Genomic DNA, 56,839 nt, shown 5'->3' with positions numbered 1-56,839 from the left:
GCGATGGGTGCGCAAGTTCGAGAGGCAGCGGCTCAGCCTGCTGCATGATCTGAAGAAAGAACTCGAGGGAGAGTGACATGGCCAGACAGACGACGAGCTTCGTGTATGTGACCTATATTGTCTCGACGCCGGAAAAGGTGTTCGAGGCGATCATCAAACCGGAAATCGCTAGACGCTACTGGGGCCACGAGAACGTCTCGGACTGGAAGCCCGGTTCGGACTGGCAGCATGTCCGCGCCAATGACGAGCGCAGGGTCGATCTGGTCGGCAAGGTCCTCGAGATCTCGCCGCCGACCCGCCTCGTGATCAGCTGGGCGGATCCGGCTCGGGCCGCCGATCCGGCAAGCTACAGCCGGGTGACCTTCGCGATCGAGGAATATGAGGACATGGTTCGGCTGACCGTCAGCCATGACGAACTCGAAGCCGGCAGTGGCATGGAGAAGGGCATCACGCAGGGCTGGCCTGTCGTCCTTTCCAGCCTGAAGTCCTTCCTGGAAACCGGCCGCGCGATTGACGTTTTCGCCAAGCCGAAAGCGGCCTGATCCCTCGCATTGGAGCGTGATGATGACGACGTCTTATACGGGCGGGTGCGCGTGCGGCGCGATCCGCTATGAAACCAGCAGCGAACCGATTGTCGAGCTGCACTGCCAGTGCCGCCACTGCCAGCAGCGCAGCGGCACGGGACACAGCTCCTACCTGACGTTCGGCCAGCGCTCCGAAATGACGATCACCGGCGAGGCGAGCGAGTGGCAGGTCGCCGGCGACAGCGGCAATCTGAAGGTCCATGCCTTCTGCCCGACCTGCGGGACGCCGGTCTATTTGACCTTCGTCGCCATGCCGGATCTGATCGCGGTCCATGCGGCAAGCCTCGACGAGCCGGCGCGGTTCCATCCGCAGATCGTCACCTACGGCGCCCGCGCCCAACCCTGGGACAGGCTGGACCCCGCGCTGCCGCGGTTCGAAGGAATGCCGAGCGGGTAGGGCGGGTTGCTCATTCTTGCGGCTAAGCAAGACCCTCACCCCAACCCTCTCCCGCAAGCGGGAGAGGGGGATCGGCTACGGTTGTGGCAGCACGGCACCAAGCCCCCACGCTGCCGTTGCCAAACCTCGACCATCATCCTGAGGCGCCCGGCAAAGCCGGGCCTCGAAGGAGGGTTCAGGCAAGGCTCTACCGTGCCTGCCATAAAATCGGAGGGCTCCGCTGGAGCCTCCTTCGAGGCTTCGCTGCGCGAAGCACCTCAGGATGATGGCGGTGCAGGGGGATAGGCTGGAACGCTCAGATGTTTGGGCGAAGGCCCCGGAGGCTTTGGGCAGTCGCTCGCCCGCCGCCTCACGGCAGGCCAGCACCGCGCATCCATTGGTCTCGGTCCTAGATCGCCGGGCGATCCAGCACCAGGATGTCTTCCCGCGTAAAGTTGACCGTCACCGGCTGGCCGCGCTCCGGCGGGGCGCTGTGCGGGCGGTTGAAAGTGTCGAGCGAGACGATGTTGGAGCCGAAGCGGACGCGGATGCGGACGACCGAGCCGAGGAAATGCACCTCGTCGATGGTGCCGTTCAGATTGTTGCTGCCGCCATTGGCATGGCCGATCGACAGCGCCTCCGGGCGAAGCGCGAGGGAGAGCGTGTCGCCGGTGCTGGCACCGCCGAGTTCTCGCGCCGTGAAGATCTCCTGGTCGTCGATGCCGAGCCGGCCCGAGGTCGAATCCAGCACCTGGCCGTTCAGGATGTTGAGCGTGCCGACGAAGGACGCGACGAAGCGGGTGGTTGGATAATTGTAGATCTCGAAGGGCGTGCCCAGCTGCTCGATCCGGCCGTCATTCATGACGCAGATCCGGTCCGACATGGAGAGCGCTTCCTCCTGGTCGTGAGTGACGTAGATTGTCGTGATGCCGAGCGCGCGCTGCACCGCGCGGATTTCCTCGCGCAGCGAGATGCGGATCTTGGCGTCGAGGGCGGAGAGCGGCTCGTCCAGCAGCAGGATCTTCGGCTGGATGGCGAGTGCACGCGCCAGCGCCACGCGCTGCTGCTGGCCGCCGGAGAGCTGGTAGGGATAGCGGGCGCCGACGTCCGGCAGCTTGATCAGCTCCAGCATCTCCTTGACCCGCTTCGTGATCTCGGCCGATGACTTCTTCGCTACCTTGAGGCCGAAGGCGATGTTGTCGGCGACGGTCATGTTCGGGAACAGCGCATAGGCCTGGAACACCATGCCGATATTGCGCTGGTTGGGGCGCAGATCGGTGACGTCCTTGCCGTCGATCTTGATCGTGCCGCTGGTCGGCGTCTCGAAGCCGGCGATCATGCGCAGCGTCGTCGTCTTGCCACAGCCGCTCGGCCCCAGGAACGAGATGAACTCGCCCCGCTCGACGGCCAGATCGATGCCATGGATCGTCGTCTGGTTGCCAAAAGTCTTGGTCAGGCTTTCGAGCGTCAGGAATGCCATGCTTGGTTGTCCCAATTTCAGCGGCGCGCCGCGTTCTGGCGTCCGCCGCCGAAAAGCTGGATCAGGCCCATGCAGGCCCAGGTGATGATGAAGGCGATGATGGCAAGCGCTGCCGGCTCATAAGCGCGGTTGGCGCCGATCAGCTGCAGATAGGGGCCGAAAGCCGGCCGGTTCAGAAGGCTGGCCATGGTGAATTCGCCGATGACGATCGCAAAGGTCAGGAACGCGCCCGAGAGGACTGCGACCCGGACGTTCGGCAGGATCACCTGGAACAAAATGCGCGGCCAGGAGCTGCCGAGGCTCTGGGCGGCCTCCGTCAGCGTGCGGACATCAATGGCGCGTAAACCCGTATCCACCGCCCGGTACATGTAGGGCAGGGCGAGCGTGACATAGGCGCAGGTCAGCAGGAAGTCGGTGCCGCGCACGGAATTGGTCAGCGGGATCCAGGATGAGGAATTGTACATCCTGAGATAGCCGAACACGAGCACGATGGCCGGGATGACCAGCGGAAGCAGCGTGATGAACTCGACCAGCGGACGCAGGCGCGGCAGCTTCAATTGCACGACATAGGCGGTCGGCACCACCAGCAGCACGCCGAAGATGATGGCGGCGACCGCGATCAGCGCCGAATAGGTGAAGCTCGCCTGGAAGTTCGGATCGCCGAGCACGATGCGATACGCTTCGAAGGAATATTCGCCCCGCTTCATGCGCAGCGAGAATTCGAAGGTCGCGATCAGCGGCACGAGAAAATAGATCATGCCGACAATGATCGCGATCCAGGGACCGATACGGGCGCGCATTATCGTACCCACCTCTCGCTACGCGATCGGAGCCAGATATAGGCGCCGTTCGACAGGCCGGTAATCAGGATCATGCCGAGCGCCAGCGCATAGCCCAGATGCGGGTCATGCAGCACGTCGCCACGGATCTGCGCGAACAGCAGGATGGTGATGATGTTGAGCGACGAGCCGGTCAGCGCATAGGCCGTGGCGATGGCGCCGAAGGCATTGGCGAACAGCAGCAGGAACGAGCCAAGCAGGCTCGGCCACAGGATCGGGAAGGCGATCATCCGCCAGTATTGCCAGGTCGAGGCGCCAAGGATGGCCGAGGCCTCGCGCCATTCGCGCTTCAACCCATCGATCGCCGGCGTCATGATCAGGATCATCAGCGGGATCTGGAAATACAGATAGGTGATGGTGAGGCCTGCAAAGCTCAGCAGGTTGAAGCCATAGCGATAGATGTTGATGCCGAAAATGCTGGTGATCAGCGCCGTCACCAGGCCCGAGCGCCCCAGCGTCGCCAGAAAGGCGAACGCGAGCGGCACACCGGCAAAATTCGAGGCGACGCCGGAAAAGGTCATCATCGTCGGCCGGATCCAGCGCGGCAGATTGCCGAGCACGACCGCATAGGCGAGCAGGAAGCCGAGCAGGGCGCCGCCAAAGGCGGAGGCCGCGCTGATCGCAATGCTCAGCCGATAGGCCTTGATGATGGTGGGCTGGTTCAGATTGGCGATGTTCTGCAGCGTGAAGCTGCCATCCGGCGTCTGGAACGCGCCGATGATCAGATAGCCCGCCGGCAGGATCAGGAACATCAGCGCGAAGATCATGAAAGGCACGACGCCGAGCCAGGTCAGCGGCAAGGCGCGCGGCTTTGAAGGGGCGATCTCGACTGTCGTTTGAGCCATAAGCTACCTGTGGTGACCGCTGTTCCAGAGTGCAGGATGCTGGCGCACCCAACAAGAGGCAAGGGCAGGGCAGAAATAAAGCCGGCTGGCCAAGCCTGCGGACATAGCCGGCAAAGGGATTAAAAAAGAGCCTGGTCAAGACCAGGCTCTTCCGACTCGCGTCAGCCCGGTTGGGCCGTGGTCTTGCGATTACTTGGCGACTTCCGCGCCGACAACCGAATCCCACTGCTTGCTGATCACTTCCTTCGAAGCATTCTGCTGCTCGACGGTCGGGAACACCGCCTTGGCATAGGATTCAGCCGGCGGCAGCTTGGCGAGCAGATCGGCCGGGATCTTGCCGTTCTTGGCGAGATCGTCGAAGCGGATCGGGTGGCAATAGCCCTTCAGCCAACCGAGCTGGCCTTCGTCGGAATAGAGATATTCCATCCACAGCTTGGCGGCGTTCGGATGCGGCGCGAAGGCGCTGATCGCCTGGACATAGACGCCGGCGACGACGCCCGTCTTCGGCACGACGACTTCGGCGGCCGGGTTGCCCTTGAGAATATCGCGCCAGCTGAGGGCGTTATAGTCCCAGGCGATGATGACCGGGGTCGAGCCCTGGGCCAGCGACGCCGACTTGCCGATGACGGGGACGAAATTGCCCTTCTTGTTCAGCTCGGCGAAGAACTTGAGGCCTTCTTCGCCCGCCTTGGCAATGTCGCCCTTCGAGCCGGAAAGGCCGGCGGCGAATACGCCCTGGATCGCCTGGTTGGCAACGCGCGGGTCGCCGGCCAGCGCCACCGAATTGGCGAGATCGTCGGAGAGCAGGTCCGACCAATCCTGGGGCACATTCTTGACGATGTCGGTGTTCACCAGGAACGACAGCACGCCGTAATAGTCGCCGTACCAATAGCCATCGGCATCCTTGGCGGCGTCCGGGATCGTGTCCCAGGTCGCGACCTTGTAGGGCTGCAGCAGGCCTTCGGCCTTGGCCGACGGGCCGAAGGAGAGGCCGACGTCGATCACGTCGGGAGCCTGCGGGCCGGTATTGCCCTTGTTGGCCTTGATCGCCTCGATCTCGTCGCCCGAGCCGGCGTCCGGATTGAGTTCGTTGACGGCGATGCCGTACTTCGCCTTGAAGCCTTCGATCAGGGCGCCATAGCCGCACCAGTCATGCGGCAGCGCGATGGTGGTGAGCTGGCCTTCCTTCTTGGCGGCCGCGATCAGTTCGTCCATGCTCTGGCCGAAGGCCACGCCGGTCGTCGCGCAGATGGCGAGCGCGGATACCGACATCCGCATCCAGTTCGTCTTCATGCTTCTTCTCCCTCGGCGAAGTTTCGCCCAGTTGCCCCGGCGCGGCCCCCTGGCCGGCCTGATGATAAGCCGTCTACTTTCAACGCTAGCACGCATTCTTGAAGCTTGGATGTCGCTCGGAGTCGAGGCGCCACTTGGCTTTTCGCCTGTTTTGCAAAGGTTTGGCGCGATTCGAGCGAATTCGAATGCATGAGTTCCCCTGTGGCCGCGGTCGCAGGGCGGGCCCCGGCCAAGCCAAGCTTAGCGCAGCCGCCTGAAACTGGTAAGCCGCCTCGTGCAGCGTCCCGGTGATGCAACCCGAGCGTCGCATTCGGCGTCACGGACCCATTCCGAATCAGGTGGTTGAAGCGGGCGGCGCAAATGGCGATCCTGAGGCCAGGATGTGGACGGACGTCCGCATGACGCGCGCCTTGAACCGATGGAGCCAAGCGATGCCGAGCCCGACGATCGCCGACCTGTTCGCCGACACCCTTCACCTTGCCGGGGTTGAACGGATCTACGGTGTCGTCGGCGACAGCCTGAACGGCATCACCGACAGCCTGCGGCGGCGCGGCAAGATCGAATGGGTGCATATGCGCAATGAGGAAGCCGCCGCCTTCGCCGCCGGGGCCGAAGCGCAATTGACCGGCAAGCTTGCCGTCTGCGCCGGCTCCTGTGGTCCCGGCAACCTGCACCTGATCAACGGCCTCTATGATTGCAATCGCACGCGGGTTCCGGTGCTTGCCATTGCCGCGCAGATCCCGAGCGCCGAGATCGGCTCCAACTATTTCCAGGAGACCCGGCCGGAGGCGCTGTTCCGGGAATGCAGCGTCTATTGCGAGACGATTTCCGCGCCCGACCAGATGCCGCGCACGCTGGATACCGCCATTCGCGCGGCGGTCGGGCATCGCGGCGTCTCGGTGGTGGCGATCCCCGGCGATGTCGCGCTGCAGGCGGCCGGCGGGCAACTGGCGCGGTCCAGCGTGGCGCTGCTGCCGCTGCCGGCCTCGATCGTTCCCGACGCCGAAAGCCTGAAGAAGCTCGCCTCCATGCTCAATGCGGCGGGCAAGGTCACGATCCTCGCCGGGCGAGGCTGCCGGGGCGCGCATTCGCAGCTGGTCCGGCTGGCCGAGATGCTGAAGGCGCCGATCGTGCATGCGCTCGGCGGCAAGGAAGTCGTCGAATACGACAATCCCTATGATGTCGGCATGACCGGCCTGATCGGCTTCTCCTCCGGCTACGACGCCATGATGGGCTGCGACATGCTGCTGATGCTCGGCACCGATTTCCCCTACCGCCAGTTCTATCCGGCCAAGGCGAAGGTCGCGCAGATCGATCTTCGGCCGGAAAATCTGGGCCGTCGTACCGCCATCGACATCGGCCTGGTCGGCGATGTGGCGATGACGCTCGACACGCTGCTGCCGCTGCTTTCCGCCGATCGCAACGGCGATTTCCTGAAGGCGGCGCGCGAGGATTATGCCGAGGCGCGCAAGAAGCTCGACGATCTCAGCACCGGCGAGCCGGGCAGCGGCATCCTGCATCCCCAGCATGTCGCCCGCGTCGTCAGCGAACTCGCCAGCGAGGACGCGGTGTTCGCCTGCGATGTCGGCACACCCACCGTCTGGGCGGCGCGCTATCTGCGGATGAATGGCAGGCGGCGGCTGATCGGTTCGTTCAACCACGGCTCGATGGCCAATGCGCTGCCGCAGGCGATCGGCGCGCAAGCTGCCTTTCCCGGACGCCAGGTCGTGACCCTGTCCGGCGATGGCGGGCTGGCGATGCTGATGGGCGAACTGCTCAGCCTGCGGCAGCTCAAGCTGCCGGTGAAGGTGATCATCATCAACAACGGCACGCTCGGTTTTGTCGAGATGGAGATGAAGGCCGCCGGCTTCATCGACACCGGCGTCGCGCTCGACAATCCCGACTTCGCCGCGATGGCGCGCGCCATCGGCCTGCACGGCGTCCGCGTCACCGATCCGGGCGAGCTGGAAAACGGTGTACGCGACGTGCTGGCGCATCCGGGCCCGGCCGTGCTGGACGCGGTCACGGCGCGGACGGAACTCTCCATGCCGCCGAAGATCACGCTTGAGCAGATGAAGGGCTTCACCCTCTACATGGCGAAGGCGGTCATCAGCGGTCGCGGCGACGAGATTCTGGAGCTGGGCAAGACGAATGCGGGTCTGTTTCGCGGGCTGTTCTGACGGGCCGTTCCAGGGAGAAGGGGCGGGGAGGCTGGCGGCGGCGGCGTGGTGAGGCGGAGGCGATGCAAGGTCCTGCCACGAAGTGGGTTGTGGATTTCCGGTGGGGCTGTGGATTGCCGGAACAGGGCGCTTGACCGAGCCGGCGAAACCGCCTATCTCCACACCCACGGCGCGGCCAGTTGGAAACGTCTCCCGGGCGGATCGAAAGATCGGCAAGAATGGTGAGAGAGATCAACGGCTTAGTTGGGGAATAGTTTAACGGTAGAACGACGGACTCTGACTCCGTTAGTCTTGGTTCGAATCCAGGTTCCCCAGCCACTCCGCTTTTAGCAGCTAAATCAAGCACTTAACTTTCCGCGTTAGCAGGGCTCATTAGCACCTTTTGTTAGCTCGCGGAGCTGTGGAAAACCACGTCAGCAACAAGGGGCGTCTTAGTGAGTGGCGCGGTTTTCCGCGCGCTTCCGCGTCAGGCTTGCCTGCCGGCTTCTGTTTCACCCGCTAGCAAAGAAATTCGCTAATGGTGCCGCCCAGGCAGGTTTTCGGTGCCCCCGCCATGATCGATGTCTCCTTGAGGCTACGCGCTGGGCGGGCATAGCCACCGTGGCTGGGTGGAAGATGCGAAACTGCTGGATTTGCGACCCTGATCGAGGCAGTCGAGCGCTTCCGTATGGAGCCGTCGACCGAGGAAGACCTTGATGAGGCTTGGGTGATCCCCGCGGCGGAGAGCGCGCATCGTATCCTCCCGCCCCAGCTGGAACCTAGAAACCGTAGAATTCCGCCATTTATAAGCGTGTCAATCGTAGAAATCGATCGTTGCTACGGGCGCGGTGTCCCTTCGCCTCCCCCTTCTGTTGACGAAGGGGTTGGTCCAGTCGAGTTGGCCAAAGCCTTAGCTTGAGGATATGCTTTGGGCGCGAGTCAGAGTAGGGTCATCGTCGGTATCGTGTGTCCACTGCCCGAACTCCAAGTGAAATGGCCGTCGCCGGGCAGACGTTCGAATGTGGAGTTCGGATAGAGCTCCAGCCTCGTGCTGATAGCGAGCCCGACCAGCGCATCCTTGGGCCGGTCGATGCCGCCTTCTGGGCGGCTTAATGTTCGCCGTGGGCACCTGTGTTTCTCCGGTGTGTCGCCGGACTTAGTGTTCCTGTGAGGTTCTCAAGGAAGGCTCTCTCCACGGGCAGTGAGGTGGCAATCAAGTGCGCTCGCCCGAGCTCTCCCTGGCAGTGAGTCAGCTCGGCGTCGAGATGTCAGTCTACGCCGTTGTCGGACGGGCTGTTTGCCTGGCCAGTTGTTGGGATCTGGAGCGCACAACTTCAGTATCTCTGTGCGACATATTGATTGCCGAGTCAGGGGGCTTGCTGGCAGGTGTTTAGGTTGTCGCTGCGCTAGCCTAGTGGAGCCTTCGCCAAGCCCGCCCTCAGCCGCCGCAGTCGATTTCAGAAGGACGGATGATATTCGGGGCTGCGTGTGACGAGCGTGCGTTCAAGAGGTGATATTCTCAGCACGGCCGCGGCGCTGAATCCACTCTGACGGCTAGGTGTCCTTGTCGCCGATTTCGAGTTCCGTGCCGTCTGAACCAAGCCAGGTTGCAAGACAATCTGCCGCCGCTGTCAAACGGTCGTTCGAGCGTAGGGCACACTCCCATACGGTTGCCACGCGCCATCCGGAGTGGATCAGCGCTTCGTGTACGCGGGCGTCCCGCGCGATATTTGCTTCAAACTTGGACTGCCAGAAATCGGTGCGCGACGCCGGCGTCGTGGCGTAGCGGCATCCCGCATGGCGATGCCAGAAGCATCCGTGCACAAAGACCGCCGCGCTGAACTTCGACAAGACGAGGTCTGGCCGTCCTGGGACGTTCTTGGCATGCAGTCGATAGCGGAAGCCTCGCGCATGTAGTGCCCGACGGAGCGCCAGTTCGGGTTTCGTGTCCCGCCCCTTGATCCCTGCCATCATTCGGGAACGGGTCTGCTTGTCGACGATATCCGTCATGAGCATCCTGGTCTTCACTACCGAACCTAGTGTACACGGTCTGTGTGAAATGCGTCAGGAGCCTGATTTGCCATCTACGTTTGGCGTCGTCGATCTTTTTGCCGGTCCAGGCGGGCTGGGCGAAGGCTTTGCCTCCCTCGCCGAGGAAGGGCATTCGCCGTTCCGGATCGGCATTTCGGTCGAGAAGGAGGCATCGGCACATCGGACACTGACGCTGCGCGCATTTCTGCGGGAGTATCGGGCGCGCCACCATATCTTGCCGGAGCAATTCATCAATTTCCACGCAGGGCTGATCCCCGAGCCGGATTGGGTTGCGGTCGATGCTGAAGCCTGGCAGGGGGCTATCAACGAGGCGCACTGCTTGGAACTCGGGACTGACGCCGCAGCCGAGGCGATCGACTCTTCAATCGCGCAACTGCGCCGCGACTTTGACGACACGATTCTGATTGGCGGGCCGCCGTGTCAGGCGTATTCGCTCGTCGGCCGGGCGAGGTCGAAAGGAAAGATCGGCTACGTTCCGGAAGAAGACGAACGGCACTACCTCTTTCGCGAGTATATCCGCGTTCTTGACCGGCTTCGGCCCGCTGCCTTCGTGATGGAGAACGTCAAGGGGATACTCTCTTCGACAGTGGAGAGTCGGCTTGTCTTCGAGATGCTGCTGGAAGATCTGTCCTCGCTTGGCTCCGGTCACGGCCATATGTACGAACTACGGGCAATCCGGGTCGAGAATGGAAGGGCCAGCCTCGCAGAAGCGCAGCAGCCATCGGACTTCATCGTGCGGGCCGAGGAGTTCGGCGTCCCTCAGCGCCGACACAGGGTGATCATCGTGGGCATCAGGTCGGACCTTGCGTCGGCTGCAGCAGGCACAAGCATCGCCGTTTCGGCAGCCATGCGCACGGTGGATGAAGTGATTGGGGGACTTCCAGCTCTTCGCAGTGGTTTGAGCCGAGGCAACGACAGCGCAGAGAATTGGCGTAGCGCAGTCGTGGATGCAGCGAGCCAACTTGCTGAGATTTATCGTGGAACGAACGATGAGAAGCTTCGCGAAGCGTTTGGGGATATCGCTCGACGTTGGCAAGAAGTCCTGCCTTGTGAACGAGCGTCATCTGCACTGCCGGTTGGCTACGGCTCCGCGAATGACGATCTGAGTCGGTGGATCGATCGCCCCGAACTTCGTGCCATCGCGCAGAATGAAACCCGCGGACACATGGCGTCAGACCTCGGGCGCTACATGTTTGCGGCGGTGTTCGGGAAGGTGCGTGGCTACAGTCCGAAGGCCACTGATTATCCGTTGGCATTGAGCCCCGATCATCGCAACTGGCACAGCGGGATCTTCGCCGACCGATTTCGCGTCCAGTTGGCCCACGCGCCCTCGACGACCGTGACGAGCCACATCTCGAAGGACGGTCATTATTTTATCCATCCCGATCCGGTTCAGTGTCGCAGCCTGACCGTGCGTGAAGCCGCAAGGCTACAGACCTTCCCGGACGACTATTTTTTCCTCGGCAATCGTACCCAGCAGTACGTCCAAGTTGGCAACGCCGTGCCTCCGTTTCTCGCTAGGCAAATTGCGCGTCTGGTCTGGTTGTCACTGACCCGCGCCGGCCGCTAGCGGACAACATTCGATGATCTCAGCCGCCCTTCTATCCTGCCGCTGCCGGCCTGACAGATAGGCGAGGCTGTCGCCACTCCGCATTCTTGACTGCGGACACGAATTCGATCCAGGGTGGAGATAAGGCTCGCCCGGGGGGGGAGGGCGCAGAAGTGTTGCTTCCCGCTATGCTCTTGCTGTGCGGGAGGTGATGGGGCAGCGGGAATTGAAATTCTTAACAAATCCACCGGACGCCGCGTCCCTGATGACATCGGCTCGGAGTTTCGGCAATTACGATCTATCGAGTGCGCTCGCAGATTTGATCGACAATTCGATCACGGCGAAAGCCCGTACCGTACGTGTCTATTGTCTCTACTCGAATGTGGACCCCATCGTCCGCATTGTCGATGACGGGCACGGCATGGCTGCCACCGAACTCGAAGTAGCGATGCGACCCGCCTCGACCAATCCACTTTCACAACGCTCCCCTGATGATCTCGGCCGTTTCGGTTGGGGAATGAAGTCGGCCTCCTTCTCGCAGTGCAAGAAGCTGACGGTTATCACGCGAAGGAACGGCAAGCTGTCTGCGGCGATTTGGGACCTCGATGATATCGACAAGTGGAAGATGGGCATCCTTTCAGGTCGCGAGATCGAGAAGCTCATTGATCCTCACCTTCAGGATCGCGATGGAACGCAGATAATCTGGAACAAGTGCGACAGGCTGTCCGAAGAGGGGTCCCTCACGGAGCAAGATTTCAACCGGCTGATCGTTCAAGCGCGAAACCAGCTGTCTCTCACCTTCCATCGCTTCCTCTCCGGTGAGGTTCGCGGGCGTCGACTATCCATCTTCGTCAACGGCACGCCGATCGAGCCCTATGACCCTTTCTACGCCAGTAACCTTGCTACTCAAATGCTCGGCAGCGAGGAAATCCGTCAGGGAAAGTCCGCCCGAATCCGCATTCGGCCGTACATCCTTCCGCATTACTCGAAACTTGCTCTTGCGGACTATGACCGCCTATCCGGTGTCGAGGGGTTGCTCCGCAACCAAGGCTTCTACGTCTATCGACAGCATCGTCTTATTATAAAGGGGACTTGGTTCGGCCTCGTCAAGCATGGCGAGCTTTCGCAGCTCGTTCGCATCGCCATTGATGTGCCGAACAGCCTAGATTCGATGTGGAAGGTCTCAGTCGACAAGTCCGATGCTCAACTTCCTGCGGCCCTTCGCTATCGTCTTCAGCAGATCGTAGGATCAATCCGCGGTAAGTCAGCAAAGGTTATCCGCTCAAAAGGCGCGAAAGTGGCAACGGGTTGCAAGATTTCGGTCTGGAACCGCCATGTCCGCGATGGCGAAATCCGCTATCTCATCAATCGACATCATCCCGTGATCAAAACGCTCCTCGATACCGAAAAGCCTTCGCTATCGCTAATGCAGGCCGCGCTACAGACGATCGAGCAGTCGATGCCGGTTCACAACCTCGGGCAGGATCTTGGAGCCGACGCCTCCAAGGTGAACCAGATCAGTTCGGATCCCAGGACGATCATCGAGCAACTCGAGATCGCGTTGCCGCCGATGCTGCTCGAGGCGGGCGGCCTGATGGACAAGCTCACTAAGGAACTGCGCCGAACCGAGCCTTTCGCGCAGAGCTGGGCTCTCGTCGAAAGCCACCTCCAAGCAAAGGGCTGGATCAATTGAGAAATCTCGATGCCGAACGGGCTTATCTGCGGCTGAAGATCGCTGGCAGATTCCAGCTGGAGATGTCTGTCGGGGCTGCGATTCCAAAGGAAGCCATTGCGGAGGAAGTCGAGGGTTCGCCGTTTCTCCTGGCGCCCGACGAACGCGACACTCTCGTTCGTGAGCTTGAGGAAAGCTTCACGACAACCCAGAAGCGCGGAGCTGCTGTTCGCGCCGAATACAAGCCATGGCTGAACAAGCGTCGCCAAGACGTCGACTGGTATTACTGGGACCGCCTACGGCGCTACTACATGGAAGGCAACCGTCTTCCCCCGCAGGTAGTAGCCACTCTCGATACCGTTACAGACGAGATCCTCGACTACTGCGGTAATCCTGTAGCAGAAGGCGAGTGGAAGCGTCGAGGAATGGTCATGGGTCACGTGCAGTCTGGCAAGACCACCAACTATTCGGCGCTGATCTGCAAGGCTGCAGATGCCGGTTACAAGGTCATAATCCTGCTCGCCGGCATCACCAATTCGCTTCGGTCCCAGACGCAAGAGCGCATCGACGACACGTTCATCGGCCGAAAATCGGTCTTCAATGCGGCCGTGATCGAAGGTCTGCCGCTTCAGAACTATGCGACGAAGAAGCGTACGCCAGCCTATGGCACCTCCCGCGACCGCGATTTTACCGAGGATGCAGCCGGAGTCTTCTTCAGCTTAGAGGCCCACAATGAACCCATAATATTCGTGACCAAGAAAAACAGCCGAACACTCGAGACGCTGTTTGACTGGCTGGAAACGCAGCAAGGTGGCGGCCGGATGAGCTACCCGATGCTCCTCATCGACGACGAGGCGGACAATGCCTCGATCAATACGAGCAAAGACCCCAAAAAGACCACGGTAATCAACGGCTACATCCGTAAGATACTTCATAAATTCTATAGATCTACATATATTGGCTATACAGCTACTCCCTTCGCCAATATTTTCATCGACCCCGATAACGAAAGCGAGATGCTCGGAGATGATCTGTTTCCGAGGCATTTCATTAAGGCCCTCGATCCTCCATCGAATTATGTAGGGGCGAGCAAGATCTTCGCTCCTAAAGGTGATCTTCGAGCCACTACTGTTCGGAACATCGGCGACTATCAGAATACGTTGCCGCTTGCTCACAAGCGAAACCATCTGATTGGTACGCTGCCCGATTCGCTGAAAGAGGCAGTTCGGGTTTGGTGTCTGACGCGCGGTCTTCGATACCTTAGGGGGCACGAGCATCAGCACTGCTCGATGATGATCAACGTCAGCCGCTTCAATGACGTCCAAGAAACAGTCCTCGGCCTCGTCTATGCCTATTTGGAAGCAATTCGGAATGCGTTGACCGCAAATGGCGGCCTACCACTACAAGATGTCCGAGATTCCCTCATCGGGGATCTTGGTGCAACCTTCGAGAAGGAATTCTCCGAAAGCGGCCACGGATTTGGCGATGTCTTGCCGATCCTCGACGATGCGCTGAAGGGAACCGTCATGCTGACGGTTAACATGCGTGGCGGCACGCTCGATTATGCTCGGCACCGCTCCACCGGTCTGCGCGTCATCGCCATTGGTGGACTGGCCCTGTCGCGTGGCCTGACGCTCGAGGATCTCACTGTGTCCTATATCCTGCGTAATACCGCAGCTTCGGACACGCTCATGCAAATGGCGCGCTGGTTTGGGTATCGAAACGGATACGAGGATCTCTGCCGTGTCTACCTGCCGAAGGTCTCGCTGGAGCACTATGAACAGGTGAACGAAGCCATCGAGGAACTGCGCTCCGAAGTGAAGAGGATGCAACTCAACGGCCTCACACCGGCGGACTTCGGCCTCCGCGTTCGCGAAAGCCCGACTGCCATCCGTATAACGGCTGCCAGCAAGATGCGGACCGCCAAAAAAATGACAATTGCGCAGAGCTATGCGGGTCGCCACATCGAGGGGTACGCTCTCTTCAATGATAGCGAAGTCAATGCCGAGAATTGCGCTGCGGTTGGTGACTTCCTGGCTGCCCTCGGCAGCCGAGAGCTAAAAGAAGGGCATGTCCTCTGGACTGCAAACGGCACGCAGGTCTTGGCATTGCTTGACCGGTTCCAGTTTGCTGATGCCCATGGCGACCTCAAGCGTGTCAATGGGCGTAGATCGCTGCTAGGTGACTACATTTCCGACCGCCTCAAAGCCGATCTCGAGGTATGGGACGTCGCTATCCCGCATCTGCAAAGCGGTGTTTCCGAGACACCTCCGCTGTTCGGAATTCCCTTTCCCATGCGTCGCAGGCACGCCGGGATGGTCGTCGATGTAGAATCGGAGGGAGCGAGCATCTTCCGCGTCACTGGCATGAAGAATCGGATTGCCGACCCCGGCGATGTCAAGTTCGGAATGGCGCAAGAAGAACTCGCCGCAGCCACTGCAGAAAGGGAGGATCCGGATGGCGAGCGAGGTGACAGCGCCTTCTGTCGGCATCGTAAGCGACCGCTGCTCTTGATCCATGCTTTCCGCACGAATGGAATCGCGACCAATACTGAGGGGGCCAAGGCAACGCTGAAGCTCGTCGATCCTGTCGTGTCGCTCAGCTTTGCGTTGCCAACGACTGCTATTCGTGCCGTGCCAAGGACATACCAAGTCAACAAGGTCTATGTCGTACAGCTCGACATGATGGCCGAGCCGGATGACGATCAAGAGGCAGTGGAGGCCGGCAATGTCTGATCCCTGGTCCGACATTGCTGCAAGCCTGCAGGCAGGCACTGACAACCTGCGCCGCGTGAGCGCCGAACACCCTCTCGAATTCTGGTGGGGCCGCGATCATTCGAGCCGGTGTCTTCTGGCGCTCGACTATGAGATCACCACTTCCTGCCCCCAGTTTCCCGAACTCGCCGGGCTGCAGATTGTCAACTTCGCCCGTGATGCCGCGATAGGACGTCTCGTCCTGTTGCTTATCGACGAAGCCGATCGCGATATCTTCCTCGCGTTGTGCAAAGATCTGCTTGCAGCCACGAGTGGGCTCACGCGCGGTGACAGCCAGACGGGCGTCTGTATCGCCATCGCGCGGCTGGTTCGCTGGCGCGAACTCTTCCGCAATCGACGCGAACGGCTCTCCTTCGAGCGCATCATCGGTCTCGCCGGTGAACTTCTGTTTCTGCGCGACTGCCTTTGCCTGCGCGTGGACCCCGCAATCGCCGTGGCAATGTGGCGTGGCCCGTATGGCGACGAGCAGGACTTCGTCGTAGGCAGTACGATTTTCGAGGTAAAGACACAGCTGTCTACGGCAGATGCAGCCCTTCACATATCCTCCGAGAACCAGCTCGACACCGTCTCCGGTGCCGTAGTCATCGTTCATCAGTTGCTCGGCCCGGCCGCGCTACACATGGCTACGGCGTTCTCGCTCAACGGGCTTGCCGCGGACCTTCGCCGCATAGTCTTGGCGTCATCGCCTGACGCAGCTGACACCTTCGATGCTGGGCTCCTTGCCGCAGGCTATGCGCCACTCGCTGCCTATGACGAGCCCGTCTGGATGCTTGTCAGGCAGGACATGTACACTGTCGAGGAGGCGTTTCCGCGAATCGTCCCATCGATGTTGCCACCAGGTATCGAAAAGGTGCGGTACCGTCTCCGGGTAGATGCCTGTCTGCCGTTTAAGGTTGATGTGACCAAAACTCTGGAAGCGCTTGTCGATGAGTGAGGAGCTTGCGGAGGACCTTGCCAATTTCTGGGAAGAACTCGACCTAGAGGTCGAGGCAACAGGCGAACTCTCGCCTGCCGCCTTCTTCTCGATCTTCGCCCGCGTCGCAGCGGAAAATGGCGATTGTACCGATCTCGTCCATACGCCGGTTGCGCGCGAGGCTCGTGGCGGTTTCCAGGTCGACGGTGTCGCGTTCGATTTCGAACGGAACGAGCTGCACCTTGCAGTCTGTGACTTCCGGCAGTCACGTGAACTCGAAACGATCAACGCGCGCGATCTCGACGGCTACTTCCAACGGGTCGAACGGTTCATCGAAACGGCTGTCGAACCCAGCTTCGTTGCCGCACTCGAAGAGGAGAGTCCGGCATTCCAGGCGGCCTTCCCGATCTTCGAGAACAAGCTCAGGATCCGCCGCATCCGCATGGTCCTGTTGACTAACGCACGCCTCGCCACCCGCTCGCAGCCCGAGGCCAGTGGCGAGATCCTCGGCATTCCCATCGTTCGAAATATCCTCGATCTGCGCCGCTACGCACAGATCGTGCGTTCCCGCGGCGCCCCCGAACCGATAGAGATCGACGTCGAGGCGCTCAACAAGGGTCCTTTGCCCTGTCTTCCGGCGCACGGCAGTAGCGGCACTTATGAGGCCTATCTTGTAGCATTGCCGGGCGAATTGCTCGCCGAGATCTACGGCCTCTGGGGGGCAAGGCTGCTGGAGCAGAATGTCCGCTCCTTCCTCCAGGCAAAGACAAAAGTGAACAAGGGCATCATCGAGACGATCCAGAATTATCCCGGCATGTTCTTCGCCTACAACAACGGCATCACCGCGACCGCCTCGGGCATTACGACCGTCCCCCTAGCGAGCGGCGGGCTGGGCATATCGTCGATCGACAACCTCCAGATCGTGAATGGCGGGCAGACGACCGCGTCGATCCTCTACGCCAAAGACAACAATAAGGCGACCGATCTCTCCGAAGTCTTTGTCCAAATGAAGCTCTCGGTGATCGAGCCCGACCTCGTCGAGGAAGTTGTCCCTGACATCTCGCGATTTGCCAATACGCAGAATAAGGTCAGTGAAGCTGACTTCTTCTCCAATCACCCCTTCCATGTTGAGATGGAGAAGCTTTCTCGACGCCTGCCGGCCCCGCCGAGGCCTGGTTCCTTCGCTAGCAGCAAGTGGTTCTATGAGCGCGCAAGAGGTCAGTATCGCTACGGTCAGGCATCAGGCCAAGCGAGGGATAGGCGCAAGTTCGAGGTGGAATTCCCCCGGGAACAGGTCATCAACAAGACCGAGGTCGCCAAATACGCCCTGACCTTCGGCCAGCTCCCCTTCCTTGTCAGTCGAGGGGAGACCAAGTTCTTTCTTGAATTCGCCGAAGGCGTTGGCGATGCGTGGACGGCTCGGCAGGATGACTTCAACGAAACCTACTTCAAGGCACTCGTCGCCAAGGCCATCGTCTTCCGCCGCCTCGACAAGCGGGTCGGCCAGGCCGACTGGTATAAGGAAGATCGTGCTTACAAGGCTCAGACAGTCACCTATTGCATCGCTTGGCTGGTCCACCATCTGGAGAAGGTGCATGGCCGCGAGCTCAATCTGCTGCGGGTCTGGAACGAGCAGGGGCTTTCACTGGAACTTGAGGAGCTTCTAATGGGTATAGCTCCCCAAGTTGCCCGCGCGCTGCGCGAAGCCCCAGGGACGGTCAAGAACGTCGGGGAATATTGCAAGCAGAAGATCTGCTGGGATGCGATACGAGTCCTAGATTTTTCGGTCTCAGATGATCTAGACGGCCTCACCCTCCTTAAGGAGCAAGCGAGTAAGGGTTTGACCGATGCTCGTAGGCTCAAGCGCACAGACAAGGACATCGAGTTCGACATCCTCCTCCTCCAGATCCCCTCGGCGGCTGGCGAGATATTGAATTTCGCGCGCACCCGCCGCCTTCTCAGCCCCAAATCCAATGCAGCACTTGCTACACTGGCCCGCGGAAAGATCAACCTCGCTCTGCCTGAGCGCAATGCGATGAAGAATCTCGTCCAGCGCATGCAGGAGGCTGGCTTCGATTTCGGGAAGTATATTCCCGACTAGAACAGCTCTGCTCGCGGACGGCGCCAGGGGGGGGCGAGCTCGTATCAGCGGTCTGAATTTCTACCTTCACCGCGGCCTGCGATCGCCACACTTGACTCTCCTAGTGTCAGCTACGCGCCATCAAGTGCCGGGCCCAATCTGGCGCGATTGCTGGCGAATATGACGCGCCTCTACTCAGAGTTTAGATTAGCCAGCCAGAATCCGGATCCGCCGTCTCATCGTTGCTGTGATCTCCGGCACGTCGCCTTTATAAATCTCGCGTAGTGCCTCCAGCCAGCTGCGCTCCGCTTCTGTCTCTCGAGCCGCACCGAAGCTTTCTTCCAGCAGGCTAAGGAAATCTTCGTCGAACCATGTCCTAAGGGTGAGGATAAAAAGTTGACTTCGGTTGCACTCAAGAACCTCTGCGAGAGTCTCAACTATGTGCAGTGGCAATCTCCGCTCGCCTCTTAAGAATCGATAAATAATATCTAAGTCTTTAAATCCACACAGCATTGCAATCTCCTGAAGACTGTAGGTTGATTTTTCTACATATTCTTCAATGTATCGACAAACTGGCGAATGCTTTTCTGGTGGCATTTTATTTTCGCTCCTATATTAATGTATAATTATGTATCGTTTATAATTTAATGGGTCGATCGTGGGTGTTGATCCGGATTGCCCGAGCCTAGGCGGGGCTATTTATTTAATTCCTGACGGATGATGTCTCGAGATGTTTGATGAGCCTAAGGGGGACGCAGATGGTTTCCTTCGCCAGATCGAAAGCATCGCGTCTATGCGCGGCTTCACTCTGCGGCGAGCCTCATCGCGATCCAGGCCTTCGAGAAGCAGCCCATCGTAGTCCGTCATATGGTGGCGAAGGAAGTTTTGCATCGCAATGCCGACCTCCCTGCCTAGGGTGGGTCCTCGCCGTCTCTTCTTGGCGATCTCGACAGCGAAGAACTCGATCGCGAATTCGGGGCAACTAGGGTGATGAGTCCTTATGTGCTCCGCGACCGATTGCTTCGAGAATTTGGGCATGCCGTGGCTCCTCGCTAACGAGTGAGCTCACTAGTAGTCATATCGAACCCGATGTAAGCAAATGCTTACTTGTGATTATCTTGTGGACAAGAGGACGCGCGGAATCCGATATTAGTCCGCCGCGGCCATTAGCACTTTGATCCCATTCGCAAATATATACGGCTTGCAGCCTCTCGCTGTACCTAGACGCTTGATCCGCATTGGGATGATGGATGTATAGAAGTGCTCAAACAGTTCCTCCCCGGCTATCTGCTGTCTAACAGCGACTAACGTCCTTCGCGGAACTAGGGCGGGATCCGCCCCACGGGGAGGATGCGGCGTGTGACCGCCGCATCCGAGTAGGGTTGTCAAGTTTAGCTGAAGGGGAGGGGTTCGATAAGCTCGGCGAGGGTGCGACGAATGTCGTCAACCGGCTCCTTGTTCTCCGGATTGTCATCCAGCATTTCCAGATGGAAACGCAACCGGTCAAGAACTGCGATCGCTGCGTTTCGGTTTCCGCGAAGAAGGCGCTGTTCGTCAGTCAACTCATCCCAATCATCGTAGTCTACCAGGATCGCGCCATTCCCATCCCGGTCAACCGAATGGGCCTTCTGGTCGCAATGGCTATAATGTGAGGCTACCTCCCGGTAAAAGGATGCCATCTTGGGATCGTGCTTCTCGGTGTCCTTGGCGACCATTTCAAAAAAATCGCGGATCGGCATAGTCATTCCAGACAATCCGCTGCTCTTCTCAATCGCCTCCGGGTAAGAGAAGGCGTAGCAATTCGCGTTGCCATAAGGCGTAATGGCATTTGCCATTTCAGTCTCCACAAAAGTTCACGGTCCGGCAGGAAGCTGGCCGCATTGGAGAACCGCAATAGTGAGGAGTAACCTGGAAGACTGAGTCGTAACGTTGGGCATGAGTTCGATCCATCAACTGATATTACTTACATTGTAGCGGGATCCGTGTGCGACCGCGCCAGAAATATGTGCTTTCTCGGCAACAAATTGATCCATTGAGAAGCCGCAACTGCTGTCGGACTCGACTAGACCTATGTGCGGACGCTGTGCAGACGGCAGTGCAGCTGATAGAGCGTGCATGGTGAAGTGAGGCCCGCCGAGGTGAGCGGCGGGCCTCTGTCGCTCTAGCGTGCTGGCCTGTCGCCCCTTTCGAGCCATACAACGTTGTCGCGCACTGACGAGCGGTTGGTAGCAGCGGGCTTGCCATCGCCAGTTGCGGCTACAGCGTGCGACGCCTGGATGTGTGCATCGGTCATGCTATCCTTCATCGACAGCACCTCATCCACGATCTTGGCGGCCAGATCATACGGGCACATCGCATCCTTGCTCGTCACGGCGTGATCGATCATCTCCCCGATGGTGCCGATCAGCTCGATGCGCGGGCTCAGCTCAAACTGTGCGGAGGGGATAATCGCCATTATGCGGCCTCCTGCTCGACCTTCGCGGCCCTGGAGATAATCCGGCGAAGGTCTGACTTTGTTGCCTTCTCAAGGGCGAGATCCAGCAACTGAGCCGTGATTGAGGAGTTGAACGTTGATGCGGCCGCGAAAGGCTGCTCTGACTGCTTAACAAGCGCTGTAAGACGTTCGTGGTGGTTTGTCGACATGGGGGCGCTCGTGCTAAAATGCTTTCTCATCGCTTCATCCTTTTGTTTGCGATGTCTCAAGGGCGGGCCGGTCATGCTCGGCGTCCAAACTTTGCATGGCTGTCCGCTTGCTCTGGGCTAGACGCCCTTGACCTTCCATTGCGGGAAGGTCCACCGAACCCGCTTATCAAGCTGGTCCAGCAACTTCTGCAGCCGAACGATGTCGGCTAGTGCCTTCTTCTTCGCCGCGGAGTCCGAGAGGTCAGCCTGTTCAATTTCAACAATCTTGGCCTTCAACTTCTCCCGCTTGTAGCTGTTGATCACGAGGGCGAAGTTTGATGCGGCGGAAAGCAAGTCGTCCACAAGACACTCTGCGCGACCGATAGACCTTTCAAAACCGGCGTAGTGGCTCTCTTCCGGGTTGTCCTTCCAGTGCAGTTCAGTCTCGCCATCTACCGAATGCGGGCCGCTGTCGTCGTCGAAATCCGGAATGGTGACCTGCGAGGCGTGGAGATGAAACACGCCAGAGTCCCAATCGCCGTAGCCTTCCGTCCTCTTAAGCCATTCGAAAAACGGCTCCTGCAGGAAGGGATAGGTGCTGTCAGGCTGAAGGCGTTCCTGCTCGCGCTGCCGCTCAAGCTGCTTTTGCTTCCGTTGTAGTGCGGTAAGGGCCATATGTTTGCCTCCTTGTGATTGTGAATATAGTTTTCACGATCACGGATGTCAAGAGGCGGCGCTGATTAGCTTTGGCTTCGTGGCTGGCTCGATCGCTTCCACGAAGAAGCAGTCGTTCACTTCAAGGCCGCACGCGGGTGACAGCGTGTGTGTGCCAAACGCTGACAACATGCCGCTGATCATGTTCGAGGATCCTCGGATCCTTGCCGACGAGCCGGATAGCAGTCGCCTCCATCAAGTCGAGGATGAGGTCGGGCGTGCCGAACTGCACCTTGAGTGTAGAGTCGTCTACTGGCGTTCTTGGGCGTCTCCTTGGGGGGGCGGCCTATGAGTGTTGCCGCTCGACCCGCCCGCCTTGCGCGGCCCTATTCTCCACGCCTACCGGAACGTCTCCAAGTGATCGAACGCATCGAAATCAAAGTTGAAGCGTGATTCACGGCACTGGCGCCGGGACCGGCATCACATGCAGAGGAGGATTGCAGGCCTTCCGGAGACGCTTGCGTACAGGAGCGCGCTGCTGCTTCCCTCCTTCCTCGATCTCAGTCGCTCAGTCGGAGGCCGACGATACGTTTGGAAATCCGAGGCCGCTCTCCTATCTCCTCGATTGGCATCAACTGCGTAGACTCGTCTACGCCCTATCGAGCGTCGCGTGGGTTGGTTGAGCCTTGCGCGCGCGAAAAGCTATCCGGCCTGACCAGGTCTGCATTCGTGACGGATGGGTTCTAGGACTCGCTGAGCGCGCTTCTCTGTTCGACGTGAGATGCCGCTCAGCACGTAACGGATCGAGCCAGTGAGCACCCCTGACGACCCCTGAGCATGCCTCATGCTGATGCTCAGGTTGTCACTTCTCGCAAAAACGCGAGATCGGGGCCGAAGTGTCAACATAAGGTAAACTATTGGTTACGTTCGGGCCTCGATCCGGGTCATTTGGTTGACGCGGAGGCATGTTCCGGGAGCCCAATCGGCAGGTCTGCGGCAGATTGGGAACTGCTAACGTTACATTAAGTTGTCAGTCCAGCGGTTGAATGTAAACTTTCAGACTGGCTTCGGTGGGTCCAGGTCGCAGTTGTCAACGCGAAGATACGACTTGAGTTAGGATAGGGAGAACATTTAGGCCAGCCGAGACATGGGAGGTTAGGATCCCCGGATCTTGCGGGCACAAAATGCATCCCCATCGAACCCGTTGTTTTTTTCTAGGACTTCACATCCCCCTTATCCCGTCCGCGCGACAAGCAGTCGGAGGAGAGGTGCGAGTAGCGGAGGAGGGCCAGAGATCCTTGTGACCGCTGATGGTCGAACTTCGATAACGTTCAGACCCAGCTCGAACAGGCGGCTGGCACCCTCATGACGGAGATCATGGAACCGCAGAGATTGGATTTCAGCCCGCGCCAGCCTACGCCGCCATGCCTGCTCCAGCGATCTGTGCGACATCGGGAAGGGAAGATGTCGCGGCTCGTCCGGATTGGCGTTCGCCTTCCAACTCACCAGAGCGTGCGAACGCACGTGGCACCTCGCGCACCACACCGTTCATGGTGATGTCCAACGTGAAGACGCGGCGATTGTGCGAGAGATCGGTCTAGGTCAGTCCGAGAAGCTCACTACGACGCGTTGCCGTCTCGATGGCACAAGGATGAGCAGCGTCTTGAGATAGGGCGTCTTGCCCCCACCAGGCGAGCAGCAGGCGCTGTTCTTCGTCGTTCTGGAGGCGACGCTTGCGCTCGTTCTTGACGCTCGGTCGGCGCACCAGCTTGGCGACGTTGCGACCGAGAGGATATCCCCAATCCCGGATCGCGGCTTCAAGGACGTGGAGAGGATCGCCATCTCGCGCAGGGTAGTTGCGGGACTGACCGAGGCAAGGCGCTCATCCCGGAATAACAACATGTCTGACGGAGAGCGCCCGCCAACGTCCGACACGCGATCTGCATGCAATCATCCACCGAATCCGGCTGCTTGGTACGGACCATCTCAGGCGGGCCTTCTGAAGGGGCTCGCCAGGCGTGTAGGGAGCCTTGCTGGCGACGATCTCGAGCGGTCTTATGTGTGGCGAGCGGATTCTTTGCGCCAGCCAGCGGGCTCGTTTGCGTCGGGAATGCCCATAACCAAAAAGCGCTTCGAATCGACCAACATCGAGGCGGTTGTCCAGTCGATCTTGTGCGGCATCGACATTCTAGAATAGTCAGGGTGGCCGCTGATAGATGACTGAGAAGCCAATTGACGACCGCAGTGAACCTCGTCGCGATCAAATCCCGGAAATTTTTGGGTCAACTCACCTATAGGAGATCGCCCGTATCGAAAGTTCAGCGGCGACTCGTTGGACGGTATGCGCTGGTGCCTGAGATCGACCTGCGGGACTTTACCTGCCGTTCTGTGATCGACTGGATTTCGTTGCGCCTGTGGCTGGGACGCGAGACGCAGCATCAATGGCTTCAGCGAGATTTCGAGGATGCATTTGGTTCGAAGAGCTTCATCGAGGCGCTCAACAAGCGGCCTGGCGGTGTCTCAGACCTATTCGAGTTCCGCGTTCAAGAGCCCGACCTAGTCAAGATCCGAAGTCTCTGTCGAAAGCTCTACATCAAGTATGACCTTCAAGCCCCGCCGATCGTCAGCCAGATTGAGGTCAGCGTCGATTTCACTCCAAGAAAGCCGAGCGATTTCGCGCGGGCAAAGCTGTTCACCGTGCTCACACACCATTTTCAGCCGAGCCGGGATGTAATGAGCAATCGGCGGGACCGTCCTCGTTTCACATTCGGGACTGGAGCAAAAAACACAGTCGGAGTTATTGGGCGTCCTAGAACCGCGAGCAGCGACAATGATCACTTCTTGATTTCAACAGCTACGGATCGTCAGCCCTTCGTGGATGCGACCTATTACGTTGGCGCAGAGGATGCCGATATTCGATGGCGCATCATGGACAAGGTCGTGGATCGTCAGAATAAGGGGGCCGGGACTATTCTCGTTTTGGATGACACGAAGAAGCGCGTGCGGGTCGAGGTGACGCTAGATCGCCCGGAAATTGCCGCCCTTGGTGTCGATGTTCTTGACGACTTGAAAGGGCTTCGATTCTCGCGGCTCCAGGCTAAAGCGTTTGCGTTTGTGCTTCCTACCTTCCTGGATCCCAATCGGGTGGGGCCAAGCGTGCGTACTGCGGTACAGGTATGGAAAGACCGACAACGGATGGAGAAGTTCCTGAATGCTGGGGCCATCGGTTTGCAGGCAATGGACGGGGCACTGGAGCGACGGATGAAAGCACTGAGGCGGAAATCCCAGTGTGATCTTGCCAAGAAGGGATTGAAGCTGAAGGTGCCGGCGCGGACTGGTGTTGGTTCATCCGGGACTTTTGTATCCTACGAGGCGATGAACGAGCGGGTCGGGGTGGCACTTCGGCATCTGGGAGAGCGCGTTGCCGCTGCTTTCTCTACCCCTGAGAAGGACCTGTGATGTGTGATCCGAGTGAGAGAAGGGGGGGAGCATGTTGATCAGTTCGAACAAGTTATTAGGTCAGCTCTCAGGCTAATGCACGACTATCCTGGCGCTGTGCGGCCCGTTGCTTCCGTACGGAGGCCAGTCCGCCGATCCATGGTAGGAAAAACTTGTCGATCACGATGGCGTTCCCGGCGTCGGCGCCCTTCGAAGCGATTCATTCCTTATTGTGGTCCGAAAGCCGACCGGGAATTGCAATTTTCAGATGCATTGCGTGATAGAAACACGTTACCGGGCTTCCTAAAGGCCCGTGCGCCTCGGGGTGAACGAACGTCAGCTTTCGAAAGCGAGCGATGCGACCGTCCGCTTCGGGCGAACTGGTCACCGTGGCAGATGGGACCGACGCTTGCCGTTACCTGAGTCCACCTCACTATCAGGCTTGCTGAAGGAAGTGATTTCGCGCCCCTCCGGTCTAACCTCGCCGAGGTCCAGCAGCCGCATCGCGGGTCCGCGATGATCCACTCTATTTTCGGCCGAAGTTGGTGTGCAGCAATCGCGGCAATCGACCCGGACGCTTCGTCAACATCTGAGGGACTGCAACACGCACCTAGCCGGCACCTTCGATGTTGTGACAGTTGAGCACGCAACGCGGGCTTGTTGCGACAGGAGGCTTTTCGCGTGAAACGCTGATCTGCTGCTCAAAGAGACGGTCAACTAGTTAAAGACGTCCTGATAGCAGCAGGGTAGCATCCTCAGGTTATCTTTTATCTGACGCGCAAGTTGGCGGGCATCCATCCCAGTTGCAGTGCCAAGCTCGGTCAGGCAGTCATACGCTTCCCAAGGCATTAGCGGCTGGTCTCCAGCCCGCGCGAAGGGCGCGTCGGTTTCGGTGAGGATGCGATTCAAGGGCATCATGGATGCAAGATCCCGCCCCTTCCGCGATCTGAGCATCGCGGGCCCGATCGAGAACCAGCACCCCATCGCAATGGCGCGTTTCAGTTCCCGCGTCGTGCCGCTGAACCAATGCAGAACGGGCACGCCGGCGCCAGGTTGCCGCTCCAACGCATCCAGGACGAGGGTCGCCGCTCCGCGCGAATGGATCGTCATAATCCGGCCACCGTGTGCCGCACACGCCTTCAGTATCCGATCGAACACGGCGCGCTGCTGATCCATGTTGTCACGATGCGCGGGGCCGCCATCAATGCCAATCTCGCCGACATAGCGGGCTTCAGGCAGAAGCCCGCACAGGAGCGCGACCTCGCTGTGACGCTGCGCCACCACCTCCGGATGCAGGCCGAGCGCGACCCGAACCCGCTTCCTCGCGCCAACCAGCTTCCTCGTCCCACGCCATGCCTTCGGTGTCGTTGTTACTGCCAGTACGTATGTTCCGCGGGCATCAATGCCCTCGAGAACGGCATTTGGATCGGGGTAGAGATCGAGATGGCAATGGAAGTCGATCAAGGAACCCTCAGGCTAGTGTGCAGTGCGGCGAGTTCAGCAATGCCATTCTGCACAACCTGACGATAGGGGGCAAGGTCACCCAGGAGCTGTCTGTTCATGGCGCCTCCCACCAGCTCATCGATACCATGGCGGCGTACGGTCTCCACCGCGATCGCTACGGATCGCACGTCGTCGAACCCGGCATGGCGAGCATCATTTTGCCCAAGCGGCGTGTATTTGTACCCGCCACTCGTGGTGTCCGGTTGGCCCCACGCGAGATAGGCACCGCGCCGGACCTGGCACGGCACGCACCGCCCGCAATGCTGGAACCCGGTGCGAGAGTAACGGCCACAACTGGTCGAATCGTCTACGAGCTTCTGCAAGAGGTTCAGGTCCGTGCACCCCCGGAGCATCTCCCCCTTGGTCATGTGCTCGTAGGGATTGTTGATGCGAACCCGCAGAGCGGCGGCGTCCAAAGTCTCTTGGATGAGACGCAAGAAGAACGGGTGCGTCGTGCGGGTGCTGAGGGATCCGGTGCGCAACGGTGTGAGCGGGACGTTCTGGCTGATGAACCCGTTCTCCGGCACACGCAGTTCGACCACCGCGCCATCGGCGTATTGCTGTAGACAGGTTGCGGCCATCACCCCGAAGCCGAGGAACGCGATCGAACGCGCACGCTGCGAACGCTCCGAAGCATGAGGTGGACGGGCGTGGTGGTTGAGCTGCAGATGCAGGCTGCGCGGGGAGATGCTGCACGCGAACCGCTTCTGATCCTTCGTGTCGCCCTTGGCCATCTGGCTGACCAAAAGCGGCGTCAGCCCCTCGCCGACGGCGTCGATGGCGCCGATGAGACTGTCCATGCCACCGGACAGCAGACAGACCATATCCTCCGGAAGCCGCCGCGTGGGGCCGCGCGGTGCTGATGTCCCACCGCCTCCCACGAATCGGACATCCCAGATGTCGCCGGACAAGAAGCGGAGGGCCTGAGTGAGGCGGGTTCTCTGGGTATTCCAGAAGTCCGGCGCCGCCACCGCCACGGTCAGATCGATCTGGCGTGTCCATCCATCTGGGCTGCGCTCCCTTGACACGGCCTCGTCCGCCGCCACGGCCGCCATTGTGAAGGAGGTGAAGTCCCACGCTTGACCGGACGGGCTGAGGCCAAGCTTGCGAAGACGACGCGGAACGAGGTCCCCCACCCGGCCGCGCCCCGGAATGCGCGAGTTCGAATAAATGTCGAACCGGATATCCATGCCCGGCACGTCGGGCAGATCCGGCGGAATGCAAACTATGTTCGTCATAGCCCGCCATCCTCCTCAAAGACCTCGAACGCCTGCTGGATGGCGTCCCGCGATATCCGGCCGATCACGGCCCGGCCCACAGCGCCGTTTCGAGCGCGCTCCGCGGCGTATTCGGCCGCCACGACCTCGCGCACATAGTTCTTCATCTCCTGCAAGCGCTCGAGCCCTTCGCCCTTGGTCGGCGCCTTGCCTATGATCGCCTTACCCACATCGAGTTCGATGCGGTGCGCGACGTCGTAGCCGAGGGTCGAGGCCGTCACCTGATCCACCTGGGCGGGTGAAAGGTTTGTAAGGTCATTGTTCTGAACGAGGACGTCGGCAAGCGCGCGAGCGACGGAGTCCCGCGTCGCTTCCGCGTCCTGCGAGCCGTCGATGGGCCTAATCGCATCAACGAGGATGTCCGCAATCTCGCCCGGCGTCCGGCCGGCGAGCGCCTGCGGGTCGATGCCGAGATCCTGTGGGAGCGGTTGTCCGTTGGCGAGGGATGTGAGCGCATTGTGAAGCGAACTCGCCGCCGTAGCCGAACCGCCCATCCTACGTGCCGCGTTCCGGCTTCCGCCCATGCCGCTGCGCGAATAGTGGCCGAGGCCGCGACGCAGGTGCCTTTCGCGATCCGCGCCGCCGCCGGCGAACTTCCCTAGGGACGTCCGCACGCCGCGCCACCGACCAGGCTGGGATGGCGCCGCCGGCTGCTGCGGCTGCACCTGCGGCGGGGGCGGCACCTCCGGTTGCTGCTGCTGAGGTTGCCGCGGCTGATGCGCGGGCGCCGGCCCGGGGCCCTGCGGCGGCAGCTGTTGGGAAGGTCGAGGCTGCGCAGGCGGATTATCGACCCATGGCGGGACGATGGGAATGTCCGGGCCTGAACCTGGACCGCGGCTGGATGCTGACGTCCCCATCAACTGGTCTTTCCTGCGGCCACGATCGCCTTGCGGGTCGGAGTGGCGATGTCGAGACGACCTAGGAAACCGGTCAGCACCCGCCGGCCCCATTCGACTTGGTTGAGACGCGGCGCGATGCTCGCCTTGATCTGGGTGGACGGAACCTCGTTGAAGAAGGCGACGATCGAGGATTCGGCCGCCGGCGACGCCCCCGCCAGAGATTGCAGGGCGTTGAGAATCGGCGGAACACCCCAGGCCGTCTCCTGCCTCGCCTTGGAGATCACCTTGTCCGTGATGCGCGCGATCTCCTGGTTGGTCAGCCTGGCAAGCTCGTCATTGACCGTCGAGCTCGAGGAATTCATCCGCAGCAGCATGTCCAGCACCTCGATCGCATCGGAAGAAAGCTCGTCGGCGCGCGAGATAATCGGATGGCTTTCTCGCCCCACATAGAGGGCGCCCCGCAGATCCCTTCCGGCGAGCGGCGGATCAAGTGAGAGCCAATTCTGGTGGAAAAGGTCGTTCCAGGGCTTCTCCAGCGGCGGCGCCGCCTCGTTGTTGCGGGCCCGCGCCTCCTTGTCGGCGAGGAACTCGGCATGGCCGTCCTCGGACTCGTTCACGGCGCGCAGCAGCTCCGCATAGGCATCCTTGTCACCGCACCGCTCGAAGAGCAGTAGCTTGACCAGCACCTCCTCGTCCACCGCCACCGATTGGATCCGCGCCATCGACGTGCGCATCGACAGTGTGTTGAGGAAGCGCTTGATCAGGCGTGGATTGCCTCGGATGTTCGGCGAGGTCGTGAGAATCGGCGCGATCCGCTCGGCAAGCGCCAGCCTGTTGATCAGGCCCGACGAGCAGTTCGACACGAGCCCCACCACGAATGCCTTGTCGACGCGCTCGCCCTTCCAGGTCTCACCGAGGCGACGACAGACCTCGAGGCGGATATCCTCCTTCTGGTCGTCGTCGAGGGATTCCTCCGCATCGACGAAGAGCATCATTAGGTACGCGCGGACCTCTTGGGTGCCGAGCGGTGGGACGCGGATCGGGAGCTGGATCAGTTTGTCGAAGTAATTGGTGACGAGGTCGTCGTTAAGCGCGACATCCTCGAAGTGCGTCCGCACGGCCTGGCGGATCATGCCTTCATCGGCGGCGATCACGAAGGCGGTGTGCTTGAGGAATAAGAAGAGCCTCATTGCCTCAAGCGTGGCGATGGCGGTCTTCGGCAGACAGCGGTCCAGGTCGTCAATCAGCACAACAAGGGTGATGTTTAGTTCGGCTAGCGTTGCTTCGAGATCGTCGCGGAACGCCTGAATCGCCTTGCGGGGCGTCTCGGAACCCTCGTCGCTCGACTTCTCCTGGGGCTTCTCGTTGTCCAGCAGCTCCTTGCCGCCCTTGATCCCCTCGGCGGTCAGCTCCTTCACTCTCTTGAGGTCGTCGCCCGACACCTCGCCATCGAGCAGGCCGCCCATGGTCGCCATCCCACCGGCGATGAACGGCGTGATCTGGCCCTGTGTCATGTAGTCGAACAGCGCCGATCCGGCGAGACCGAGCACGCGCAGCTTCTTCACCCGACCAAAAAGGCTCGCCGCACGCTTGCGGGCCTTCGCGCTCAGCGTGTCCTTCTTCTCGACCGCCTGCTCCACGACCGCTGCGGTGATGGTCTCCATGAGCGCGGCGCGGGCGTCATCGTAGCTCTGGTACAGCCAAGCGTTGAACTCAACAAAGCGGATGTCGACGTCTTCGCGCGCCTCGAGTGACGTTCGCAGCAGCTTCATCATCGATGACTTGCCGACGCCCCAGTCGCCTGAGATCCCAAGGGACAAGGGCTCCCCTTTCGCGCCGACTATCCGCTCTGCGGCGACTTCCGCAACGTGCGAGAAATTGACTAAGTCACGAAGCGTTTCGTTGTCAGACCACATAGCGCGGTGAACTCCCCCGTTCCCACCATGTTTCTCGCTCTGGTTGCGGAGGTCAAGGGCGATCCGCGCGCTCGCATGGGTCGTGACTAAAATCACTGAGGCGTGCAGAACTTCAGCTGCGATCTGAGCAGTGGCGGGCCGCTTTCGACCAACGGCGTCACAGCGCTCAATGCGCTTCAACGAGACACTAATTTGGCTTTGAGCAAAGCCTCAGACATTTGGAAGCGGCGACACCACAAGCATGTTCGTGGCTCAGCAGCAGGAGATAATTGCGGTCGGGAGAGGCTACGGCTGCGGCGGCAGCCACTGAACGGTGCCCGTATTCCGGAGACGGCGCAGTGTGGCGATAGCCTGGTCGACCGTCACATCAGGGAGCTGCATCTGCTCGGGAAGATCAAAGAACAGATCGCTTGCCTGCTCGCCGGCGATGCCTAGGAACTCTGCGGCAGTAGTCTCGATATCGTCAGCGTCTGCCTCGGCTGCTTCCTGAAGGGTCGCGCCAGTCGCCAGAAGAAAGCAGTGTCCGGCAATGCAGGCGACTGTGCGACAATTGGGGAGGCGGTCATCCAATATGCCAGCGCTGACGTTCCGTGGCCCTATATAGGTCCCCATATTGAAGCCGATTTCCTCTCCTTCGACGGAAAGGCGATCAGACTCCAGTTTCAGGATAAGTCGTGCAATATTGGACGCGTCTGGCAATGGAACCTCCTGTGTTGTATTCACTTTTGTAGAATACAACTGTTCTCGTTGGGGTTCAGAAGGGTAGTCTTGTTTCAGTTGCCAGATCTTCAGTGGGGTCGATGTCCACGAAGTGGCGTTAGGCAATCATGCCCATCGTTATGCCCGGTATAAATGCGCAAGGTCGAGGCCCGGAAGGCGATGGTGTTGATGATCTCGACGCGGGGCTTTAAGCTTCCCTCGTCAATGGAGCCATAGCCCTATTCGCTTCACGTCGTGCCGATACAAGCTCTACGGCCTTCCCCACGAGCGCGCATGGGATCAAAATCGCCGTCAATATTGCCGCGCTATTCTGTCCGAATGATCGCTAATTGCCGGTTGAACCGTGGCCGGGAAGTTTGACGTGATGCGTGAGTTGGAAGTCCGAATGAAGAGCTCGCAGCTGAAAAGGCACAAAGCACGGATCGCTCGACAGGCTGGTTCACGTCGGGTCAAAAGTCGCATGACCGGTAACCGCGCCCCGGCCGAAATCAAACTCAGTGCTGAAGTCATTGAGTGGATTATGGCCCTGGCAAGTCTTTTGAACGCCGAAGGCTGTCCCAAGCCGCGTCCGAAGCTTGGTCATCTCAAAGGCAAGGGAAGCTTGTCGCTTGAGCAAGCCCTCGCCCCGATGACCGCCGAAGAGCTCAAGGAGTGGGAAGGGGGAGATTGAGGCTCGTGCTCGATCCCATGCCCCTAATGGGGAAAGTTGGAATAAGAGAATGTGGCGAAACTTGGCTGTCCGGCTTTTGCCGACCAGTGCGAGCCGCAGCTCGGTAGGGACTGTCCCCGCTGATAGAAAACTGAGGGGCATATGAGGGTGGGACGAAGTACGAGAACGAGAAGAGAAGGTAGGGCCTGCTATTGAGGCGATGTTCCGAAGGTGGAGACGGTCGTTCAATGTTACTGCGCTGACATCTCGCCCCCTCTCTATAGGTGCCCAGAAGCCCCCTGCCAGCGGTCGAGCCAAGTGCAAAGGCAAACCCGAAGGAGGCCAGCCGCCATCTGGTCGGCGTTCGACCATGTTCCGCTCTATGCCTGGCTAAGTTACCAATTAAATTGATGAATTATATATGATTGGTCCGCTTCTATGGTTCGTCATGGCCGATATAGATGCGAAAGGTCAAGGGTGCGGTAGGCGATGGAATTCACAAGCTCGACGCGAAGCTTCAGCGTGCCTTCCCGCGTCTTTCCGTATCTGCTGGTCTGTGTCCGCTTCTCATGACCGACGATGGTTTCAATCTCGTTGTCCATGAAGCCGGCGAGCCGAAGCTGATCGGTGACGGTGTGGCGAAGGCTGTAGGTGACGATCTTCTTGCTGGTCTTAACGCCGATGTCCGTCAGGTAACGATTGAACTCGCGTGAGAACTGCGCCGCAATCTGCCCCTCTTTCGGTATCTCAACCTCGGGAAATACCTGCTTCTGCCCGGCGTCGACCATCCTCTGACAGTGCTTTATGAAGCCAATACGGATTAGTTCGGGATGGATCGGCACTACGCGCTTGGAATTCTGGTTCTTGGTCCTCTTGTTCTCGTCTTCGTCGTTGATGTCCATGATCCAAACATCGCCGACCTGCCGAACATCGCCAGCGTGTAGCTGCGCAATTTCTGCGGGCCGCGAACCGCTGAAGGTCATGATTAGCGGTATCCAGAAACGATGATCGCGCACTGCGACGTTGCCGGGCTTGTCCAGGTCGCGCCATTCTGTGCCCTTGCAGGTCGTGAACAGAGGCGAGTGGAACAAGGTCGTAAGCGCTTCATCGGTGAACGTGTCGCGCTCGTTCGCCGGGCCATTCTTCTTCGGCAGCATGTCGGCGACAGGGTTCGCGTCGAGGTAGTCATTCGTCTTCAGCCATTTGCAGAAACCGCTGAGGCTGGCGAGATAGCGCCGGATCGTGTTCCGCGTCAGTGTGGGCTTCGGTGTGGCCAAGGTTTTGTTCTTGGTCACAATGTCGAGGATCTTCATATCCTTGAACACTGCCGTCTCGGTCGCCTTCACCGGCCACGCGGCCAGGACTTCCTTCCACTCGCGAACCATGCGCTTGTCGATTGCGGACGCGCGCACCCGTGGCCCGACAAAATCGGAGAAGTGCTGCACGTCGCGCCGGGCCTGTCCGAAAGTCTCCGGTCGGATCTCGTTCGGATTCTCTGCCTGATACTTGGCGAAAACCTGCATGATGGATTCGCCAGTTGAGCCGATGGGTTCCGGGCGTTTCACTGGCTCAACAATGATCGGATCTTTGGGCTGGCCCGTGAAGTCGCCACGGTCGCGCTCGGCGTAGCGTTCAAGCTGCTCGATGTCCGCCCGCATGAGCTTGAAGCAAAACTCCCGGTAACGGGTGCCGCCACGCTCGATGTTAAGCCCGTTGCCCGCTAGGAAGCGGTCGGCTTCGACCTCGATCAAGCGAGTGTCGCCGCTTGCAAGATCGGCGCGAAGGCGGTTGAGCCGGGAAGTTCGGCGACGTGCGGCCCATGACGCCTTGTTCGCGAGAACTTCAACGTCCGTCATGGCGTTGATCATGGCGATAGGACCAGCTTCCGCCGCGCCGGATCGGCGGGCGTCAGTGAACGCCTTGTCTATCGCTATATCGATTTCTGCGGCTGTTGGTCGGCTTGCTCGCTCCCGGTCGCCTTCCTCCACCTTCGCCGTATAGTGCTCCCAAACTGCAACATCTACGTCGGCATCGGACAGGTCGCGGCGACGGCGCATATCATCAAAGGTGCTGATCCACTGGTCGAGATGCGCGGCCAGCCGGCGCTTCGCTTCGCCGTAGTCCTTCGTTTCGAGGGAGCGCCAAACCTGTTTCTTTCCGCCCATGGCGGCCTGGAGATCCGTAGGGATATGGACAAGCGCGTAGTAGACCGCGCCGCGTCTCATGAGGTTGTTTTGCCGTGCCATCGGGGCCTCTCCCGGTGCTAAACGTTAGCACCAAACATTAGCACCCCTTCTACCTCTAACCCTATGAATTACAAGTTCTTTTCGTGATATCAATGGCTTAGTATGGGCGAAAAGGAGCCTCGCTGAAACTCCAGGTTCCCCAGCCACTTAGTTTTTCCAAGTAAAATCAAGTGCTTATACGAATATTTGTATTGCGCTTCGGGGCTTTCATGTCGGGTCATTTTGCGACTGAATGTCTAGATTTTCCAACGTTTCACATGAGGCGACGGCAAGTCGTCGCGACATGAAACGCCTCTACTGGGCCGGCTCCTGTTGACGCTCGACTTTGATTCGAGCAGCCTCCTCGTATTCAAAAAGGAGGGGGCATTGGAAGCGGACAAATTGCGGCGGATCGCAAAGGCACTGGACATCTCGGTCTACGAGCTGGATCGCCTGACCTGGCATCTCAATTCCAGCAAAGACCGGCAGGTAGGATCTATGCTCGCAGGATAGAGTTTACGGAGCCCATCCCCCCTGAGATCGCCGTGAAGATAGCCGGTCTCAAGGTCAACGAAGTACCGACAGATCGCGGCGCTTTGGCGTTTGGGTTCTATGATTGACGCCCCTCCGGATCTCGGACACGCTCGGCGCTCATCGGAGGGGGATATCCATGGAAGACCGAACTGACGCTCTTCTCGCAAGCGCGCTGGGCCTTGAGCAAGATGAACTTGACGAGCTCGATTACCGTCTTGATTCCAACGAGAGCGACGATGGGCTCGTATATGGCTACATAGTCACCGTCGCTGACGGGAATGATCCCGAGCTTCTATCGAAGATAAAGGGGCTTGAGGGCGATACCGTGCGTCTGGATGCGTGAGTGTTTGACACTCCAGATGGCCCCGACAATGAGTAGAGGAGCCCTCCGTTCGGGTGTCACTGCATCGGCCACGTGCGGTGATCGGTTTCCACGACGTGATGCAAATCCGCGATTTCGGGTTTGAGGGGGCTCCGAAGAATTGCGGACACCCCGCGCGTCACACGAATGGTTCAAGGCGCCTTTGTGATGCAGGCGCCTTTGCCGTCATCTCGCAGGCTCACGGCGCCACCCCAACACGCGGTTAAAGCAGGGTGCTTGGCACGCCCTGCTTTGCGCGACACCCAGGGCGGCGCCAGCTGTTGGTTTCCCTTTCAGCGACCCGCCCGGCGCTTTTCCAACGCGACCATGGCCTCTGCCAGCGCGAGATCCGCCGGGCTGGTGATCTTGATGTTGCGCGTGCTGCCTTCGACGAAGGCCGTGCGGATACCCGCGACTTCAAGCACTTCAAGCAGGCTCGGATCCTGCGACACATCCGCCGCATCGAGCGTGCTGTAAGCACGGCGCACTGCTTCCGCGGAGAAGACGACAGGCTTCTGGCCGATCAGTACATCACCCGGCGCATGAAGGATCTCGCCATCGAGCCGGTAAAGGTATTCCGTATTGACGATTCCGGGGGCTGAAGCCCCATGCGTCTTGGCTGCCTCGATCAGCAGAGATACGGAGGCAGCCGTCGCGAAGGGGTGCACGACGTCATGCAGGATCAGCCATGGCGCCGTCGCTTCGCCGATCAGCTTGCGGGTCGTCTCGCTGCGCGTCGCGCCGCCGGCGATCAGCGATACACCGGGGCCGCCCACCAGCGAGCGCGCGCGACTGAGATCTGCGGCGGGAACAGCGATGACGATGCTCTCGACGAGGTCGCGGAAGAGCGCGACCGAGCGTTCCAGCAAGGTCTCGCCATCGAGGCGAACGAACGCCTTGGGCCCGAGGCCGAGGCGCGATCCGCTTCCGGCGGCCTGGATCAGGGCCTGGGCAGCGTCGCACGGCCGATCATCAAGCCCGGACATGGTCACTCCGTCGAAACAGGTAACGCAGAAGCCTACCTAGAGACCGCCTGATGGATCTGCCGCGCCCTCGGCGAACATCCCGGGCCCCGGCGAAGAACGCCTCCTGGCCGTGCCGGTTGATCCTGTCGAAGCAGGCGGGATCAAGCGGGTTCACGACAGGCGGCGCGCGCGCGGCGATATAGTCCTGCTTGCCGGCCAACCAGTCGCGCAGCGCTGCGCACAGGCGCTTGAAATCCCTGCGGACCGTATCGTCCCGCTCCAGCATTGCGCCGACAGCCATGGAAAAGTGCTGGTGGGCGCCGTGCACGTCCCGGAACGTCAGGCCGCCATCACGATCGAGATCGAAGAAATGCAGGAGATTGCAGTGATTACCGGGATCGAGCCGGTGATTGAACATCTCAAGCCCGCGCGAACTCACCATCAAGGTGTGTGAGCCGTCATGGACGGAGAAAGCCTTGCGGATGTCCATTTTTACCGCATCGGGCTGATTGGCGGTAAAGTTCTGCGAGAAAGCGAATTGCCGCCGGGGCGCAGAAGCGAGGCTCTGGCCGGACCCGGCGAACGGCAGCTCCGGTATGACGCCGAGAAGATCGAAGCAGGTGGCGGCGAGGTCGATCGTGCTGGCTAGGCCATGGTCATTGCCGGAGGGGAGGGATGCGTCGCGGATCATCAGCGGGCAATGCACGATCTGGGTGTGTGGCTCGACGCCGTGTAGTAGCCCGTTCTTGAAGCCATGGGTCCAGTAGTCGTCGCCATGGTCACCGAAAATTACGACCGTCGTCTCCCCCAGCAGCGACTTCCGTTCCAGCAGGTCTAGCATCCCGCCGAGGGCGTGGTCGGCAACCGCACAGGCGCCGCCGATCAGATCGTCGAGCCCTTGGGCATAGGGCCCCAGCGCCATTGCATGCTCGACGTGCGTCACCAGGTTCCAGACATAGATTGCGAAACGATCTGCGTCGGTCGCCTCGTCGAACTTCTGCAGCAGCGCGTCGAAATCGTTGGTCGACCAAACGGGCGGAAGCGTCTCGGCGAGAAGCGGCAGCATCTTCTTGCCCGGCTGCATGCTGACACCGAGAAATTCGGTCCGATATCCCGCCCTGCGGAGGGTCGAGAACAGGCTTGGATTGTTGGCGGCGGGTTTGGCGATGGCGAGGGCCGTGTCCATCTCGCAGTCATTGCCATGAAAAAGATACGCGAGGACCATCTGGGTCGATGTTGCTGACGAGAAGTAGGACCGGTAGACCCGCGATTGCGGCATGAATCGGTTGAGATTGGGGAACGCCTCCGGAAAGGACTGGAGCGTTCGCCAGGAAATGCTCTCCAGATGGAGAACCACAAGATTCCCAGGTTTCACGGAACGGCAAGCTTTGCAAAAGGCGTGACGGGAGCGGATGGCAGCGGGCGAACGGTCATGACTTCGCCTCGCGCCAGCCTCGGAAGATCGCCCCGAAATCGAGCCCGGTGAAATTAGGCCTGGAGCGCCAGTTGCGGCCCTCGCGCGCGCCATGGCGCTCGAAATGATCCCAGCCGCTATTGAGGTCGCCCTTCGCGACGTCCCGTCGAACGTCGGGATTAAGGGCTAGATAGAGACTTTCATCAAACAGCGCCCTGTCTGGCAGCGCCGATGCCCCGGTAGCACCGTCCGGCATGTCGGACCGCCCCCTCGCTGTACCGGTACCGAGATCGGTGTAGCGCCGCCAGGGTCGGACAGGCTTCAGGGTCAGGTTTCGTTCGTCGATGAGGTGCTGGTAGCCGATCGCCTGATGCTCGTTGCGAGGATCGATCGCCCGGAATTTCTCGTAGCGCATCTCCCGGTCGCGGCGATCGATCATGCTCAGATGATAGAGATAGGCGTTCATCCGCGCCTGCGGCGCCGCGTCGAGATCCGGAGGGAACCATGGCCGGTGCATGGCCGATTTCCGCTGACTGATGTTCGACGGGACCCTGAACATGCGAACAGTCCAACGCGGGCCGCACCGGCCGTCGGCCCGGAACTGGTCAGGGCCATTCCAGAGGTTGACGATCCGAACCAGCCGAAGATGGCGGCCTGTCTCGTCGCCATGCATCGCCTCGGCCTTCAGACGCCGCAGAAAGGAATCCTCAAAGCGCTCGTCCGCGTCCGCGCAGAGAACCCAACGCGCGCCCAGTCGCGCCGCCTCTGTCAGCAACCGGTATCGATTGCTGGCTTCGTTAGCATGCGGCGCGCCAGCGCGGCTCTCGCGCAGGAGGGAGACGACGCGGGTTTCACGATGCAGGATTTCGGGGGTGCTGTCGGTGGAGCAATCGTCGAGCGCAACGATGCCGTCCACATGGTCGCGAATGTGATGAAGGAAGCCGGGCAGATACCCTTCCTCATTCCGTACCGCGATTAGACAGAAAATGCTCACCCTGTTCCCTTAGTGGGGATCGAGGAGCGTTTGTGACCCGGTCGTCCTACAGCTTCCCCTAGCCCGATCGCTCGTTTCTACACCAAAATCTTTCCGTGACAACGGCCGCATACCCCCTTATCTGGCACGCTATTCGGGCAAATCGATCTGGCTGGCTTGGTATCGACCTTGTCGGTGAGCTTGATCAGCCTGCCGAAGATGGCCCCCCTACCGAAGTAGCTAGAACGCCGGGCTGACATCGAGCGCAAGAAGCCCCACGACCACCCCGCACCCGACGGTGGCCGCAACCATGCCAGCATACATCATCCCGTAGACGGCTGCCCTCGACATGCTCGCCAAGGTAGCGCCGTCGGGGTGACGGAATGAGGCGGACTAGAACGCCCTTCGCTACGGCCCCCGATGCGGCAACCAGCTCCAGATCCGCATCAGCGCATCGATGAGCAACGGCAGGCCGATCACCAGTCCGATGATCGCCCCACCGACAAGACCTCGCGCACGAAGCCCGCCAGCGACTGGCAGCAGCCCGGATGGCCTCTGCATCCAGCTGGATCCGCTCTCCTGACCGCTCTCTACGTCTCCGCTCCGCCCGGATCTCCGCCAGCGTCGGCAATCGGGCCGTGGATGGCCTCAAGGCGGTCGAGGTCGTCATCCGTCACCTTCGTTAGATCGTAGGAGCCGATGGCGCCGGAGTGCTTGTGCTTCTCGACGATGAGGCCGAACAGTTTCGCCTTGCCCATCGTGGCGGACACAGCGGCACTGGTCTGCTTCTCGGTGAGCGCAAGCCTGCGGGCCTCTTCCAACTCGGCGGCGAGGCTTTCAACAGTCACCTCGACGCGCTTGGCGCCGCGCTGCTGGATCTCGGCGACACGAGAGGCCACCCTCTCATTTCCTCTCAACCTTGAGCAGTTGCCGTCGTGGGCCTTGAAACCTGCGGTCACATAGGCTTCCGTCGCGCTCTCTCCCCCTAGCGAGGGCCTGAGCGAATCGTTCATGGCGAGGATTGCTAAGAGGGGGCATGGGGCGCTCAGCGAGGCTCCAATCATAAAATCAGGGAACCTAAATGAAGATCTACGTCCAATTCCAGGAATTCTCAGCCAAGACCGGCCGGCCGATTGACCACCCAAGCGTGTCGGATTTCGAAACGACGGACGCTGGTTTTGCCCTCATCCCGAACGTCGGGGACTTTGTCGAGCTCGTTCGAATGGGATCTAAAGATCCTGCTGCCTATTCGGGCCGAGTGAAGAGCCGCCTGTTCCGCTATTTCGAACAAGACAGCTGTGGAATCACCATTGTCGTGGAAAACGCAGACGACGCGGACTGGGGCGCACTCATCAAAGAATAGCCTGGCGGCCTCTTTACAACGGCATTCAGAAGCGGGGGTCAGCGAGCGCGAAGAGCAGCCTCGGTCAGCCGGCCTTACGCGATCTGCACGCGACGGCGAGCGCATTCCCGCTTGCCGTTCGCCGCATATCGGGTGCCTGACCTTGAGAGCCGGCGCCGACGGTTCGGCGTGACCTGCGGAGATGGTGCCAGCCCGCGCTCAATGGCGGGCGGCGTCACCACCGAGGCGGCAGCGCCGCCAGCGAACACCGAGGCGAGCGCGGCCATGCCGAGGCCCATGAATGAGCGGCGGAACATGTTTTACTCCGGAGCTATCTGATGAAGAAAATGACAGCCGCTGCGCTGATTGCGGGCTTAGGCTTCGGTGGGTTTGCCCAGACCGGGCCCGCGAAAGCGGCGCCTATGACTCTCGCCTGCGATCTAGTTGCGACGACGACGAGAGCAACTAGATTTATCGAGGCAGATCAGTTCGTGTTCGATCTTGAAGATCAGTCGGTCAGCATCCGCGCAGCCAAGACGATTGGAACCGAGGCCCCCGTTGACTGGCTCTTTACGAACCGCACAGACATGTTCGGGGAAGACCACTTCGTCCTCTCACGCCGCGGGTCAGACATCGTTGGCGCAGGGATCTATGGTTCGAACCCGGTTGCCATTCGTCTTAGATCGGATGGCGCCCTGACTTGGGTGTTTGTCGACTTGGAAGGCACGCCTCAGACAATGCGCTGGGGCTGCCAAAAGTAAGCCTAAGGCGCCGACTTAGAACTTGGTGGCCGGGAGGCTGAACCTCACCGGCCGGCGCCGCTGGCGGGGTCATTTCACGACAAGAACGTCGATGCGACCCAGCCTATGGCGAAAGCCGCACCGCACAGAACGATGTTGCCTGTCAAAATGATGAGAAAGTGAATCGCGCCACGCTCGCGCATGCCGACTTCGAACGCTGCACGATTGCTAAAGAAAAATAGCAAAACTGCCACTGCCCCGAGAGGCACCAATACCCAAAGCGCAAACTGCACATAGCCTAGGTACAAGCATGCAGCGATAAACGCCGCGTACAACGTGTTGGGCATATGCCCCTCATGATGTTTCGTTTTTTTTGGTGAAAAGTCTCGCATATTTCAGCGTTACTTGTGGTTGGATTGTGATATTCTGAACTATGGGGACATAGTTAGTCCAAGCCGCCAATGGTTAGGCTTGAGTGGTAGGAACCCGCTATCTCGGTGAGGGGATACCGAAGTCCTCGCTCAAATCATTGTCCAGAAGTGTCTTTGATGGGATCGAGTTGAGCCTAAATTCCTTATTTATGGGCTTCCTCCGGGCCTTGTGCGGTGGCCTGGCCTTGGTTGTTGCCCGAGTGATCGGGTGCAATCCAAGATTGCATCTGATCGCTCGGGCCTCAAGGCTACAGGATTTTGAAGCGAGTAACTCGCAAATGCATTGCGCTCTAGCTAATTGCTATTCAAAATCATTCAAAAATTCATTGAAAATTTGGTGGAAATTGTATTCCCTGAAGTTCCTCGCAGTGGTTTGATTTCGGTCGAGTCGGCGTGAAGAGGGGTGCAATCTGGGATTGTTGGTGATGGGTGGAGGAGGAGCCAGTGTCGAATTTCGACGCGATATGGTGATGTCCGTACGCAGGGTGCGCCCAGGGGCGCGTTTTGGTGTCCTTCTTAGGCCTGTCGTAAAGGCGTCGGGGCTGCTCCGATGGGGCGATGTGCAGTTTCACGGGCCGCCAGGCGGACTACAGTCATGAAATCTGTCAGTGTTGTTGTAGTCGCATATAACAGTGCTCATATAATCGCTGGTGCTTTGTCTGAACTTGATGGAGTGCGGGAGATCATATGCATTGATAACGCCAGTAGCGATGATCTCTCTATGGCTCTGTCTGGCATACGTGCCAAAATTGTCAGAAACGAAGCCAATATAGGATTTGGTCGCGCTTGCAATCAGGGCTCGGCCGTTGCTTCGGGTGAATTTGTTCTTTTCATAAATCCTGATGTACGTGTGAATGGTGAAACTCTTCCAAGGCTTCTCGAAGCGGTGCGTCGATATCCGGACTGCGGCGTCTTTCTTCCGATGACGCGTCGATCCGATGGAGGGCTTTGGATCAAAAATGCTCCGGCTGGTCACGTTAGTCGAGGTCGCAATCGTGAGGTTATTGGTCAGGTTGGCGGCGATTTTTGCAGTCAGTTTTTGGACGGGAGTATATTTCTAATTCGAAGATCACTGTTCACCGATTTCGGTGGATTCGATAGGAACATATTCTTGTACTACGAGGATGATGATCTCTCTCGAAGATTGGGGGCGGCGAGATCGCCAATTATCATCGTGAAGGATTCTTTTGCGATGCACGGCGCCGGCGAGTCTGTCTCCGGTGGAGTTTCAAAAGAGATATATAGAAACAAGCATAAGAAAATATCTGAGATATATTATAATAGGAAGTACGGAATAGAGTATAACATTGTATTCGACGTATTTCGTCATCTTTTTAAGGCTGTATTTTATGCTGTTGTGTTCGACAAACGTCGCTTGATGTCTTCGTTAGGGCGGATACTTGGGTTATTCAGCCATATGACGAGTAGAACATGATGTCTTGAGGCTGTGCTTGGTGGCATCGATGCCTGCGTGTTGCGGGGGATATGGCTGTGAGCTTGTCACGTCGAATGGAGCTGCATAGGCCTGGGGTCTAGCTGATTTGGGCCTCATTTGAGCACAGCGAGTTGCCCTTTACCCCGCTGAGGGTCGGGCGGGACCCGGATGCTCGCGTTCTCCATATTCCCGCGACCTCGCGCTATATGCTGCGTGTCGGTGAGGCCGACATCTGTTTCGACATGCCGGAGGCGGTTCATTTCGAGCTTCGTGGCCATTCCTGCTGCGAAATTCTCGGTCGCGCGATCGGTTTTGGATGCCGCTCCCGGAGGGGGGCTTGTCCCATTGTCACGCTGGCGTGGTCGTGAGGGTGTGGAACTGTAACGCTCGATCCGCAATCTCGCTGGCTGGGGCTTAAGCCTGCAGAGCTCGGCCCTGCAACGGGCATTGAGCCAACGGTGGCGGGCGCCTGAGGAGGGCGATGATTAGGGCGCCGCAGGTGAGCGGATGCGGATAGCTATCGTTGTTCATCTCTATTTTCATGACCTTTGGCCAGAGTTCGAGGATGCGCTTCGGCGAGTAGATGCGCCCTTTCATTTGATCGTGACCCTAAATGAACTTGATCCAGATGCCCGTATGCGAGCCTGCTTCGGACGATGCCAAGTCGTAGTCTATCCGAATAAGGGGCGTGACGTGGGGCCGTTCATGCAGCTGCTTCGTGAGGGATTTCTCGATGGCTTCGGGTTTGTCTGCAAGTTGCATGGCAAGTGATCGGCCAAGGCAGGGCCACGTGCTGTTCTCGGTGCCGTCTGGCGCTGGGCGCTGCTTAGAGAGCTTGTTGGTTCTTCCAGCGCGTTCAGGAACATCGTCGATTGTTTTGAGCGTGATCCCACGGTTGGCATGATCGGATCGCGTCATTTCAGATTGCCCAATCAGTACAAGGGGGAAGCCGCCGCCTGAGGCAGAAATGCGGAAATGGTCGGAAGCTGGCAATGCGTCTTGGGGGGGCGCAATCTGATGACGTGAAGCTCGAATATTTTGCTGGAACCATGTTCTGGGTGCGCAGTGAGGTTTTGTCCGCGCTCAGAATGCTGGACCTCTCGCTGGAAAACTTCCACGAGGAGAATGGGTCCATCGATGGCGGGCTTGAGCATGCCCTAGAAAGACTCTTTGGTATTGCGGTGACAGCCGTCGGCATGCGGGTGGTTGACATATCGGGCTGGCTCGGAGGACGCGGCGTGGTGCCTCAGCACAGCAGCATGCCGAGACATTCCTAACCTCGCTGGGCGATCCGAGAGGGCAGATCGGCCAGAATCAATAGCAAACCCAAATGCCGCGTCCTTGGCAATGGGTTGAGGCGAGATGGGGCGCTAGGATGTCGAGGGGGCTGCTGAAAGCCTCCGAGTACCCGCTCTGCCAAATGTGGACCGGGCGCGCCGAGGCAGACAGTGTGCCCTTGCAATAATTGGTCCACCCTGCGGGGCTCCGCGTGCAGCGGCCTGGCGGAAAGGTCAACTCACAGGCTGACGATAACGGTGCCCAAGCAGGCCAACGCGGCTATCAGGCTGGTGCGATCCAGTGTTGCAAAGACGACGGGATCATCGTGCATCTCGCCCCGATGCGTGAGCAGCAAGGTGCGGCTGATCCAGAACAACAGTATCACGCAGATTATCCAGAGTCTGTCGGGATGCGAATACAGAATGAGGACGGCCGGGCTGTTGAAATAAAGCGCCAAGACGAGGATCGAGATGTAGCCCGAGGCTGCCGCCATCGATTGCAAGGCCGGCAGATCAGCGAGCCGGTAGCCGCGCCCTCGCGGCTCCCCCTTCTCTCCCTGGATATGATCGATTAACTCGGAGCACCGCTTCACGAGGGCTAGGCAGAGAAAGATGAAGATCGCGAAGGCGATGAGCCATGGCGACAGCACCAATTGCGTAGCTGCGGCGCCCGCCCAAATTCGGCATCCGTAGAGGCATGCGAGCGCGATCACGTCGATCAGCATCTTCTTTTTTAAGAAGAAGGAATAGGCGCATGTTACGACATAGTAGATACTGAGGACACCGATGAACTCGGCGTGGAGAAACAACGCGAGTCCGAATGATGAGGTCAGCAGAAGTGGAATTAGCAGCACGCCATGCATGACCGGAATTTTTCCGGCGGCGAAAGGTCTTGTCCGTTTGCGCGAATGGGCTCTATCATTGCGCAAGTCAAGCAGGTCATTAAGTATATATACACTCGAGGCGCAAAGGCAAAAGCTCAGAAACGCTAACATACTGACGCCGAAGAGGCTAATGAAGTCGTGTGCCGCCAACGGCGGCACGAAGATAAGAAGGTTCTTCAGCCACTGATGTGGACGGAGGGTCCGGATATACTCCATGATATGTACTTCGCGAAGGCCGATTGACTTGGCCTCCGGTGCCCACGCGCGCACATCGGTCAGGTGCTTCTTGCGAGCGTTGGCGATATAGACCCGACGTGCCATGCGCCAGACTGCCTCGTCGATCTTCGCGTCGCCGATATAGTCGAAGCCGCCTTCGCCGAACGCCTCACATAGCCGTCGCGATTTGGCCGAACCGGAAAGGTTGATGCCTTCCTCCGATCCGAAGACGCCGTCGAACAGCTGCAAATGCTCGGCAACGCTTTGCGCATCGCGTCGATCGGATGCCGAGGCCAAATAGATCCTTCGTCCGCTCTCCCGTTCGGCTCGGAGGAACTCCAGGACGTCGGTGTTGATCGGCAGCCTCTCCGCCTCGATGATACCGCTGTCGGCCAGTCGGCCTTTGAGTTCCGCCCGTCCGTGCCGCAATCCTCCGATGGCATGTATTGCCTTCAGTGGGTCCTGCGACAACAGGCCCAGAAGCGATTCCAGAAAGATGTCGCTTCGTATCAACGTACCGTCCAAGTCGACAACAAGCGGAACCGAATTGCTGTCCATCCCGTCCTCCCCCGAAAACGGACATGCCGGCTTCTTAGGGCCGGGAAGCGTTAAACATTGCTGCTGGATCTGGATTGGGCGGACGTTTGCACTTCACGACTGGCGGCCACTCCGACCATCAGGATGCCGGCGAGGATGGTCGCGACCCCCATCAATTTCAGCAGAGACAGCTGCTCGCCGAAAATGAACCGTCCCCCCAAGACGGTCGTCACAATCCCAAGGGCGACGAATGGATATGCCGTAGAGATAGCTACCCGAGATAGAACGAATAGCCAAGCAAATACGCTCAGCCCAAAGAAAAAAATCCCCGCAAGGACCGCCGGGGAGGTGGCGATAGCAAGGATTGCCTGCATGAAGTCCGCGCCGTCCAGCTTGGTTTGCATGGCGGGGAGAGACATGCCCATTTTGAGGAGCAATTGGGCCCCGGACGAAAGTGCGACACTCAGCAGAATGAGACTGCCTAGAACTGGCGACATGAAAATTCCCCCGACGTTCGAGCCGTTGCACGTCGGCTGCATGGGGAGCTCCGGGCTGTCCCGCTGCCGCGTTCGTCTAGGCCACCGGCATTAGCCCCTTAGCTTCGGGGGGATGCGCAACCTATGCTAGCGTGATTTGGATGCGCCATCAATCGAGCCGGCAGCCGCATTTCGGCGTAACCGGGCGGCGCGGGCAATCTTCCAAGGAGGGCGCCGAGTCCGGCCCTGTCGTTCGGCCCGCGCCCTCCGGTCGGTGCACTTTTCGTTCTACCGGAGATATGCTAGCCACACTTTTGTAGTGGTGGGATTGGGGAGGTCCAAGACAGTGCATGAGGAGGCAGCTGCGGTCGTTGAAGTCGTGGATGGGCGTCCTGTCGACTGCGAGTTTGATATTGTTTCGCGCCTCGCGGATCGTGACCACGGTCCGCTGAGCGTCTCAGATCTCGCCGCGGCGCTGCGGGCGTCCGATCCGACCGTCGCGAGTTCCTTCTCTGAGTCCCCCCGCGCGATCGGAACCTATTGGTCTGCACTTGTTACTTTGGCCAGGCCGCGTCGATTTGCCTGTATGGATGCAGAGGATGACTCCGGCTTTCAGGCGCTGTTCGGTGCGATTCGAGCTGTGGGTGGTGACTGCCAGTGCATCGGAATTGGCCCGCGTTCCGCGTCCCACCAGGCGCCCAGTTGGGAAGCGTCCGGATCTCCGCCCCGCGATGCCGATCTCGCACGCTGCCATGCTGACGCGACCGGTGACTGGCGCTTCGATGTCGATAGTGCCGGGATCAGGCTCGAGGGCGGCTCGATCGACATGCTGTTCGTCGGAAGCCTCGCCACTGTCAGGGCGTTGCGCCGCGATTTCGAAGTCTGGCTTTCCAAGATGTCGTCCGATGGCATAATTCTGTTTCGCGATATGGAGCAGTTCGCCTCCGAGTTCGGCACCTGGCGTCTCTGGCGGACGCTGACGCAGCGATACCCCTTCATCGAGATCGGCGCCGAGGCGCGCATGGGCGTGCTCTTGGTCGGGAATGGGAGCCCGTTGGCTCGTTATCTCGACCCGAGCGGCCCTCTCTCGATTCTCAGCGAGATGAACGACCTGCTGCACCATGCCTCGCACCACATCTTGTCGGAGAACGACAACCTGCGCGCCAGGATGGAGACCCTGGGGAACAAGCTCTCCGAATACGAGGATCTCAGCCTGCGTCACAACGAGATGATGATCGAGAATGCGGATCTGCGAGCGCATATTGGCAGGCTCGATCATCGACTTGGCGATCTCAAATTATATCTCGATAAGTATGATCGGTCCCTCTATGGGCGCGTACGTACGGCAATGCGCCAGATTCGGCGTAGAATAAGGGGGATGTGATGGTCCAGTTCGCTTCCTTCTGGTACGGACAGCCGCTGAGTGCGTACGAACATCTCTGCATCTCGAGCTTCATTAAGGCCGGCCATTCATTTGATCTTTTCAGTTACGATCTCGAAATCAATGCCCCAGACGGCTGTAAAGTGAGGTCGGCATCCGAAATATATCCCAAGGATAAGATCTTCTTCTACAACGAAATGCCGACGCCCAAAGTATCCGCTTTTTCCAACATGTTCCGCTATCGCCTTGTGTATGAGACCGGCTGTTGCTGGGTTGATACGGATGTCTTGTGTCTCAATGCCAGCCTCAGCCTGTTGGAATCGGAAATCCTCTTCGCCAGACAGGATGCTCAGTTTCATAATGTTGCAGTGCTGCGCTTCCCTGCAGGGCATGAGGCCATGCGGCTTGCGGCCGAATATTGTTGGGAAAGACGGAATGTCAGCCGTTTTGGCGATCTCGGTCCAGGGCTGTTTACACAGGTCGTCGCGGAATATGGCCTAGAAGAGTGGTCGAGGCCAAGCAGCACCCTGTATCCGGTCCACTATCTGGAATCGGCGGCGTTGTTTGATCCGCAGCGGCTCGACTGGGTTCTAGAGCAGATTTCGCAGTCCGACATGCTTCATCTCTGGAATGAAACCTTCGATCGCATCGGATTCGACAAGATCCATCGCCCTCCGCCCGGCAGCTATCTCGCTACCGTGTTGGAGGAGGCGGGCCTCCTGGGGCTGTTTGGTTCAGGCGACGGCGATCGAAGTGCCTGATTTGCCCTGACGGCGTTCGGAAGCCGAACGATGTTTCGTTGACGAGGCGGTGCCGTAGGGGAATCTGGGCCTTGGAGGCGGCGCGGGCTTGTCTTGCCGGGGAGGGGAAAGGTTCTCGGGGCTGGATCAGACGGCGTGATCTGCCTCAGATGTGGTCTATCATATATAGAAGTCGCGCCAGTCGGAGTTGATTGACATCGGAGCACTTCCGGATAAATTCAAAAGTTGGGGATCCTTTGGCGCAATCAATAAATTCCGGTTCTGTGGCGATTGTCCAGATAGCCGCTGCTTTCGGCTGCGCATGAGAACGCAATATTTTCGATTTCAGAACCACATATTGGTTATCGTAGATGATAAGTGACCCAGATCGATCTTCTTTGTACAGTATTGATGTCGCGTATGATCCCGATCCGTTAGCTGCTCGGCGGGATGAGAAGGCATTCAATTCGGAGGATCTTCGAAGCAGCCACCAGCGGATGCTGGATGGGGCTGGCATGCACGATGTTGGGGCGGCTATCGGTGCCTATGTACTCGTATCGCTGATCTCGTCCGGTCAGGACTGGGCCAGTCGATTATGGCAGGCCGGCGGTCTGATAGAAGATTTCCCCTTCGCCGGCGAGGACGGCTCGGGACAAGGGGCTGCAGATGACGTTGTTTTCTGGGGCAGCGGCAAGCGCGACAATACTGCGCTCGGCGTAGAAATCGGAAGGCGCTCGGTATCTCGTGGCGTGCGCGGTCCGCTCACTCGTGATGTTCTGGGCCTTCCTCCGTCTACGCCCATGGGGGATCCGACTCTTCTGCTGCCACTTTTTCATAATGTCAGCTTGCAGGTTGCCACGGAAGACAAGGCAATTTGTGTTCCGCATCGTCTTGATAACACGTCCGACGCTACGCTGATCGCCTTGACTGGAGTTGACCTAGTCGTGCGCCCGGCTGTTGATTTTGGTTTGGTGAGACTGCGGGAGCACATCGACGATATCGCGAGCGCCTCGTTCGTTCTCGCTGGATCGCTTTACGCTGCTATGATCGCCTGCGCGTTTGATAGGCCGTTTGCTTTCTATGCTGACGGCCACACGGAATACCCATTTCAATGGTTTGACTTCGCTGCGAGCCTCCTCACAGAACCCAGTTTTGTGCATACATTGAGAGAAGGTCGAAAGAGCTACGAAGTGAGCAAGAAAGGCGGCATGCGAAAGCCGACACTGTCTCCTATTTTGAACGCAGCGCCATTCGCTGTCGATCCGGAGGTTGTCCTTCGTGCCGCAGAACAAGATGTGGTACACACGGAGATCTCTGTTGCCGATCGCGATCTACGCGAGAAATATCAGGCCATACTCAAGTTACAGACGTCGCTTCTGGCTGACAATGACTACTTGCAGCAGCAGGTCGCCACTCAGGGCCATGAAATCGCTCAGTTGCGGGATAAGATCGCGCGGCGTGAACGGGCCCTCAGCTATCGAATCGCGCACTTGCCCAGAAGCCTGACTCGCCTCCTCCGGCGACCGTTCGTTCGCGTAGGCTTTCACAAGAACGGGAAGCCGCGCGGCTGGTTGCGCAAGCTGTTGTTCAGCCGGCGCAAGCCGCGCCCCTGGGCGAGGCAGCTGGTATTCCGAAGCGACGGAACGCCTCGGCCCGCGTTTCACGACTTCATCTACAAATACAATATCTCGGATCGCGCGAGAGCCAGGCAAACGCTGATGCTTGCCCGATCCGTGCCGCCTGATGATGCGGCGATCCTGATCTGCTCCGACATGCCGCCAATGTTCGATCAGAGCAGTGGTGCACTTCGTCTCAAGACGCTGATCGAACTGGTTGCCGGGAAGGGGCGGCCGATCCTTTTCTGTTCGCATTTTGAGAAGCGCAGTCTTCCTGGCGCACTGGGTACTGCAGAGGGGCGCACCCGCTACGAGAAGGCACTTTACGACGTTGGCGTCAGGGAAATTCTCTACGGCCGCGGGGAACTTGAGCGCGCGCTTTCCCGGCCCGACGTGATGCTATCGGACGCCTTCCTGTCATTTCCGATGGTCGCGGAAGCGTTTCTTCCGATCATACGCCAGGCGCGCCCGGAGGCGACGGTTCTGTATGATATGGTGGATTTTCACGCCGTGCGCATGCGGCGCGAAGCGCAGCTGAAGGGCGATGCGGACATCGGGGCGATGGCCGAAGAAATGCAGCAGCGTGAAGTCTGGCTCGCCAACGAGGCGGACATCACGATTGCCATCAGCGACGACGAAAAGGGCGAACTGCTGAAATTGGCGCCGCTCGCCAACATCCAAACCCTGCCGAATATATTTTCCCTGCCAGCCTCTCCCCCGGAAGGTCCGGAGCTGAGAAAGGGAATCCTCTTCGTCGGCGGCTTCTGGCACCAGCCGAACGGAGATGCCGTCAAATGGTTCGTCGAGAGCATCTTTCCATTGGTCCGTGCTGCGCATCCCGACACCCATTTCACGATTGTGGGCAGCAATCCCGATGAGGAGATCCTGCGGCTCGCCAAGAAGCCGAATGTTTCGGTTCTGGGGTACGTCAAGGATTTGCGTCCACTCTACGAGGCGGCTCGTGTCTGCGTGGCGCCCTTGCGCTATGGCGCGGGGGTCAAGGGGAAGGTTGGCGAGGCGATGGCCAACGGATTGCCTGTGGTAGGCACTAGCATTGCGGTGGAGGGAATGCAGACGGAGTCCAATAGTCACTTCCTGCAATCCGACACGCCCGAAGGTTTTGCCGCGCAGATCGTTGCCCTGCTGGACGACGACGTGCTCTGGCGCGCCATGCAGGCAGATGGGCGCCGATTCATTGAGGATCGTTTCTCAGTTCAGGCGCTTTCCGCCAAAGTTGAGAGCCTATTTCGATGATGGAAACGGGTAAGGCGAATATTCTGGCTGTGGGGGTCTATCTCGCAGATGTCGAAAATACCGTCGAGCATATTCGCGCCAACTTTGCGGCGGCGAGCCACTTCAACGTGGTCCAGCGTTGGACTGCGATCGCCCTTACGCCCAACGCTCGCATCATTTCTCCGGAGGATCGTATCGTCAAGCAGCGGACCGCCCGCTTCAAGCTCATCAACCAGATGCTCGCCGACTGCGACGCGTTTGATTGGATCGTCGTTACGGACGACGATGTCGAGTTGGCGCCCGGTTTCCTCGACGATCTGATTTCCATCGCGGACAGGGCGGATTTTGCCCTATTCCAGCCAGCGCGCACTCGAGATAGTTTCATCGATCATTTGATTACGGCGCAATGCGATGGCGTAACGGCGCGTCGAACGAACTTTGTCGAGATCGGTCCTATTGTCTGCCTGCGCGCCGACGCGGCCCGTTTGCTGATACCCTTTGATCAAACAACCGAGATGGCATGGGGCCTCGACTATATCTGGCCGGTCCTCATAGCCGAGGCCGGCCTGAAGATGGGCATTGTCGACGGCGTTGCGGCGGCCCACCGCATTCGCAAGCCGAACGTCACCTATAGCGGGGACCATGCGCGGATCGAGTCCACGGTGTTGCTTGGTCGCCATCGTCACGTCCAGAAGAGCGATGCTTTCAGGGTTCTCGATGTCCTCGTATAGCAAGCAGGGTCATCACCATGGCCATTGAAATATCGGCGATCCTCACAACGTTCAATCGCGCGGAATTCCTGCCGCTGGTGCTTGATGCTCTAGTCAATCAGACGTTGGCGCGAGATAAATTTGAAGTCATCGTGGTGAATGATGGCTCAAGTGACGATACATTGTCGATTCTCGATCGATATCGGAATATCCTGCCGATCAAATGCTTTACGTTGCGCCATAGCGGCATCGCCACGGTCAAGAACATCGGTGTCTTCGCTGCGCAGGCTCCGATCGTCGTATTCCTCGACGACGACGACACCCTACACCCCAATGCCCTTCGTGCGCATTTTCATGCACACCAAACGCATTCGGAACCGAGACAAGCCATACTTGGCCACACGAATCTCGCGCCCGAAGTAACCAAGTCGCCGGTGATGGACTATGTCGTCAATCGGGCCGGGCTCCTGTTTTCTTATTCCAACCTCTCTTCATCGCGGCAGTACGGCTGGCGCGAGTTCTGGGGTGGGCGATCATCCTGCAAGCGTTCGTTTCTCGTCGAAAACGGCATGTTCACGCCCGAATTCCATTTCGGCTATGAGGATATCGAGTGCGGGTGGCGCCTGAATTCCTTGGGACTGGAAGTGTTCTATGAGCCCGCCGCGCAGTCGACAATGGTTCGTAGCGTCACCTTCGACGGGTTCTGCACCCGCTCCTATCGCCAGGGGGTGGCAGCTCACCATTTTCATCGGCTCCATCCCGTTTCGATCATCCGCGATTATCTTCAGATCGAGGAAACGATTGCGCTTTGGGAACGGTGCTGGCGCGACTACGGGTACATCCTGCGAACCGCGAGGCAGGCCGACCAGAGTGCCCGGGAGGCGCTGGATTCCGACCCGGCAGAGAATGATCGTCTTGGGATGCTCTACGACAGCTCGTTTCGACTCTCCTTCGCAAAGGGGTTCCAGGATGCGGCTTCGCTGGCGGAAGGACGGCCGCAGAGGAAGCAGGTGGGATACGGTCTCCCGGGTCGCTGAGGTCCTGTCGTGAGGCGGCGAGGGCGCGGATCGCACGGCCCGTGCGCTTTGCGCTGCTGCGCCCGGTCGCCGTGGCACGGCGGAAGATGGCGAGGATAGCCACCGGTCGGCTCCTGCCGCGCGCGATTTTGGCCTAACGCTGCCCTATTCCTAATTGAGTACGGACCTTAGATGCCGAGCGTGGCTCTCAGGTTGGTGAAGGAGAGCAGGGCGGCGAACAGAAAGAGGCCGACGCTGATGCGAGGCCCCAGTCGCGGAGCCTGCGGCCGGGTCCGAAGGAAGTCGACCAGGAGCATTGCCGTTCCGAGCAAGAGGACGGGGACGATCGGCGAAAGATAAAGCAACACTTCGTGCGGGTTGAAGTAGATGTGGAAGGCCATCAGGATCGCGAAGAACGCAGCCACGCCCGCGATGCGGACGAGATGACTGCTGACGGTCAGATAGATCAGGAAAGCCGCCTGGGCACCGAGGAGGCAGACGGCGAGCCAATGGGTGCCGGCGAAACGGATGGACGGATCCGGGCTCGCGGCAACAAAGTCCGGAACCGGAGCGACGATCGAGAAGAATATGAAGGAGAAAAAGACTTTCGATATTGTCGCAGGATCGATGAAGTTGCCAAGGGTCATCCACTTCTTAGCGTAGTCCAACTGTAGTTGGGCGGATTCACCTTGGTAGAGCAAATGTGGTCCGTAGCCGATTACCGCGGCAATTGCCAGCGCAGGCGCTAGCACAGTTATCCATTGACGTCGTGAGCGCAGCGCCGGCAGGAGCAGTACGGTTGCTGCCGCCGCCGGCAGGTAGAGCCATGTGCTCAAGCCGGCGACTACGGCATGACGGACCGCCGAACCGGGGCGCAGCTCGCGCTCGACGACAAAGCTGCTCCCGGACAACAGGCACGCCAGGATGCCGCAAACGGCAAGCGAATAGCTTTCCGGGACGGAGAACACGCTGAGCCAGCCGAAGCTGAAGACGCCGATCGCGGTCATTGTGGTGGCGAGCGGCAGGTCCAAGCCTGTCCGCCGCATCAGCCAGAAGAAGAGCGTGCCGGCTAGGCTCGCATAGAACGACAGGATGAGGAACATCGAGCGTGGATAGTCGATGCCAGGCCATTTCGAGAGCATGAAGGAAAGGCCGCCGGATATCGGACCGTAGGCCGGCCTCTTGTAGTATTCGTTGAATATATTGCTGCGAGTTATGTCCCCAAGGTGCTTGGGGTAGTCCCGATAGTAGTCCCTGTACTCACCGAAATCCGCGCTCATGACGAGGAAGTTCCGGAGGGCCGGCTGCGCCTCGATCGTCGCCTGGGCGCGGGGCAAATTGTATTGCAGGAGTGCCGACCAGGCCACCATTTGCAGGGCGATCGCCACGATGACGAGCAGCGCGGCGAGCCAAGGCGCCCGGTGCGATCCGAATATGGACTTCAAAGGAGAAGACTCCTCTCGCCGCTGGAGAGTTTTAGGCTGGTGAGATTGTCCCGCACTGAGGCAAGGTAGCCGTAGGGTCGGGCGGCGCCGCCGGCGGCGATTGCGCGGAAGAGGCGTACGAGCCCGATGAACTTGTCGAGTTCGTGCACATTCTTGCGATCCGAGAATGGCTCAAATGACCGGATCCAGACGGCTTCAATCGGTGTGCTGCTGATCGTAGTGGCCCCTTGAAGATAGCTGACCTGCCCTTCGGTCGCGACGCGATAGAATACTTCGGGGTCATTGTGAGGCGAAGGCTCGACTTCGTGGAAGTCCTCGAGCAGGCAGTCGGTGGTCTGCAGTGCCAATTTGGCGAGAGGCAGGTTCTTTCGGTAGCGAAACAACACCGACCGCCCCCGCGCGGGGGAGGCGCTTACTAGCCCTTCGCTGCGAACGAGCCCCCGCGAGAATGGATGCCAGTCGCCGTGGATGGTTCGGTAGAGCGAGAGGAAGTGGGTGAGAATACCAAAGTGCTCGATCCGCAGCTCCGCCCTGTTGCGTGATTTGCGCATGCGCGCGGCGAAGTAGGCGAGATTGGGCATGAGCGGCCAGTCTTCGAGCGAGTGCATGCGCTTCAGCCCGAGGCGGAGGGCCCGGACGGCGTCGGCGGGATCGCTAAAGGTTGGCGTATCGCAGAAATGCCGCGCATGCGGGAAGCGTCGGACAAGGCCTTCCTGGACGTCGAGCATGGCAGCTGCCGCCGTGCAGTTCATTGTCATGTCGAAGCGCTCGCCTTCCAGCGCGTCGAGGCTAGTGACAACGCGGATCCCTTCCAAGCCAGGGTGTAGCTCGGCCTCTGTGGAGCGGCGCAGGATCGTAACGGACTCGCGCAGGTACCCAGCCGCCAGCAATGCGGGAACGATGAACCGCCAGACACGCCAGGCCGCGCCGGCAATCAGGATTCTCGAATCCGGACGCTGCATCAGGCTCTCCCGAGATGCGCGGCGAGGCGATGACCCAGCGCCGCGACGGTCCATGTGGGATTGGCGGATCCGGCGACCGGAAAAACCGCAGACGACGCGCAATAGACGTTGTCGCATCCTGCCACCCTGCCGGCGGCATCGACCTGCCGCGCGCTTCCGTCTCCCATCGGCAGGCAGCCGGCCGGATGGCTGGCGCCGCGCAACTGTATGCCGCTCTCCAGGCGGACGGGACCCAGCAGGCCCGAAAGCCGCTTCGACAAGCGTTCCAGGAAGCGGTTCATGTCCTGCCAGGTGGCGCGCGAGATGCGCCAGCTGACCTCGCTGCGAGCGCCGAGCCTGATGAAGTTCTCGCGCTCGGGGAACTGCTCGAGGTTGATGATGATCTGCCAGCCGGATCCAGAGCCGTCATGGCCGGCCGGCCACAGGAACGCGGTATGGTTGCCGATTCCGTCTCGCTCGATTTCGTCCGCAGGCAAAGCGAAGGCGATCAAGCGTGAAGCCTGCCCGCGCAGCGTCATCAGGTGGGCAAGGCGGTCGCGACCGCGTCGCGCTTCGAGCTGGCCGACGATGCCCTTCGGGTGGTCCATGTATCCGCCGAATCGGGCTCCGTCGCCTCGCTTGCCCGTGCGCAAATGCTCACTCAAGGCAACAGACTCGATGCCGCCGCAGGCGACCACCACATCCCGCGGCTCGATCGCCAGTCGCCCCTGCGGGGTCTCTAGGTCCAATCGGTGCACCTCGCTCCCTGTGTGTGCCACGCCGATCAGGCCGGCCTCGGCGACGATATGGACGAGGCCGCTTCGCTCGAGTTCGTTCCATTGATCGATCAGCCGGACGGGCGGACGTTGCTCGAAGATCTCGATGAGCCGCAAGTCGTGGGCTTCGACCTCGGTTCGCCAGTCTTCGAGTGTCGCATCGCTCGACCAGGACGGAATGCCGTAGGCGCAGGCTACCGCTGCCAGGCTCGCCTCCAGCTCATCCAGGGAGAAGGGCCATTGTCGGTCGTCGTGTCGACGACGCATGTCGATTTCATCAAGGGCGCGCCACTTGCCGGACCAGAGCGATGCCGTGCCGCCGAGGCCGACAAAGCGCGGAACCCCGTCGAAGTCCGGCGGAACCTGAGCGCCGAAGTCGAATCCTCCGCTTCGTACGGCTTCCCGGCGGAAGGCGACTTGCGACAGGGCCGCGTCAGCTGTCCCGATTTCCCGACCGCCGCGTTCGACGACGACGACCGGGCGCCCCGCGGCGACTAGGCCGCGAACGACTTCGCGGCTGGCGAAGCCGGAGCCGAAGACAACGGTCGGCCGATGGGCCTCGGGGCGCCGCTGCCCGTCATGCACGATCATGGTGGCCTGCGAACGCGTTGCGGCTCGCCGGCTTTCCTGGCGGCAACAGACCATAGAGGAAAAGCAGCAGACCGAGACCTGAGAACCACAGATAGTTTTGCACGAAATTAAACGGGGAATCGGCAAGCAGGTTCAGGAATTGAAGGTGGTTGCTTGCTAGAATATAAAGAACTCCAAGCGCTGCGATGCCTCTCCCTCCGGCCGCCAGCAAGCGGATATACACAAGGATGAAGACCGGAAAGAGCACGCCATAATGATGCTCCCATGCAATGGGGGAGGCGACCACGCAGCTCACGGCCATCAAACAATATCCCTCGATGCCATGCTGATCCCGTGAACTCAATGG

51 protein-coding genes, 1 tRNA gene and 1 pseudogene (2 of these 53 only partly in view) are annotated in these 56,839 nt (G+C 59.6%); 23 read left to right on the top strand and 30 right to left on the bottom strand.

From position 1 onward, the window contains the following. The 3 genes in view from OSH12_RS12020 to OSH12_RS12010 are tightly spaced (at most 22 nt apart) and all read left to right on the top strand, a layout consistent with a single transcriptional unit that may run on beyond the window. On the top strand, positions 1–76 hold the 3' end of the coding sequence (locus OSH12_RS12020; RefSeq protein WP_266343783.1) for an ArsR/SmtB family transcription factor. 239 nt of this gene lie to the left of the window's left edge; 76 of the gene's 315 nt are visible here — the last part of the coding sequence; its start codon lies off the left edge, out of view; it ends in the stop codon at positions 74–76. A gap of 1 nt (position 77) precedes the next feature. After that, positions 78–542 carry an SRPBCC family protein gene (locus tag OSH12_RS12015; RefSeq protein WP_266343782.1) on the top strand — a complete coding sequence of 155 codons (465 nt, stop codon included), beginning with the start codon at positions 78–80 and terminating at the stop codon, positions 540–542. Between the two features lie 22 nt (positions 543–564). Next, positions 565–981 (top strand): GFA family protein, encoded by a 417-nt coding sequence (locus OSH12_RS12010; RefSeq protein ID WP_266343904.1) that lies wholly within the window; start codon positions 565–567, stop codon positions 979–981. A gap of 388 nt (positions 982–1,369) precedes the next feature. On the opposite strand, the gene OSH12_RS12005 is transcribed toward OSH12_RS12010, so the two are convergent. The 4 genes from OSH12_RS12005 to OSH12_RS11990 form a co-directional block, all read right to left on the bottom strand. Further along, entirely contained in the window at positions 1,370–2,440 is a 1,071-nt protein-coding gene (locus OSH12_RS12005) for an ABC transporter ATP-binding protein (RefSeq protein WP_266343781.1), read from the bottom strand. A gap of 17 nt (positions 2,441–2,457) precedes the next feature. Then, a complete protein-coding gene (locus tag OSH12_RS12000; RefSeq protein ID WP_266343780.1) occupies positions 2,458–3,240 on the bottom strand; it encodes an ABC transporter permease in 783 nt (260 codons plus the stop codon). Further along, the gene (locus OSH12_RS11995; RefSeq protein ID WP_266343779.1) at positions 3,240–4,124 is read right to left on the bottom strand and encodes an ABC transporter permease; all 885 of its coding nucleotides are present in this window, start codon (positions 4,122–4,124) and stop codon (positions 3,240–3,242) included. Before OSH12_RS11995 ends, OSH12_RS12000 begins: the two co-directional genes overlap by 1 nt. Positions 4,125–4,313: 189 nt before the next feature. Further along, positions 4,314–5,417: an ABC transporter substrate-binding protein gene (locus OSH12_RS11990; protein ID WP_266343778.1), complete on the bottom strand. Its 1,104-nt coding sequence runs from the start codon at positions 5,415–5,417 to the stop codon at positions 4,314–4,316. Between the two features lie 431 nt (positions 5,418–5,848). Between OSH12_RS11990 and poxB the strand changes: the two genes are divergently transcribed. Together poxB and OSH12_RS11980 are read left to right on the top strand one after the other, a co-directional pair. After that, the gene (poxB, locus tag OSH12_RS11985) at positions 5,849–7,597 is read left to right on the top strand and encodes a ubiquinone-dependent pyruvate dehydrogenase (protein ID WP_266343777.1); all 1,749 of its coding nucleotides are present in this window, start codon (positions 5,849–5,851) and stop codon (positions 7,595–7,597) included. 244 nt (positions 7,598–7,841) lie between these two features. Next, a tRNA-Gln gene (locus OSH12_RS11980) sits at positions 7,842–7,915 on the top strand. A 1,215-nt stretch (positions 7,916–9,130) separates the two neighbouring features. Here OSH12_RS11980 and OSH12_RS11975 read toward each other — a convergent pair. Continuing rightward, entirely contained in the window at positions 9,131–9,586 is a 456-nt protein-coding gene (locus tag OSH12_RS11975; protein WP_266343776.1) for a very short patch repair endonuclease, read from the bottom strand. Here OSH12_RS11975 and OSH12_RS11970 point away from each other — a divergent pair. The 5 genes from OSH12_RS11970 to OSH12_RS11950 all read left to right on the top strand — a co-directional run bounded on the left by OSH12_RS11970 (position 9,585) and on the right by OSH12_RS11950 (position 18,637). Continuing rightward, positions 9,585–11,198, top strand: coding sequence for a DNA cytosine methyltransferase (locus OSH12_RS11970; RefSeq protein ID WP_266343775.1), 1,614 nt, complete (start codon positions 9,585–9,587; stop codon positions 11,196–11,198). The two genes, OSH12_RS11975 and OSH12_RS11970, sit on opposite strands and share 2 nt — an antisense overlap. A gap of 190 nt (positions 11,199–11,388) precedes the next feature. Then, positions 11,389–12,870, top strand: a complete 1,482-nt coding sequence (locus OSH12_RS11965) for an ATP-binding protein (RefSeq protein WP_266343774.1) — start codon at positions 11,389–11,391, stop codon at positions 12,868–12,870. Continuing rightward, positions 12,867–15,584, top strand: a complete 2,718-nt coding sequence (locus OSH12_RS11960; RefSeq protein WP_266343773.1) for a Z1 domain-containing protein — start codon at positions 12,867–12,869, stop codon at positions 15,582–15,584. The genes OSH12_RS11965 and OSH12_RS11960 overlap by 4 nt, the downstream gene beginning before the upstream one ends. Further along, positions 15,577–16,557 carry a PD-(D/E)XK motif protein gene (locus tag OSH12_RS11955; protein ID WP_266343772.1) on the top strand — a complete coding sequence of 327 codons (981 nt, stop codon included), beginning with the start codon at positions 15,577–15,579 and terminating at the stop codon, positions 16,555–16,557. The genes OSH12_RS11960 and OSH12_RS11955 overlap by 8 nt, the downstream gene beginning before the upstream one ends. Beyond that, entirely contained in the window at positions 16,550–18,637 is a 2,088-nt protein-coding gene (locus tag OSH12_RS11950) for an AIPR family protein (protein ID WP_266343771.1), read from the top strand. The genes OSH12_RS11955 and OSH12_RS11950 overlap by 8 nt, the downstream gene beginning before the upstream one ends. A 186-nt stretch (positions 18,638–18,823) precedes the next feature. On the opposite strand, the gene OSH12_RS11945 is transcribed toward OSH12_RS11950, so the two are convergent. The 5 genes from OSH12_RS11945 to OSH12_RS11925 all read right to left on the bottom strand — a co-directional run bounded on the left by OSH12_RS11945 (position 18,824) and on the right by OSH12_RS11925 (position 21,913). Beyond that, positions 18,824–19,213, bottom strand: coding sequence for a hypothetical protein (locus OSH12_RS11945; protein WP_266343770.1), 390 nt, complete (start codon positions 19,211–19,213; stop codon positions 18,824–18,826). A gap of 102 nt (positions 19,214–19,315) precedes the next feature. Then, positions 19,316–19,654 (bottom strand): DUF2293 domain-containing protein, encoded by a 339-nt coding sequence (locus OSH12_RS11940; RefSeq protein ID WP_266343769.1) that lies wholly within the window; start codon positions 19,652–19,654, stop codon positions 19,316–19,318. Positions 19,655–20,007: 353 nt separating this feature from the next. Further along, a complete protein-coding gene (locus OSH12_RS11935; RefSeq protein WP_266343768.1) occupies positions 20,008–20,451 on the bottom strand; it encodes a hypothetical protein in 444 nt (147 codons plus the stop codon). Positions 20,452–20,777: 326 nt separating this feature from the next. Beyond that, the gene (locus tag OSH12_RS11930) at positions 20,778–21,071 is read right to left on the bottom strand and encodes a hypothetical protein (protein WP_266343767.1); all 294 of its coding nucleotides are present in this window, start codon (positions 21,069–21,071) and stop codon (positions 20,778–20,780) included. Positions 21,072–21,376: 305 nt separating this feature from the next. Then, positions 21,377–21,913, bottom strand: coding sequence for a hypothetical protein (locus tag OSH12_RS11925; RefSeq protein ID WP_266343766.1), 537 nt, complete (start codon positions 21,911–21,913; stop codon positions 21,377–21,379). 2,211 nt (positions 21,914–24,124) lie between these two features. Here OSH12_RS11925 and OSH12_RS11920 point away from each other — a divergent pair. After that, positions 24,125–25,351: a hypothetical protein gene (locus OSH12_RS11920; RefSeq protein WP_266343765.1), complete on the top strand. Its 1,227-nt coding sequence runs from the start codon at positions 24,125–24,127 to the stop codon at positions 25,349–25,351. Between the two features lie 696 nt (positions 25,352–26,047). Here OSH12_RS11920 and qatD read toward each other — a convergent pair. The 5 genes from qatD to OSH12_RS11895 all read right to left on the bottom strand — a co-directional run bounded on the left by qatD (position 26,048) and on the right by OSH12_RS11895 (position 31,564). Continuing rightward, complete coding sequence (gene qatD, locus OSH12_RS11915) at positions 26,048–26,794, bottom strand: Qat anti-phage system TatD family nuclease QatD (protein ID WP_266343764.1); 747 nt, start codon at positions 26,792–26,794, stop codon at positions 26,048–26,050. Then, a complete protein-coding gene (qatC, locus tag OSH12_RS11910; RefSeq protein ID WP_266343763.1) occupies positions 26,791–28,071 on the bottom strand; it encodes a Qat anti-phage system QueC-like protein QatC in 1,281 nt (426 codons plus the stop codon). The genes qatD and qatC overlap by 4 nt, the downstream gene beginning before the upstream one ends. Next, positions 28,068–28,775: a Qat anti-phage system associated protein QatB gene (gene qatB / locus OSH12_RS11905; protein WP_266343762.1), complete on the bottom strand. Its 708-nt coding sequence runs from the start codon at positions 28,773–28,775 to the stop codon at positions 28,068–28,070. The genes qatC and qatB overlap by 4 nt, the downstream gene beginning before the upstream one ends. Positions 28,776–28,966: 191 nt before the next feature. Beyond that, complete coding sequence (locus OSH12_RS11900) at positions 28,967–30,865, bottom strand: KAP family P-loop NTPase fold protein (RefSeq protein WP_266343761.1); 1,899 nt, start codon at positions 30,863–30,865, stop codon at positions 28,967–28,969. A gap of 285 nt (positions 30,866–31,150) precedes the next feature. Further along, on the bottom strand, positions 31,151–31,564 hold the full coding sequence (locus tag OSH12_RS11895) for a hypothetical protein (RefSeq protein ID WP_266343760.1): 414 nt from the start codon (positions 31,562–31,564) through the stop codon (positions 31,151–31,153). Between the two features lie 406 nt (positions 31,565–31,970). Here OSH12_RS11895 and OSH12_RS11890 point away from each other — a divergent pair, with 406 nt between their 5' ends. Further along, complete coding sequence (locus OSH12_RS11890) at positions 31,971–32,255, top strand: hypothetical protein (RefSeq protein ID WP_266343759.1); 285 nt, start codon at positions 31,971–31,973, stop codon at positions 32,253–32,255. Positions 32,256–32,680: 425 nt separating this feature from the next. Here OSH12_RS11890 and OSH12_RS11885 read toward each other — a convergent pair whose 3' ends face one another. Next, positions 32,681–34,480 carry a site-specific integrase gene (locus tag OSH12_RS11885; protein ID WP_266343758.1) on the bottom strand — a complete coding sequence of 600 codons (1,800 nt, stop codon included), beginning with the start codon at positions 34,478–34,480 and terminating at the stop codon, positions 32,681–32,683. 649 nt (positions 34,481–35,129) lie between these two features. On the opposite strand from OSH12_RS11885, the gene OSH12_RS11880 reads away from it, so the two are divergent. After that, a complete protein-coding gene (locus OSH12_RS11880; protein WP_266343757.1) occupies positions 35,130–35,336 on the top strand; it encodes a hypothetical protein in 207 nt (68 codons plus the stop codon). 311 nt (positions 35,337–35,647) lie between these two features. Here OSH12_RS11880 and OSH12_RS11875 read toward each other — a convergent pair whose 3' ends face one another. The 6 genes and pseudogenes from OSH12_RS11875 to OSH12_RS11850 all read right to left on the bottom strand — a co-directional run bounded on the left by OSH12_RS11875 (position 35,648) and on the right by OSH12_RS11850 (position 39,605). Continuing rightward, complete coding sequence (locus OSH12_RS11875; protein WP_266343756.1) at positions 35,648–36,340, bottom strand: 2-C-methyl-D-erythritol 4-phosphate cytidylyltransferase; 693 nt, start codon at positions 36,338–36,340, stop codon at positions 35,648–35,650. Further along, a complete protein-coding gene (locus OSH12_RS11870; RefSeq protein WP_266343755.1) occupies positions 36,327–37,598 on the bottom strand; it encodes a sulfatase-like hydrolase/transferase in 1,272 nt (423 codons plus the stop codon). The genes OSH12_RS11875 and OSH12_RS11870 overlap by 14 nt, the downstream gene beginning before the upstream one ends. 151 nt (positions 37,599–37,749) lie before the next feature. Then, positions 37,750–38,250 carry a hypothetical protein gene (locus OSH12_RS11865; protein ID WP_266343754.1) on the bottom strand — a complete coding sequence of 167 codons (501 nt, stop codon included), beginning with the start codon at positions 38,248–38,250 and terminating at the stop codon, positions 37,750–37,752. A gap of 210 nt (positions 38,251–38,460) precedes the next feature. Further along, positions 38,461–38,727: pseudogene (locus OSH12_RS26255) on the bottom strand (glycosyltransferase family 2 protein); the annotation flags it as partial. A gap of 387 nt (positions 38,728–39,114) precedes the next feature. After that, complete coding sequence (locus tag OSH12_RS11855; RefSeq protein ID WP_266343752.1) at positions 39,115–39,267, bottom strand: hypothetical protein; 153 nt, start codon at positions 39,265–39,267, stop codon at positions 39,115–39,117. Between the two features lie 29 nt (positions 39,268–39,296). Then, a complete protein-coding gene (locus OSH12_RS11850; RefSeq protein ID WP_266343751.1) occupies positions 39,297–39,605 on the bottom strand; it encodes a hypothetical protein in 309 nt (102 codons plus the stop codon). A gap of 182 nt (positions 39,606–39,787) precedes the next feature. On the opposite strand from OSH12_RS11850, the gene OSH12_RS11845 reads away from it, so the two are divergent. After that, on the top strand, positions 39,788–40,069 hold the full coding sequence (locus OSH12_RS11845) for a hypothetical protein (RefSeq protein WP_266343750.1): 282 nt from the start codon (positions 39,788–39,790) through the stop codon (positions 40,067–40,069). A 74-nt stretch (positions 40,070–40,143) separates the two neighbouring features. On the opposite strand, the gene OSH12_RS11840 is transcribed toward OSH12_RS11845, so the two are convergent. Continuing rightward, positions 40,144–40,365, bottom strand: a complete 222-nt coding sequence (locus OSH12_RS11840; protein WP_266343749.1) for a hypothetical protein — start codon at positions 40,363–40,365, stop codon at positions 40,144–40,146. A 21-nt stretch (positions 40,366–40,386) separates the two neighbouring features. On the opposite strand from OSH12_RS11840, the gene OSH12_RS11835 reads away from it, so the two are divergent. Continuing rightward, complete coding sequence (locus OSH12_RS11835) at positions 40,387–40,809, top strand: hypothetical protein (protein WP_266343748.1); 423 nt, start codon at positions 40,387–40,389, stop codon at positions 40,807–40,809. Between the two features lie 74 nt (positions 40,810–40,883). Here OSH12_RS11835 and OSH12_RS11830 read toward each other — a convergent pair whose 3' ends face one another. Beyond that, on the bottom strand, positions 40,884–41,135 hold the full coding sequence (locus tag OSH12_RS11830; RefSeq protein ID WP_266343747.1) for a hypothetical protein: 252 nt from the start codon (positions 41,133–41,135) through the stop codon (positions 40,884–40,886). A gap of 679 nt (positions 41,136–41,814) precedes the next feature. On the opposite strand from OSH12_RS11830, the gene OSH12_RS11825 reads away from it, so the two are divergent. The 3 genes from OSH12_RS11825 (at position 41,815) to OSH12_RS11815 (ending at position 43,931) form a co-directional block, all read left to right on the top strand. After that, positions 41,815–42,654 carry a glycosyltransferase family 2 protein gene (locus OSH12_RS11825; protein ID WP_266343746.1) on the top strand — a complete coding sequence of 280 codons (840 nt, stop codon included), beginning with the start codon at positions 41,815–41,817 and terminating at the stop codon, positions 42,652–42,654. A gap of 507 nt (positions 42,655–43,161) precedes the next feature. Further along, complete coding sequence (locus tag OSH12_RS11820; protein ID WP_266343745.1) at positions 43,162–43,425, top strand: rhamnan synthesis F family protein; 264 nt, start codon at positions 43,162–43,164, stop codon at positions 43,423–43,425. Between the two features lie 251 nt (positions 43,426–43,676). Further along, positions 43,677–43,931, top strand: a complete 255-nt coding sequence (locus OSH12_RS11815; protein WP_266343744.1) for a rhamnan synthesis F family protein — start codon at positions 43,677–43,679, stop codon at positions 43,929–43,931. 239 nt (positions 43,932–44,170) lie between these two features. On the opposite strand, the gene OSH12_RS11810 is transcribed toward OSH12_RS11815, so the two are convergent. Both OSH12_RS11810 and OSH12_RS11805 read right to left on the bottom strand, forming a co-directional pair. Beyond that, positions 44,171–45,589, bottom strand: a complete 1,419-nt coding sequence (locus OSH12_RS11810) for a UbiA family prenyltransferase (protein WP_266343743.1) — start codon at positions 45,587–45,589, stop codon at positions 44,171–44,173. Between the two features lie 50 nt (positions 45,590–45,639). Further along, positions 45,640–46,107 carry a DMT family transporter gene (locus OSH12_RS11805; protein ID WP_266343742.1) on the bottom strand — a complete coding sequence of 156 codons (468 nt, stop codon included), beginning with the start codon at positions 46,105–46,107 and terminating at the stop codon, positions 45,640–45,642. A gap of 283 nt (positions 46,108–46,390) precedes the next feature. On the opposite strand from OSH12_RS11805, the gene OSH12_RS11800 reads away from it, so the two are divergent. The 5 genes from OSH12_RS11800 to OSH12_RS11780 all read left to right on the top strand — a co-directional run bounded on the left by OSH12_RS11800 (position 46,391) and on the right by OSH12_RS11780 (position 52,761). After that, a complete protein-coding gene (locus OSH12_RS11800) occupies positions 46,391–47,428 on the top strand; it encodes a class I SAM-dependent methyltransferase (RefSeq protein ID WP_266343741.1) in 1,038 nt (345 codons plus the stop codon). Continuing rightward, entirely contained in the window at positions 47,428–48,186 is a 759-nt protein-coding gene (locus OSH12_RS11795) for a hypothetical protein (RefSeq protein ID WP_266343740.1), read from the top strand. The genes OSH12_RS11800 and OSH12_RS11795 overlap by 1 nt, the downstream gene beginning before the upstream one ends. Before the next feature lie 377 nt (positions 48,187–48,563). Then, positions 48,564–51,035 carry a glycosyltransferase gene (locus OSH12_RS11790; RefSeq protein ID WP_266343739.1) on the top strand — a complete coding sequence of 824 codons (2,472 nt, stop codon included), beginning with the start codon at positions 48,564–48,566 and terminating at the stop codon, positions 51,033–51,035. Then, positions 51,032–51,745: a hypothetical protein gene (locus OSH12_RS11785; RefSeq protein WP_266343738.1), complete on the top strand. Its 714-nt coding sequence runs from the start codon at positions 51,032–51,034 to the stop codon at positions 51,743–51,745. Before OSH12_RS11790 ends, OSH12_RS11785 begins: the two co-directional genes overlap by 4 nt. Before the next feature lie 17 nt (positions 51,746–51,762). After that, complete coding sequence (locus tag OSH12_RS11780) at positions 51,763–52,761, top strand: glycosyltransferase family 2 protein (protein WP_266343737.1); 999 nt, start codon at positions 51,763–51,765, stop codon at positions 52,759–52,761. Between the two features lie 167 nt (positions 52,762–52,928). Here the strand turns inward: OSH12_RS11780 and OSH12_RS11775 are convergent, their stop codons facing one another. The 4 genes in view from OSH12_RS11775 to OSH12_RS11760 are tightly spaced (at most 53 nt apart) and all read right to left on the bottom strand, a layout consistent with a single transcriptional unit that may run on beyond the window. Continuing rightward, the gene (locus OSH12_RS11775; protein WP_266343736.1) at positions 52,929–54,128 is read right to left on the bottom strand and encodes a hypothetical protein; all 1,200 of its coding nucleotides are present in this window, start codon (positions 54,126–54,128) and stop codon (positions 52,929–52,931) included. Between the two features lie 53 nt (positions 54,129–54,181). Then, positions 54,182–55,147 carry a Rossmann-fold NAD(P)-binding domain-containing protein gene (locus OSH12_RS11770; RefSeq protein ID WP_266343735.1) on the bottom strand — a complete coding sequence of 322 codons (966 nt, stop codon included), beginning with the start codon at positions 55,145–55,147 and terminating at the stop codon, positions 54,182–54,184. Further along, entirely contained in the window at positions 55,147–56,493 is a 1,347-nt protein-coding gene (locus OSH12_RS11765; protein WP_266343734.1) for a GMC oxidoreductase, read from the bottom strand. Before OSH12_RS11765 ends, OSH12_RS11770 begins: the two co-directional genes overlap by 1 nt. Beyond that, positions 56,480–56,839: the 3' portion of a glycosyltransferase family 87 protein gene (locus tag OSH12_RS11760; RefSeq protein WP_266343733.1), read on the bottom strand. Its footprint extends 1,011 nt past the window's final position; 360 of the gene's 1,371 nt are visible here — the last part of the coding sequence; the start codon falls outside the window, past its right edge; it ends in the stop codon at positions 56,480–56,482. The genes OSH12_RS11765 and OSH12_RS11760 overlap by 14 nt, the downstream gene beginning before the upstream one ends.

The organism is Kaistia terrae, assembly GCF_026344005.1.
Lineage (GTDB): Bacteria > Pseudomonadota > Alphaproteobacteria > Rhizobiales > Kaistiaceae > Kaistia > Kaistia terrae.
Note: the sequence above shows the minus strand (reverse complement) of the source record. Positions and strands in the feature narration are given on the sequence as shown.

What these genes read in the sequence shown, in the direction of transcription:
- OSH12_RS12015 (WP_266343782.1), top strand. Translation starts at nt 78, where the DNA reads ATGGCCAGACAGACGACGAGCTTCGTGTATGTGACCTATATTGTCTCG.
- OSH12_RS12010 (WP_266343904.1), top strand. Translation starts at nt 565, where the DNA reads ATGACGACGTCTTATACGGGCGGGTGCGCGTGCGGCGCGATCCGCTAT.
- OSH12_RS12005 (WP_266343781.1), bottom strand. Translation starts at nt 2,440, where the DNA reads ATGGCATTCCTGACGCTCGAAAGCCTGACCAAGACTTTTGGCAACCAG.
- OSH12_RS12000 (WP_266343780.1), bottom strand. Translation starts at nt 3,240, where the DNA reads ATGCGCGCCCGTATCGGTCCCTGGATCGCGATCATTGTCGGCATGATC.
- OSH12_RS11995 (WP_266343779.1), bottom strand. Translation starts at nt 4,124, where the DNA reads ATGGCTCAAACGACAGTCGAGATCGCCCCTTCAAAGCCGCGCGCCTTG.
- OSH12_RS11990 (WP_266343778.1), bottom strand. Translation starts at nt 5,417, where the DNA reads ATGAAGACGAACTGGATGCGGATGTCGGTATCCGCGCTCGCCATCTGC.
- poxB (WP_266343777.1), top strand. Translation starts at nt 5,849, where the DNA reads ATGCCGAGCCCGACGATCGCCGACCTGTTCGCCGACACCCTTCACCTT.
- OSH12_RS11970 (WP_266343775.1), top strand. Translation starts at nt 9,585, where the DNA reads ATGAGCATCCTGGTCTTCACTACCGAACCTAGTGTACACGGTCTGTGT.
- OSH12_RS11975 (WP_266343776.1), bottom strand. Translation starts at nt 9,586, where the DNA reads ATGACGGATATCGTCGACAAGCAGACCCGTTCCCGAATGATGGCAGGG.
- OSH12_RS11965 (WP_266343774.1), top strand. Translation starts at nt 11,389, where the DNA reads ATGGGGCAGCGGGAATTGAAATTCTTAACAAATCCACCGGACGCCGCG.
- OSH12_RS11955 (WP_266343772.1), top strand. Translation starts at nt 15,577, where the DNA reads ATGTCTGATCCCTGGTCCGACATTGCTGCAAGCCTGCAGGCAGGCACT.
- OSH12_RS11950 (WP_266343771.1), top strand. Translation starts at nt 16,550, where the DNA reads ATGAGTGAGGAGCTTGCGGAGGACCTTGCCAATTTCTGGGAAGAACTC.
- OSH12_RS11945 (WP_266343770.1), bottom strand. Translation starts at nt 19,213, where the DNA reads ATGCCACCAGAAAAGCATTCGCCAGTTTGTCGATACATTGAAGAATAT.
- OSH12_RS11940 (WP_266343769.1), bottom strand. Translation starts at nt 19,654, where the DNA reads ATGCCCAAATTCTCGAAGCAATCGGTCGCGGAGCACATAAGGACTCAT.
- OSH12_RS11935 (WP_266343768.1), bottom strand. Translation starts at nt 20,451, where the DNA reads ATGGCAAATGCCATTACGCCTTATGGCAACGCGAATTGCTACGCCTTC.
- OSH12_RS11930 (WP_266343767.1), bottom strand. Translation starts at nt 21,071, where the DNA reads ATGGCGATTATCCCCTCCGCACAGTTTGAGCTGAGCCCGCGCATCGAG.
- OSH12_RS11925 (WP_266343766.1), bottom strand. Translation starts at nt 21,913, where the DNA reads ATGGCCCTTACCGCACTACAACGGAAGCAAAAGCAGCTTGAGCGGCAG.
- qatC (WP_266343763.1), bottom strand. Translation starts at nt 28,071, where the DNA reads ATGACGAACATAGTTTGCATTCCGCCGGATCTGCCCGACGTGCCGGGC.
- OSH12_RS11900 (WP_266343761.1), bottom strand. Translation starts at nt 30,865, where the DNA reads ATGTGGTCTGACAACGAAACGCTTCGTGACTTAGTCAATTTCTCGCAC.
- OSH12_RS11890 (WP_266343759.1), top strand. Translation starts at nt 31,971, where the DNA reads ATGAAGAGCTCGCAGCTGAAAAGGCACAAAGCACGGATCGCTCGACAG.
- OSH12_RS11885 (WP_266343758.1), bottom strand. Translation starts at nt 34,480, where the DNA reads ATGGCACGGCAAAACAACCTCATGAGACGCGGCGCGGTCTACTACGCG.
- OSH12_RS11880 (WP_266343757.1), top strand. Translation starts at nt 35,130, where the DNA reads ATGGAAGACCGAACTGACGCTCTTCTCGCAAGCGCGCTGGGCCTTGAG.
- OSH12_RS11875 (WP_266343756.1), bottom strand. Translation starts at nt 36,340, where the DNA reads ATGTCCGGGCTTGATGATCGGCCGTGCGACGCTGCCCAGGCCCTGATC.
- OSH12_RS11870 (WP_266343755.1), bottom strand. Translation starts at nt 37,598, where the DNA reads ATGCCGCAATCGCGGGTCTACCGGTCCTACTTCTCGTCAGCAACATCG.
- OSH12_RS11865 (WP_266343754.1), bottom strand. Translation starts at nt 38,250, where the DNA reads ATGCACCGGCCATGGTTCCCTCCGGATCTCGACGCGGCGCCGCAGGCG.
- OSH12_RS11855 (WP_266343752.1), bottom strand. Translation starts at nt 39,267, where the DNA reads ATGCAGAGGCCATCCGGGCTGCTGCCAGTCGCTGGCGGGCTTCGTGCG.
- OSH12_RS11845 (WP_266343750.1), top strand. Translation starts at nt 39,788, where the DNA reads ATGAAGATCTACGTCCAATTCCAGGAATTCTCAGCCAAGACCGGCCGG.
- OSH12_RS11840 (WP_266343749.1), bottom strand. Translation starts at nt 40,365, where the DNA reads ATGTTCCGCCGCTCATTCATGGGCCTCGGCATGGCCGCGCTCGCCTCG.
- OSH12_RS11835 (WP_266343748.1), top strand. Translation starts at nt 40,387, where the DNA reads ATGAAGAAAATGACAGCCGCTGCGCTGATTGCGGGCTTAGGCTTCGGT.
- OSH12_RS11830 (WP_266343747.1), bottom strand. Translation starts at nt 41,135, where the DNA reads ATGCCCAACACGTTGTACGCGGCGTTTATCGCTGCATGCTTGTACCTA.
- OSH12_RS11825 (WP_266343746.1), top strand. Translation starts at nt 41,815, where the DNA reads ATGAAATCTGTCAGTGTTGTTGTAGTCGCATATAACAGTGCTCATATA.
- OSH12_RS11820 (WP_266343745.1), top strand. Translation starts at nt 43,162, where the DNA reads ATGCGGATAGCTATCGTTGTTCATCTCTATTTTCATGACCTTTGGCCA.
- OSH12_RS11810 (WP_266343743.1), bottom strand. Translation starts at nt 45,589, where the DNA reads ATGGACAGCAATTCGGTTCCGCTTGTTGTCGACTTGGACGGTACGTTG.
- OSH12_RS11805 (WP_266343742.1), bottom strand. Translation starts at nt 46,107, where the DNA reads ATGCAGCCGACGTGCAACGGCTCGAACGTCGGGGGAATTTTCATGTCG.
- OSH12_RS11795 (WP_266343740.1), top strand. Translation starts at nt 47,428, where the DNA reads ATGGTCCAGTTCGCTTCCTTCTGGTACGGACAGCCGCTGAGTGCGTAC.
- OSH12_RS11785 (WP_266343738.1), top strand. Translation starts at nt 51,032, where the DNA reads ATGATGGAAACGGGTAAGGCGAATATTCTGGCTGTGGGGGTCTATCTC.
- OSH12_RS11780 (WP_266343737.1), top strand. Translation starts at nt 51,763, where the DNA reads ATGGCCATTGAAATATCGGCGATCCTCACAACGTTCAATCGCGCGGAA.
- OSH12_RS11770 (WP_266343735.1), bottom strand. Translation starts at nt 55,147, where the DNA reads ATGCAGCGTCCGGATTCGAGAATCCTGATTGCCGGCGCGGCCTGGCGT.
- OSH12_RS11765 (WP_266343734.1), bottom strand. Translation starts at nt 56,493, where the DNA reads ATGATCGTGCATGACGGGCAGCGGCGCCCCGAGGCCCATCGGCCGACC.